54 protein-coding genes (2 of these 54 cut by a window edge) are annotated in these 57671 nt (G+C 71.7%); 37 read left to right on the top strand and 17 right to left on the bottom strand.

The features are described from left to right. The 6 genes from uvrB to aroQ all read left to right on the top strand — a co-directional run. Window positions 1–179, top strand: partial view of an excinuclease ABC subunit UvrB gene (gene uvrB / locus OIE12_RS08035; protein WP_329133196.1) — the 3' end only. The gene continues 1966 nt to the left of window position 1, outside the view; 179 of the gene's 2145 nt are visible here — the last part of the coding sequence; its start codon lies beyond the left edge, outside the window; the stop codon is at window positions 177–179. Window positions 180–435: 256 nt separating this feature from the next. Further along, window positions 436–1014, top strand: coding sequence for a TerD family protein (locus OIE12_RS08030; RefSeq protein ID WP_329133194.1), 579 nt, complete (start codon window positions 436–438; stop codon window positions 1012–1014). 53 nt (window positions 1015–1067) lie between these two features. Beyond that, window positions 1068–3011 carry a TerD family protein gene (locus tag OIE12_RS08025; RefSeq protein ID WP_329133191.1) on the top strand — a complete coding sequence of 648 codons (1944 nt, stop codon included), beginning with the start codon at window positions 1068–1070 and terminating at the stop codon, window positions 3009–3011. A 316-nt stretch (window positions 3012–3327) separates the two neighbouring features. After that, window positions 3328–4329, top strand: a complete 1002-nt coding sequence (locus tag OIE12_RS08020; protein ID WP_329133189.1) for a TerC/Alx family metal homeostasis membrane protein — start codon at window positions 3328–3330, stop codon at window positions 4327–4329. A 112-nt stretch (window positions 4330–4441) separates the two neighbouring features. Then, the gene (locus tag OIE12_RS08015; RefSeq protein ID WP_329133187.1) at window positions 4442–5542 is read left to right on the top strand and encodes a calcium:proton antiporter; all 1101 of its coding nucleotides are present in this window, start codon (window positions 4442–4444) and stop codon (window positions 5540–5542) included. Window positions 5543–5653: 111 nt separating this feature from the next. Further along, window positions 5654–6127 (top strand): type II 3-dehydroquinate dehydratase, encoded by a 474-nt coding sequence (gene aroQ, locus OIE12_RS08010; RefSeq protein ID WP_030380624.1) that lies wholly within the window; start codon window positions 5654–5656, stop codon window positions 6125–6127. Between the two features lie 22 nt (window positions 6128–6149). On the opposite strand, the gene OIE12_RS08005 is transcribed toward aroQ, so the two are convergent. Both OIE12_RS08005 and OIE12_RS08000 read right to left on the bottom strand, forming a co-directional pair. Continuing rightward, a complete protein-coding gene (locus OIE12_RS08005) occupies window positions 6150–6806 on the bottom strand; it encodes an MBL fold metallo-hydrolase (protein WP_329133184.1) in 657 nt (218 codons plus the stop codon). Between the two features lie 30 nt (window positions 6807–6836). After that, window positions 6837–7523, bottom strand: coding sequence for a maleylpyruvate isomerase family mycothiol-dependent enzyme (locus OIE12_RS08000; RefSeq protein ID WP_329133182.1), 687 nt, complete (start codon window positions 7521–7523; stop codon window positions 6837–6839). Between the two features lie 222 nt (window positions 7524–7745). Between OIE12_RS08000 and uvrA the strand changes: the two genes are divergently transcribed. Continuing rightward, entirely contained in the window at window positions 7746–10682 is a 2937-nt protein-coding gene (uvrA, locus tag OIE12_RS07995) for an excinuclease ABC subunit UvrA (RefSeq protein WP_329133180.1), read from the top strand. Window positions 10683–10804: 122 nt separating this feature from the next. Here uvrA and OIE12_RS07990 read toward each other — a convergent pair whose 3' ends face one another. Then, window positions 10805–11728 carry a carbohydrate kinase family protein gene (locus OIE12_RS07990; RefSeq protein ID WP_329133178.1) on the bottom strand — a complete coding sequence of 308 codons (924 nt, stop codon included), beginning with the start codon at window positions 11726–11728 and terminating at the stop codon, window positions 10805–10807. A gap of 275 nt (window positions 11729–12003) precedes the next feature. Here OIE12_RS07990 and OIE12_RS07985 point away from each other — a divergent pair, with 275 nt between their 5' ends. Continuing rightward, window positions 12004–12444, top strand: a complete 441-nt coding sequence (locus OIE12_RS07985; RefSeq protein ID WP_329133176.1) for a Rieske (2Fe-2S) protein — start codon at window positions 12004–12006, stop codon at window positions 12442–12444. Between the two features lie 24 nt (window positions 12445–12468). Here OIE12_RS07985 and OIE12_RS07980 read toward each other — a convergent pair whose 3' ends face one another. Next, window positions 12469–13410: a hypothetical protein gene (locus OIE12_RS07980; RefSeq protein WP_329133174.1), complete on the bottom strand. Its 942-nt coding sequence runs from the start codon at window positions 13408–13410 to the stop codon at window positions 12469–12471. Between the two features lie 253 nt (window positions 13411–13663). Between OIE12_RS07980 and uvrC the strand changes: the two genes are divergently transcribed. The 10 genes from uvrC (at window position 13664) to pgi (ending at window position 25048) form a co-directional block, all read left to right on the top strand. Further along, window positions 13664–15712 carry an excinuclease ABC subunit UvrC gene (uvrC, locus tag OIE12_RS07975; protein ID WP_329133173.1) on the top strand — a complete coding sequence of 683 codons (2049 nt, stop codon included), beginning with the start codon at window positions 13664–13666 and terminating at the stop codon, window positions 15710–15712. Beyond that, window positions 15709–16821 (top strand): RNase adapter RapZ, encoded by a 1113-nt coding sequence (gene rapZ / locus OIE12_RS07970; RefSeq protein ID WP_329133171.1) that lies wholly within the window; start codon window positions 15709–15711, stop codon window positions 16819–16821. Before uvrC ends, rapZ begins: the two co-directional genes overlap by 4 nt. Beyond that, complete coding sequence (locus OIE12_RS07965) at window positions 16818–17909, top strand: gluconeogenesis factor YvcK family protein (protein WP_329133168.1); 1092 nt, start codon at window positions 16818–16820, stop codon at window positions 17907–17909. Before rapZ ends, OIE12_RS07965 begins: the two co-directional genes overlap by 4 nt. Beyond that, the gene (whiA, locus tag OIE12_RS07960) at window positions 17900–18889 is read left to right on the top strand and encodes a DNA-binding protein WhiA (protein WP_329133166.1); all 990 of its coding nucleotides are present in this window, start codon (window positions 17900–17902) and stop codon (window positions 18887–18889) included. The genes OIE12_RS07965 and whiA overlap by 10 nt, the downstream gene beginning before the upstream one ends. Before the next feature lie 305 nt (window positions 18890–19194). After that, window positions 19195–20205: a type I glyceraldehyde-3-phosphate dehydrogenase gene (gene gap, locus OIE12_RS07955; RefSeq protein WP_006143449.1), complete on the top strand. Its 1011-nt coding sequence runs from the start codon at window positions 19195–19197 to the stop codon at window positions 20203–20205. 164 nt (window positions 20206–20369) lie between these two features. Further along, a complete protein-coding gene (locus OIE12_RS07950; protein WP_329133164.1) occupies window positions 20370–21581 on the top strand; it encodes a phosphoglycerate kinase in 1212 nt (403 codons plus the stop codon). 6 nt (window positions 21582–21587) lie between these two features. After that, complete coding sequence (tpiA, locus tag OIE12_RS07945; protein WP_329133162.1) at window positions 21588–22364, top strand: triose-phosphate isomerase; 777 nt, start codon at window positions 21588–21590, stop codon at window positions 22362–22364. Between the two features lie 115 nt (window positions 22365–22479). Then, window positions 22480–22716 carry a preprotein translocase subunit SecG gene (gene secG, locus OIE12_RS07940; RefSeq protein WP_329133161.1) on the top strand — a complete coding sequence of 79 codons (237 nt, stop codon included), beginning with the start codon at window positions 22480–22482 and terminating at the stop codon, window positions 22714–22716. Between the two features lie 170 nt (window positions 22717–22886). Further along, window positions 22887–23222 carry an RNA polymerase-binding protein RbpA gene (locus OIE12_RS07935; protein WP_003957010.1) on the top strand — a complete coding sequence of 112 codons (336 nt, stop codon included), beginning with the start codon at window positions 22887–22889 and terminating at the stop codon, window positions 23220–23222. A 173-nt stretch (window positions 23223–23395) separates the two neighbouring features. Then, the gene (pgi, locus tag OIE12_RS07930; RefSeq protein ID WP_329133158.1) at window positions 23396–25048 is read left to right on the top strand and encodes a glucose-6-phosphate isomerase; all 1653 of its coding nucleotides are present in this window, start codon (window positions 23396–23398) and stop codon (window positions 25046–25048) included. 138 nt (window positions 25049–25186) lie between these two features. On the opposite strand, the gene pgl is transcribed toward pgi, so the two are convergent. The 5 genes from pgl to tkt are packed head-to-tail and all read right to left on the bottom strand — an operon-like array spanning window position 25187 to window position 31822. Then, window positions 25187–25969: a 6-phosphogluconolactonase gene (pgl, locus tag OIE12_RS07925; protein ID WP_329133156.1), complete on the bottom strand. Its 783-nt coding sequence runs from the start codon at window positions 25967–25969 to the stop codon at window positions 25187–25189. Beyond that, on the bottom strand, window positions 25966–27027 hold the full coding sequence (opcA, locus tag OIE12_RS07920) for a glucose-6-phosphate dehydrogenase assembly protein OpcA (protein WP_329133154.1): 1062 nt from the start codon (window positions 27025–27027) through the stop codon (window positions 25966–25968). Before opcA ends, pgl begins: the two co-directional genes overlap by 4 nt. Then, window positions 27024–28553 (bottom strand): glucose-6-phosphate dehydrogenase, encoded by a 1530-nt coding sequence (zwf, locus tag OIE12_RS07915; RefSeq protein WP_329133152.1) that lies wholly within the window; start codon window positions 28551–28553, stop codon window positions 27024–27026. Before zwf ends, opcA begins: the two co-directional genes overlap by 4 nt. A 4-nt stretch (window positions 28554–28557) precedes the next feature. Beyond that, a complete protein-coding gene (gene tal / locus OIE12_RS07910) occupies window positions 28558–29700 on the bottom strand; it encodes a transaldolase (RefSeq protein ID WP_329133150.1) in 1143 nt (380 codons plus the stop codon). Between the two features lie 34 nt (window positions 29701–29734). Beyond that, window positions 29735–31822 carry a transketolase gene (gene tkt, locus OIE12_RS07905; protein ID WP_329133148.1) on the bottom strand — a complete coding sequence of 696 codons (2088 nt, stop codon included), beginning with the start codon at window positions 31820–31822 and terminating at the stop codon, window positions 29735–29737. Window positions 31823–32155: 333 nt separating this feature from the next. Here tkt and OIE12_RS07900 point away from each other — a divergent pair, with 333 nt between their 5' ends. From OIE12_RS07900 to OIE12_RS07890, 3 genes are all read left to right on the top strand, one after another. Beyond that, window positions 32156–33109, top strand: a complete 954-nt coding sequence (locus OIE12_RS07900) for a heme o synthase (RefSeq protein ID WP_329141772.1) — start codon at window positions 32156–32158, stop codon at window positions 33107–33109. A 93-nt stretch (window positions 33110–33202) separates the two neighbouring features. Continuing rightward, a complete protein-coding gene (locus OIE12_RS07895) occupies window positions 33203–33574 on the top strand; it encodes a hypothetical protein (protein WP_329133146.1) in 372 nt (123 codons plus the stop codon). A gap of 133 nt (window positions 33575–33707) precedes the next feature. Next, the gene (locus OIE12_RS07890; RefSeq protein WP_329133144.1) at window positions 33708–34814 is read left to right on the top strand and encodes an amidohydrolase family protein; all 1107 of its coding nucleotides are present in this window, start codon (window positions 33708–33710) and stop codon (window positions 34812–34814) included. Window positions 34815–34961: 147 nt separating this feature from the next. On the opposite strand, the gene OIE12_RS07885 is transcribed toward OIE12_RS07890, so the two are convergent. The 3 genes from OIE12_RS07885 to OIE12_RS07875 are packed head-to-tail and all read right to left on the bottom strand — an operon-like array spanning window position 34962 to window position 37725. Then, complete coding sequence (locus OIE12_RS07885) at window positions 34962–35966, bottom strand: COX15/CtaA family protein (RefSeq protein ID WP_329133142.1); 1005 nt, start codon at window positions 35964–35966, stop codon at window positions 34962–34964. 59 nt (window positions 35967–36025) lie between these two features. Further along, entirely contained in the window at window positions 36026–36742 is a 717-nt protein-coding gene (locus tag OIE12_RS07880; RefSeq protein WP_329141770.1) for an ABC transporter permease, read from the bottom strand. 59 nt (window positions 36743–36801) lie between these two features. After that, window positions 36802–37725, bottom strand: a complete 924-nt coding sequence (locus OIE12_RS07875) for an ABC transporter ATP-binding protein (protein ID WP_329133140.1) — start codon at window positions 37723–37725, stop codon at window positions 36802–36804. Between the two features lie 368 nt (window positions 37726–38093). On the opposite strand from OIE12_RS07875, the gene OIE12_RS07870 reads away from it, so the two are divergent. The 11 genes from OIE12_RS07870 (at window position 38094) to dapD (ending at window position 47226) form a co-directional block, all read left to right on the top strand. After that, window positions 38094–38816, top strand: coding sequence for a helix-turn-helix transcriptional regulator (locus tag OIE12_RS07870; protein WP_329133138.1), 723 nt, complete (start codon window positions 38094–38096; stop codon window positions 38814–38816). Then, a complete protein-coding gene (gene sufB, locus OIE12_RS07865; RefSeq protein WP_329133136.1) occupies window positions 38813–40234 on the top strand; it encodes a Fe-S cluster assembly protein SufB in 1422 nt (473 codons plus the stop codon). The genes OIE12_RS07870 and sufB overlap by 4 nt, the downstream gene beginning before the upstream one ends. A gap of 89 nt (window positions 40235–40323) precedes the next feature. Next, window positions 40324–41541, top strand: coding sequence for a Fe-S cluster assembly protein SufD (gene sufD / locus OIE12_RS07860; protein WP_443053776.1), 1218 nt, complete (start codon window positions 40324–40326; stop codon window positions 41539–41541). Next, complete coding sequence (locus OIE12_RS07855) at window positions 41538–41855, top strand: non-heme iron oxygenase ferredoxin subunit (protein WP_030380594.1); 318 nt, start codon at window positions 41538–41540, stop codon at window positions 41853–41855. Before sufD ends, OIE12_RS07855 begins: the two co-directional genes overlap by 4 nt. Before the next feature lie 7 nt (window positions 41856–41862). Continuing rightward, complete coding sequence (sufC, locus tag OIE12_RS07850; protein WP_329133134.1) at window positions 41863–42627, top strand: Fe-S cluster assembly ATPase SufC; 765 nt, start codon at window positions 41863–41865, stop codon at window positions 42625–42627. Beyond that, the gene (locus OIE12_RS07845) at window positions 42624–43880 is read left to right on the top strand and encodes a cysteine desulfurase (RefSeq protein ID WP_030380592.1); all 1257 of its coding nucleotides are present in this window, start codon (window positions 42624–42626) and stop codon (window positions 43878–43880) included. Before sufC ends, OIE12_RS07845 begins: the two co-directional genes overlap by 4 nt. Before the next feature lie 11 nt (window positions 43881–43891). Further along, a complete protein-coding gene (gene sufU, locus OIE12_RS07840; protein ID WP_030380591.1) occupies window positions 43892–44365 on the top strand; it encodes a Fe-S cluster assembly sulfur transfer protein SufU in 474 nt (157 codons plus the stop codon). Beyond that, window positions 44362–44694, top strand: a complete 333-nt coding sequence (locus OIE12_RS07835; protein WP_329133131.1) for a metal-sulfur cluster assembly factor — start codon at window positions 44362–44364, stop codon at window positions 44692–44694. Before sufU ends, OIE12_RS07835 begins: the two co-directional genes overlap by 4 nt. A 130-nt stretch (window positions 44695–44824) precedes the next feature. Further along, window positions 44825–45814 (top strand): sulfotransferase family protein, encoded by a 990-nt coding sequence (locus tag OIE12_RS07830; RefSeq protein ID WP_329133129.1) that lies wholly within the window; start codon window positions 44825–44827, stop codon window positions 45812–45814. A 30-nt stretch (window positions 45815–45844) separates the two neighbouring features. Next, a complete protein-coding gene (locus tag OIE12_RS07825; RefSeq protein ID WP_329141766.1) occupies window positions 45845–46165 on the top strand; it encodes a DMT family transporter in 321 nt (106 codons plus the stop codon). 71 nt (window positions 46166–46236) lie between these two features. Then, on the top strand, window positions 46237–47226 hold the full coding sequence (dapD, locus tag OIE12_RS07820; protein WP_329133127.1) for a 2,3,4,5-tetrahydropyridine-2,6-dicarboxylate N-succinyltransferase: 990 nt from the start codon (window positions 46237–46239) through the stop codon (window positions 47224–47226). A 39-nt stretch (window positions 47227–47265) separates the two neighbouring features. Here the strand turns inward: dapD and dapA are convergent, their stop codons facing one another. Continuing rightward, entirely contained in the window at window positions 47266–48171 is a 906-nt protein-coding gene (dapA, locus tag OIE12_RS07815) for a 4-hydroxy-tetrahydrodipicolinate synthase (RefSeq protein WP_329133125.1), read from the bottom strand. A gap of 149 nt (window positions 48172–48320) precedes the next feature. Between dapA and OIE12_RS07810 the strand changes: the two genes are divergently transcribed. Beyond that, entirely contained in the window at window positions 48321–48758 is a 438-nt protein-coding gene (locus tag OIE12_RS07810) for a phage holin family protein (RefSeq protein ID WP_234307563.1), read from the top strand. Between the two features lie 41 nt (window positions 48759–48799). After that, entirely contained in the window at window positions 48800–49111 is a 312-nt protein-coding gene (locus tag OIE12_RS07805; protein WP_443054027.1) for a DUF3618 domain-containing protein, read from the top strand. Between the two features lie 133 nt (window positions 49112–49244). Here the strand turns inward: OIE12_RS07805 and OIE12_RS07800 are convergent, their stop codons facing one another. Next, window positions 49245–51071 (bottom strand): endonuclease/exonuclease/phosphatase family protein, encoded by a 1827-nt coding sequence (locus OIE12_RS07800; RefSeq protein ID WP_329133120.1) that lies wholly within the window; start codon window positions 51069–51071, stop codon window positions 49245–49247. Window positions 51072–51386: 315 nt separating this feature from the next. On the opposite strand from OIE12_RS07800, the gene OIE12_RS07795 reads away from it, so the two are divergent. After that, window positions 51387–52862: a hypothetical protein gene (locus OIE12_RS07795; RefSeq protein WP_329133118.1), complete on the top strand. Its 1476-nt coding sequence runs from the start codon at window positions 51387–51389 to the stop codon at window positions 52860–52862. A gap of 182 nt (window positions 52863–53044) precedes the next feature. After that, window positions 53045–54478: an alkaline phosphatase PhoX gene (locus OIE12_RS07790; protein ID WP_329133116.1), complete on the top strand. Its 1434-nt coding sequence runs from the start codon at window positions 53045–53047 to the stop codon at window positions 54476–54478. Window positions 54479–54554: 76 nt separating this feature from the next. Here the strand turns inward: OIE12_RS07790 and OIE12_RS07785 are convergent, their stop codons facing one another. After that, window positions 54555–55754, bottom strand: a complete 1200-nt coding sequence (locus tag OIE12_RS07785; protein WP_329141764.1) for a TerD family protein — start codon at window positions 55752–55754, stop codon at window positions 54555–54557. Window positions 55755–55788: 34 nt separating this feature from the next. Beyond that, window positions 55789–56274 carry an MFS transporter gene (locus OIE12_RS07780; protein WP_329133114.1) on the bottom strand — a complete coding sequence of 162 codons (486 nt, stop codon included), beginning with the start codon at window positions 56272–56274 and terminating at the stop codon, window positions 55789–55791. Between the two features lie 161 nt (window positions 56275–56435). Here OIE12_RS07780 and OIE12_RS07775 point away from each other — a divergent pair, with 161 nt between their 5' ends. Next, window positions 56436–56597 carry a hypothetical protein gene (locus tag OIE12_RS07775; RefSeq protein ID WP_329133112.1) on the top strand — a complete coding sequence of 54 codons (162 nt, stop codon included), beginning with the start codon at window positions 56436–56438 and terminating at the stop codon, window positions 56595–56597. A gap of 345 nt (window positions 56598–56942) precedes the next feature. Here OIE12_RS07775 and OIE12_RS07770 read toward each other — a convergent pair whose 3' ends face one another. Then, window positions 56943–57671 carry the 3' portion of a zinc-dependent alcohol dehydrogenase family protein gene (locus tag OIE12_RS07770; RefSeq protein WP_329133110.1) on the bottom strand. It continues 261 nt past the right edge of the window, so 729 of the gene's 990 nt are visible here — the last part of the coding sequence; its start codon lies off the right edge, out of view; the stop codon is at window positions 56943–56945.

Below are 57671 nucleotides of genomic sequence, written 5' to 3'. Positions count from 1 at the left end.
CCGCGACGGTCCCCACCGACCGGCCGGCCGCCGAACTGGCGGAGCAGATCGAGGACATGACCCAGCGGATGCGAGCGGCCGCGGCCGACCTGCAGTTCGAGATCGCCGCCCGGCTGCGTGACGAGGTCTCGGAGATGAAGAAGGAACTGCGGCAGATGAAGGAGGCCGGCCTGGCCTGAGGCCATGAGGCCGCGGGGCCACGAAGGCATGACGGCTCGTGGGCCCGAGGAGACGGGGCGGACGGGGAGGGAGCCGGAGCGGGCCGGGCCGTGCGGGGCGGCCGGGCCGACCCGCCCGGCGGGTGTGCACGCACTGTGTTGCAAGACCGACACAAAGCCTCCGCCGGGACTCGGCACTGTCGGTGCCGCTGCGTAAAGTGCTGGTCATCCGTGGACTTCCACGGCAACAGGGGACATTGCGAGAGGGGAACAGCGCGTGACCGTCAACATGACCAAGGGTCAGGCCATCAGTCTGCAGAAGAGCGACGGAGCCACGCTGACCGCGGTGCGCATGGGGCTCGGCTGGCAGGCGGCACCCCGGCGCGGACTGTTCGGCACGCGCACCCGCGAGATCGACCTCGACGCCTCCGCGGTGCTCTTCGCGGACAAGCAGCCGGTCGACGTGGTCTTCTTCCGCCACCTCGTCAGCGACGACGGCTCCGTCCGGCACACCGGTGACAACCTCGTCGGCGGCGCGGGGCAGGGCGGCGACGACGAGGCGGTCCTGGTCGACCTGCAGCGCGTGCCGGTCCACATCGACCAGATCGTCTTCACCGTCAACTCCTTCACGGGCCAGACGTTCCAGGAGGTGCAGAACGCCTTCTGCCGTCTGGTCGACGAGACCAACGGGCAGGAACTCGCCCGCTACACGCTCGCGGGCGGCGGGGCCTACACGGCGCAGATCATGGCCAAGGTGCACCGTTCCGGCGCCGGCTGGACGATGACCGCCCTCGGCACCCCGGCCAACGGACGGACCTTCCAGGACCTGATGCCGGCGATCCTGCCGCACCTGTAGAGCCGCACCACGCACGACAGCACGACAGGACAGCGCACAGGGGGGCGAAGGCGATGACGGCCGAGCTGGTCCGGGGACAGAACCTTCCACTGCCCGGGACCCGTCTGGAGATCCGGATCTCGGCCGGCAAGCCGATCGTGGCGGGCGCGGCACTGGGCGACGGCCAGGGCGGCACGCCCGGGCCCGCCTGGGTGGCCCACCCGGGCACGCCCGCGCTGCCCGGCGTCGAGGTCTCCCGGCAGGTCGCGGCCGACCACCGGCTCGCCGTCGACCTGGCGGCGCTGCCCGAGGAGGCGCACCGGGTCACGGTGCTGCTCGCGCTGCCGCCGGGCACCGGCGGCCCGGCCCGGTTCGGCGCCCTCCCGGCACCCTTCGTGGCGGTCACCGCACCGGACGGCGCGGAGATCGCCGGTTATACGGTCACCGGACTGGACAGCGAGTCCGCGGTCGTCGCCCTGGAGCTGTACCGCAGACAGGGCGCCTGGAAGGTGCGCGCGGTCGGACAGGGCTACGCGGGCGGTCTCGCCGCGCTCTTCGCCGACCTCCTCGCCGGGCGGGACGCGGCCGAGGCGCGGCGGCTCGCGGACGAGGTGGCCGACGCCGTGGCGGAGGGAACGGCCCGCTCCGTGGCGCCGCCGCGCGTCCCCTCCGGCGGCTCCGCCGCCCAGGCAGCGCCCGGCGCCCACCAGAGCCGGCCCCTGCCCTCCCCGCCGTCCGCCGACGCCACCGACGGCGCCGGAACGGGCGAACCGTACGGCCTGCCGGACGCGGGCGGCGGCCCCGTCGACTACACGCACCCCGCCCGGCAGCGCACCGCACCCCCGCCGCCCCCGCCGGCCGCCCCCGCGGCCCCGCCCGGCGAGCCGGCGGTGCCGGTCGCGGGCGACGCGACCGGCTGGTCCCTGGAGGAGCGGCTCTACAACCAGGTGTGGGGCATGTTCGAAGACCTGGCACGGACGGCGGCCGCGTACCGCAGTGCCGTCGACTTCGCCGACCAGCGCCGGGAACGGGAGCTGGACGCGGCCCTCGCCGATCCCCGCGGCCGTCTCGGCGGCCAGGGCGACGCGGCCCGGGAGGCGGCCCGCGCACGGTACGCGGACCTCGTGGACCAGGCCAGGACGGTGCTCGACCGGGACCTCGCCCAACTCCGGGCCGAGTCCCGCGTCGTCGAACCCGCGCTGCCCCCGGCGTTCGCCCGCTGGGACAGCCCCGTCTGGCAGGGCTACCGGGTCCCGATGGAGACGCCGATGGCGCTGCGCCTGGGCGATCTCCATCTGCCCGAGTGCGAGGACGTCCGGATACCGATGCTGGTGCGGCTGCCGCTGGAGCGCGGCATATGGATCGACAGCGGGCGCGTTGCGTCCGCCGAGGGGACTCTCACCGACTCCGGCGAGGTGCGCCGGCTCGCCCTCGGCGCGGCGGTGGCCCACGCCGCACGGCTGCTCGCGGCCTATCCGGCGGGCGAGTTCGCCGTGCACGTCATCGACCCGGCGGGCTCCGGGACGGAGGCGTTCGCGCCCCTGGTCCGGTCCGGCGTGCTCGCCGCTCCGCCGGGTGCGGGACCGGCCGGGGTCGCGTCGGTGCTGGGAGCGCTCACCCAGCGGGTGGACCTGCTGCAGATGGCGTTCCGCGGCGGCGCGGCCGACGCGCTGCCCCCGGACGTCGACACGGCCGAGCAGCTGCTGATCGTCAACGACTTCCCGCACGGCTTCGACGACCGTGCCGTGACCCAGTTGCGCTATCTCGCGGACGAGGGACCGGCGGTGGGCGTCCATCTGATGCTGGTGGCCGACCGGGACGCCGCCGGGTACGGACCGCTCCTGGATCCGCTCTGGCGGGCCCTGCTGCGGCTCACCCCGGTCTCCGACGACCACCTCGCGGACCCGTGGGTCGGGCACGCCTGGACGTACGAGCCGCCGCAGATCCCGGCCGGCAGCCCGGTGCTCGGGCAGGTGCTGGAGCACGTGGCGAAGGCCCGCCGGGAGTGGAACCGCTGAGGTGGCGGGGCCGCCCCTTGGCCGTGGCTGCCCCGCTCGCCTCCGAGACGTTCACCAAGTGCGAGTAAAGGCGCTCTGAACTGGCTTTTTGATCTTTCCTTTGCCATTCACTTTACCTTTCCTTGGTGATTCGGGTACTCTCGTCCGTACGGAGGGGAGTACTCCCTATCTGCGCGACGTGCCCGTCAGTACGGACCGACATCGGATCCCGGGGCGTCGGCCCGAGTACCGGACGCACCCCGCGTCCCGGCGGCACGGGTGGAAGAGACCTCCGGTGACACGACCGAGACTGCCGTGACGTACTACCGGAGGCGCAGTGGATGTATCCGTGAACCTGTGGGTTCTGACCATCGTGGGGCTGGCCGCCCTGATCGCCGTCGACTTCTTCATCGGCCGCAAACCGCACGACGTGTCCGTCAAGGAAGCCGGGATCTGGACGGTCGTGTGGATCGCCCTGGCCGGGCTGTTCGGCCTCGGCCTGCTGGTCTTCGGCGGCGGCCGGCCGTCCGGGGAGTTCTTCGCCGGCTTCATCACCGAGAAGTCGCTCAGCGTCGACAACCTCTTCGTCTTCGTCCTGATCATGGCGAAGTTCTCGGTGCCCTCGAAGTACCAGCAGCGGGTGCTGCTGGTCGGCGTCCTCATAGCCCTGGTGCTGCGCGCGATCTTCATCGCCGCGGGCGCCGCCATCCTCGCCAGCTTCTCCTGGGTCTTCTACCTCTTCGGGGCCTTCCTCATCTGGACGGCCTGGAAGCTCATCCAGGAGGCGCGCGCCGACGAGGAGGACGAGGAGTTCGAGGAGAACAAGCTGCTCAAGGCCGCCGAGCGCAGGTTCGGTGTCGCCGACCGCTACCACGGCACCAAGCTGTGGATCCGGCAGAACGGCAAGCGGGTCATGACCCCGATGCTCGTCGTGATGCTGGCGATCGGCACCACGGACGTGCTGTTCGCGCTCGACTCGATCCCCGCGATCTTCGGCCTGACCCAGGACCCGTACATCGTGTTCACGGCCAACGCGTTCGCACTGATGGGGCTCCGGCAGCTGTACTTCCTCATCGGCGGACTGCTGAAGAAGCTGGTGCACCTCTCCTACGGTCTCTCCGTCATCCTGGGCTTCATCGGGGTGAAGCTGGTGCTGCACGCGCTGCACGAGTCCGGGGTGCACGTGCCCGAGATCTCCATACCGGTCTCGCTCGGCGTGATCTGCGTGGTCCTGATCGTCACCACGATCACCAGCCTCATGGCCTCGCGGAAGCAGGAGGCCGCCGGGGCGGCGAAGGCCGAGACGGAAGGCGCCGCCAAGAACAGCGTGGACGCGTGAGGGTGCCGGCAGCGGCCAGGCGTCCGGGCCGGCAGCCCGACCGGCAGCCGGGCCGGCAGCCGGCCCCGCGGCCGGACATGCGGGCTTATCCCGTCTCTGCGACGATCGCGTCATGATCGTTCGGTCCCGGGCGCTCGCCACGCGGTGGACGACCGTCGTGCCCCTGCTGGCGGTCGTCCTGCTGGCCCTCACCTGGGGGCGCGACCTGCCCGGCCCGGCCGTGGCGCTGGTGACCGTCGTGCTCGCCGGAGCGGTCCTGGCGGCGGTCCATCACGCCGAGGTGGTCGCGCACCGGGTGGGCGAGCCTTTCGGTTCCCTGGTGCTCGCCATCGCCGTCACGGTCATCGAGGTCGCCCTCATCGTCACCCTGATGGCGGACGGCGGCGACAAGAGCGCGACGCTCGCCCGCGACACGGTCTTCGCGGCGGTGATGATCACCTGCAACGGAGTGGTCGGCCTGAGCCTGCTCGTGGGCTCGCTGCGGCACGGCACGGCGGTCTTCAACCCGGAGGGCACCGGCGCCGCACTCGCCACCGTGGCGACGCTGGCCACGCTCAGCCTGGTGCTGCCGACCTTCACCACGAGCAAGCAGGGCCCCGAGTTCTCCACCCCCCAACTGGCCTTCGCCGCGGTCTCCTCCCTCGTCCTCTACAGCCTGTTCGTCGCCACCCAGACCGTGCGCCACCGGGACTACTTCCTCCCGATCACCCGGCAGGGAGAGGTGATCCGGGCCGAGGACCACGCCGGCAGGCCGTCCGCGCGGGAGGCCGGAATCAGCCTGGGGCTGCTCGGCGCCGCGCTGATCGGGGTGGTCGGGCTGGCCAAAGGGGTGTCGCCCACCCTGGAGTCCGGGGTGGCGGCGGCCGGACTGCCGCATGCCGTCGTCGGTGTGATCATCGCCCTGCTCGTGCTGCTGCCCGAAACCATCGCCGCGCTCCGCTCGGCCCGCCGCGACCGTGTGCAGACCAGCCTCAACCTGGCCCTCGGCTCGGCCATGGCCAGCATCGGCCTGACCATCCCCGCCGTGGCCGCCGCCTCCGTCTGGCTCCCCGGCCCCCTGGTCCTGGGCCTGGCCCCGCTGCACATGGTGCTGCTCCTGCTCACGGTCGTGGTGAGCTCCCTGACCGTGGTCCCGGGCCGTGCCACCCCCCTCCAGGGCGGCGTCCACCTGGTCCTCTTCGCCGCCTACCTGGAACTGGCGGTCAACCCCTGAGCCCGGACGCGGGGAGGGCCCACGGGCCGTCGCGGCGCCGGTGCACCGTGATAGACCGGGGGACAGCAGCGGTCCGGACGGGCCGGTGGAGTCGTTCGGACCGGAGGTAGCGTGTCGCGCACTCTTGCCAGCGCCCCGATCATGATTCTCAACGGGCCCAATCTCAATCTGCTGGGGCAGCGGCAGCCGGAGATCTACGGGCGGGACACGCTCGCCGACATCGAGGCGCTGTGCGTCAAGGCCGCGGCCGCGCACGGGGGGACGGTCGACTTCCGGCAGTCCAACCACGAGGGCGAGCTGGTGGACTGGATCCACGAGGCGCGGCTGCACCACGCCGGGATCGTGATCAACCCCGCGGCCTACTCGCACACGTCGGTGGCGATCCTCGACGCCCTGAACACCTGCGACGGACTGCCGGTGGTGGAGGTGCACATCTCCAACATCCACAAGCGCGAGGAGTTCCGGCACCACTCGTACGTCTCGCTGCGCGCCGACGGGGTCATCGCCGGGTGCGGGGTGCAGGGGTACGCGTTCGGGGTGGAGCGGGTCGCGACGCTCGCGGCGGACGGCCGCGCGGCCACCTGAGCCGTACCGGCGGGCGTCGGGGCTACCAGCCCCGCGCGCGCCACTCCGGCAGGTGGGGGCGCTCCGCGCCCAGCGTGGTGTCGTCGCCGTGGCCGGGGTAGACCCACGTCTCGTCCGGGAGCACGTCGAAGATCCTGGTCTCGACGTCGTGGATCAGGCTGGCGAACGCCTTCGCGTCCTTGAAGGTGTTGCCCACCCCGCCCGGGAAGAGGCAGTCCCCCGTGAAGACATGGGGATGCCCGTGCGGGTCGTCGTAGACGAGGGCGATCGAGCCCGGCGTGTGGCCGACCAGGTGGCGCGCGGTGAGCGTCACGTGCCCCACCCGGATCGTGTCGCCGTCGTCGACCGGCACGTCCGTGGGGACCGGGATGCCCTCGGCGTCGTCCCGGCCGGCGTAGGTGCGGGCGCCCGTGGCGGCCACGACCTCGGCGAGCGCCTGCCAGTGGTCGCCGTGCCGGTGGGTGGTGACGACGGACGCGATGCCGTCGTCACCGATCGTGCCGAGCAGCGTGTGGGCGTCGTTGGCGGCGTCGATCAGGAGCTGCTCGTCGGTGGCCCGGCAGCGCAGCAGATAGGCGTTGTTGTCCATGGGGCCGACCGCGATCTTGGTGATCATCAGGTTCTGCAGCTCGTGCACATCGGCCGGACCGCCGACCCTCACCGCTCCGCTGTACGTCATGGCCGTCAGCCTATAGCGGCGTTCCGGGGGTCACAGCGGGGGCAGGGCGGGCAGGGCGCCCCCCTGCACGGTCAGCGCGGCCCCGTCGCGGCGTCCGGCCAGCCAGCCGAGCAGATCCGCCTGGCGGCCCGCCACGGCGACCTCCGGGGCGTCCGCCGCCCGTCCCGTGCTCCACGCGCGCGTGCCGTTGGTCAGACGCGTGGCCGGGACGTCGGGGCGGCCGGTGAAACGGTCGGCGAGGAAGCCGGTCTCGCGCTCGGTGAACTCCCGCGGCAGGTCCTCCAGCTCGTGGCCGATCCCGAGGTCGACGTGGTGCAGCGCGACCTCGGCCCAGCGCCGGAACGGCACCCGGGCCGCCGCGTCGGTGACCCCGTTGCGCAGCTCCACCGTGCGCGACCAGTCCGCGGGGGCGTCCGCCGCGCGCGCGAAACGGTCCGCGCTCTCGCGCAGGTCGGCGAGCTGCTCCTCCAGCGGGCGCGGGGCGCCCTTCTCGATGTCGGCGTCGCGGGCCTCGGCCGAGACGTACATCGGACGCCCCTCGAGGACGTTGACGAGAGCGTCGGCGTTGCGGGCGAGGTGGGCGAGGACATGGCCGCGGGTCCAGCCCGGCAGCCGTGACGGTTGCGTCACAGCGGCGTTGTCCAGTGCGGCGGCCGCGCTGAGCAGCCGGTCGGTCGCGTCACGGAGAGAGGCCAGGTCGCGGGCGTGATCCATCATGCGGCCGACCCTAGCCCCGCCACTCCTTCGGGTGAAGACGGCTCACTCCGACCGGAAATCGAACGTGCTTGCTATAAGGTCGACTGCGGCGTCGGGCATGCTGGAGGGTCCGGGATTGTTACGGAGCACAGAATCCGACCGGCGTTGTCAGTGGCTCCCCCTAGTCTGAAAGTGACCGGGGCCCCGCCCCTGTCACTTCTCTCAAGAAAGGTGCGGACCGGCGTGGCCGACCGTCTCATCGTCCGTGGCGCGCGCGAGCACAACCTGAAGAACGTCTCGCTCGACCTGCCCCGGGACTCGCTCATCGTCTTCACGGGCCTGTCGGGTTCGGGCAAGTCCTCGCTGGCCTTCGACACCATCTTCGCCGAGGGGCAGCGCCGCTACGTCGAGTCGCTGTCCTCCTACGCGCGGCAGTTCCTCGGCCAGATGGACAAGCCGGACGTCGACTTCATCGAGGGCCTCTCCCCGGCGGTCTCCATCGACCAGAAGTCGACCTCCCGCAACCCGCGCTCCACGGTCGGCACCATCACCGAGGTCTACGACTACCTCCGGCTGCTCTTCGCGCGCATCGGCAAGCCGCACTGCCCCGAGTGCGGCCGCCCCATCTCCCGCCAGTCGCCGCAGGCGATCGTCGACCGGGTCCTGGAACTGCCCGAGGGCAGCCGCTTCCAGGTGCTCTCCCCGCTGGTGCGCGAGCGCAAGGGCGAGTTCGTCGACCTCTTCGCCGACCTGCAGACCAAGGGCTACTCCCGCGCGCGCGTGGACGGCGAGACGATCCAGCTCTCCAGCCCGCCCACGCTGAAGAAGCAGGAGAAGCACACCATCGAGGTGGTCGTCGACCGCCTCACCGTCAAGGACAGCGCCAAGCGCCGCCTCACCGACTCCGTCGAGACCGCCCTCGGCCTGTCGGGCGGCATGGTCGTGCTCGACTTCGTCGACCTCCCCGAGGACGACCCCGAGCGCGAGCGCATGTACTCCGAACACCTGTACTGCCCGTACGACGACCTGTCGTTCGAGGAGCTCGAGCCCCGCTCGTTCTCCTTCAACTCGCCTTTCGGCGCCTGCCCCGAGTGCACCGGCATCGGCACGCGCATGGAGGTCGATCCCGAGCTGATCGTCCCCGACCCGGACAAGTCCCTCGACGAGGGGGCCATCCACCCCTGGTCGCACGGACACACCAAGGACTACTTCGACCGCCAGATCCACGCCCTCGCGGACGCACTCGGCTTCCGTACGGACATCCCCTTCGCGGGTCTGCCGCAGCGCGCCCGCAAGGCCCTGCTGTACGGCCACAAGACCCAGATCGAGATCCGCTACCGCAACAGGTACGGCCGCGAGCGCGTCTACATGGCCTCGTTCGAGGGCGCGGTCAACTTCGTCAAGCGGCGGCACGGCGAGGCCGAGAGCGACGCCAGCCGCGAGCGCTTCGAGGGCTACATGCGCGAGGTGCCCTGCCCGAGCTGTGAGGGGACACGGCTGAAGCCGGTCGTCCTCGCGGTCACGGTCATGGGCCGGTCCATCGCCGAGGTCTCCGCCATGTCGATCAGCGACTGCGCCGACTTCCTCGGCGAGCTCACGCTGGAGGCCCGCGACAAGAAGATCGCCGAGCGCGTCCTCAAGGAGGTCAACGAACGGCTGCGCTTCCTGGTCGACGTGGGCCTGGACTACCTCTCGCTCAACCGTGCGGCCGGCACGCTCTCCGGCGGCGAGGCCCAGCGCATCCGGCTGGCCACCCAGATCGGCTCCGGACTCGTCGGCGTGCTCTACGTCCTGGACGAGCCGTCCATCGGCCTGCACCAGCGCGACAACCACCGGCTGATCGAGACCCTCGTCCGGCTGCGCGACATGGGCAACACGCTCATCGTCGTCGAGCACGACGAGGACACCATCAAGGTCGCCGACTGGATCGTCGACATCGGCCCCGGCGCCGGTGAGCACGGCGGCAAGGTCGTGCACAGCGGCTCCGTGAAGGAACTCCTCGCCAACGAGGAGTCGCAGACCGGGCAGTACCTCTCGGGCCGCAAGGCCATACCGGTGCCGGAGGTCCGCCGCCCGCGCGACACCTCACGGCAGCTCACGGTGCACGGCGCCCGGGAGAACAACCTCCAGGACATCGACGTCTCGTTCCCGCTCGGCGTCTTCACCGCCGTCACCGGGGTCTCGGGCTCCGGCAAGTCCACGCTGGTCAACGACATCCTGTACACCCACCTGGCGCGCGAGCTCAACGGTGCGCGCAACGTCCCCGGGCGGCACACGCGCGTGGACGGCGACGACCTCGTCGACAAGGTGGTGCACGTCGACCAGTCGCCCATCGGCCGCACCCCGCGCTCCAACCCGGCCACGTACACCGGCGTCTTCGACCATGTGCGCAAGCTGTTCGCTGAGACCACCGAGGCGAAGGTGCGCGGCTATCTGCCGGGCCGCTTCTCCTTCAACGTCAAGGGCGGCCGCTGCGAGAACTGCTCGGGCGACGGCACGATCAAGATCGAGATGAACTTCCTCCCGGACGTCTACGTCCCGTGCGAGGTCTGCCACGGTGCCCGGTACAACCGGGAGACCCTGGAGGTCCACTACAAGGGCAAGTCCATCGCCGACGTCCTGAACATGCCGATCGAGGAGGCCCGCCACTTCTTCGAGGCGGTCCCGGCGATCTCCCGCTACCTCAAGACGCTGACCGAGGTCGGCCTCGGCTACGTCCGGCTCGGCCAGGCCGCCACGACGCTGTCCGGCGGCGAGGCCCAGCGGGTCAAGCTCGCCAGCGAGCTGCAGCGCCGGTCCACCGGACGGACGGTGTACGTCCTGGACGAGCCGACCACCGGTCTGCACTTCGAGGACATCAGCAAGCTCCTCAAGGTGCTCGACGGACTCGTCGAGAAGGGCAACACGGTCATCGTCATCGAGCACAACCTCGACGTCATCAAGACCGCGGACTGGCTCGTCGACATGGGCCCCGAGGGCGGTGCGGGGGGCGGCCTCGTCGTCGCCGAGGGCACGCCGGAGCAGGTCGCGGGCGTGCCGGCGAGCCACACCGGCAAGTTCCTGCGGGAGATCCTCTCGGCGGAGCGGATCAGCGACGCGGCGCTGCCGGCGGCGAAGCCGCCGGTGAAGAAGGCGGCGAAGAAGACGGCCGCGCGCCGGAAGACGGCGGCGAAGGGTTAGCCCTTCGTTGCGCGTCTGCCGGGGCGCGGGAGAACTCGGTGCGTGGGCTCGTTCGCGTCCGCGCGGCGGAGCCGCAGATCGATACAGTCCCGCGCCCCTGATGGGGCGCGGGACGCCCGCTGTCACGCGCCGGTCAGCTCCGCCGACCACGGGGGTTCCGCGCCTGCGCGGGAGCAGGTGAGTGCCGCCGCGCGAGCCGCGAAGCCGAGCAGGTGCCGCCAGCCGTCCGGGCCCAGGTCCGCCACGGCGGCGGCGGACAGCGCCTCGCGGGCCGCGAGGCCGTGCAGCAGTGCCGCGTTGACCGTGTCACCCGCCCCGATCGTGTCCACCACGTCCACCTTCTCGCCCGGGGCCACGTACACGGCGTCCACGCCGCCGGCCTCGCGCACGAAGGCGGTCAGCCCGTCCCCGCCGTGGGTGACCACGACGGCGGCCGGACCGGCGTCCAGCCACTCGCGGGGCGTGCCGCCCAGCCACTCGGCGTCCTCGGCGGACAGCTTCAGCAGCGTCACCGACGGCAGCCAGCCGCGGAACCGGGCCCGGTAGGCGTCCGCGTTTGCGATGAGCCCCGCCCGGATGTTCGGGTCGAGTGCGGTGAACAGCCCGCGCCCGTGCGCCTCCCGCAGCAGCTCCTCGTACGCGCTCGCGCCCGGCTCCAGGACCAGCGAACAGGTGCCGAACGACACGGCCCGGGTGCCCTCGGGAAGCCGCTCCGGCACCGTGAACAGCCGGTCGGCGGTGCCCTCGACGTAGAACGAATAGGCCGCCGAGCCGCCGTCGTCGAGCGTGGCGACCGCCAGCGTGGTCGGCTCGGGCCCGCGCTGCACCGGCGAGACGTCCACCCCGGACTCGCGCAGCCGGTCGAGCAGCGCCTCGCCGAAGGGGTCCCGCGAGACGCGGGAGCAGAAGGCGGTGGGGGAGCCGAGGCGGCCGAGCGCCACGGCGGTGTTGTACGGTCCGCCGCCGCGCGCGGGCGTGAGCGCCGCGAGCGCCCCCGCGCCCCGCGGTACCAGATCAATCAGGGCCTCACCGGCGACGACGATCACGAAACGGGTCCCTTCTCGGGCCGGCTGGGGATACGGGGCGCGAAGCTATCCGATGCGGACGCCGCACGTAAACACCGGTACGGCGCCCCGGCCCTGCACGGTCACGGCGCCGGTCAAACGGGCTGTCGGCCGAACCGAAACGGGCGGTGACCGGCATGAAACGAACAGCCGTGGTCAGGGTCGGCCACTGCCGGCCGAGCGAGGCGGAATGATCCATACCGGTATGGTCGGGCTGTACGCGGACGACGTACGCCGACCGATGAGAGGAGCCCCCTGTGGAGACCGTCCCGACCGGCAGCCCGACCGCCCGGCGCCGCACCGTGCTGCGCGGAGCGGCGCTCGCCTCCGTGGCCGGGACCGGGCTCGCGGCCTGCTCCACCGACGGCGACGGCGGCAAGACGCCCGCCACCCCGACCGCGCCGGTCGACCTCGGCGCCGAAACCGAGGTCCCCAAGGGCGGCGCGAAGCTCTACCGGGACGCGAACGTAGTGGTCAGCCGGTCCGAGGACGGGGCCCTGAAGGCGTTCAGCACGATCTGCACGCACGCGGGGTGCGCCCTCAACAAGCTGTCCGGCACCACCCTCACCTGCCCCTGCCACGGCAGCGAGTTCGACGCCCGGACCGGCAAGGTGCTCCAGGCCCCGGCCACCGAGCCGCTGCACACCCTGTCCGTCGAGGCGAAGGACGGCAGGATCGTCGCGGGCCCGAAGGCCTGAGAGACACCGGGACAACGGGATTCCTCACTCCCAGTCCCACGCGATCCCCACGATCCCCGACCGCACCCGCTGCTCCACGAGATGCACCGACCGGTGCTCCCGGCTCAGCCGGAGCTCCTGGCGGGAACCGCGCGGCGCCGCCGTCGAGTGCTGGGCGAACCGGTGGCAGCGCACCGGCAGCGCCGTGTCGTCGAACCGCACCTGGAGCGCGTACTGCCCGCCCGCGCCGCGGAACCCCCGCACGTACTCGCGGCTCGGGCCCGCCGTGCCGTCCTCGAACCCGTAGCGGAACAGAAACGTGTCCCCGGCCCGCAGCCGCATGTCGAAGAGGAGTTCGGCCACCAGCATCCCCGTCTCGCCGTGCCGGCGCACGCGTCCGGTGCGGCAGTTCTCCAGCGCCCGCACCATGACGCGCTCCGGGACGCACCCCGGGTCGCCGTGGTGGACGGCGAGGAAGCGGTCCACCCCGTCCCGGTGGGCGCGCACGATGTGCTGCGACTCGCGGCCCAGCAGCTCACGGCGCGCGCCGATCCGCACGTACTCGTGGTGGCCGATGCTGTGCAGCCCGCCGTCAAGCGGCGCCTCCAGCTCGGCGAGCAGCCCCTCCAGGACCCCCGACGCCTCCATCAGCGAGCGGTAGGAGCGCCCGGCGGCGCGGCCCGGCTCCTCCTCGGCGGAGGCGAGCAGGCGGATCAGGGACTCGTCGGGGAGGTGGAGTATCTCCTCCAGCGCGCGCACGGCCCGCAGCGACTCGGGGCGCTGGGGGCGGCGGGCGCCCTGCTGCCAGTAGCTGAGACTCGTCACCCCGACCTTGACCCCGTAGCGCGACAGATGGTGCTGGACGCGCTGCAGCGGCAGCCCGCGCGCGGTGATCGCGGCGCGCAGGGCGACATGGAAGGGGCCGCGGCGCAGTGCCGTCTCCAACTCCGCGGCGGCGGGATCCGCGTGCTGTGTGCCATGCCGCATGCAGGGGCCTTTCTGTCGGGTGCGCGACGGCTGGTCGGACCGCGCGCGGGGACCGGGCAGGACGGGCGCGCGGGGCGCGGGGCGCCCCGAGGGGGAACGCCGTCTTCCGGGACCCGTGGGTTCCCCCGCATTGAAGCGTGTTGACCATGTAAGGACAACAAGATGGGGGAACCTGGCCGGGGCCCGCCCCACGGCCGGGGGCGGCCGGGCACACCACGGCCGCCTGTCAGTGGCCGCCAGTAGGGTGTGTGACATGGCCGATCCCTCCAGCTACCGCCCCAGGCCGGGCCAGATCCCGGACTCCCCGGGGGTGTACCGCTTCCGCGACGAGCACCGCCGGGTGATCTACGTCGGGAAGGCCAAAAGCCTGCGCCAGCGCCTGGCCAACTACTTCCAGGACCTGGCGGGCCTCCACCCGCGCACCCGCTCCATGGTCACCACCGCGGCGTCCGTGGAGTGGACGGTGGTGTCCACGGAGGTCGAGGCACTGCAGCTGGAGTACTCCTGGATCAAGGAGTACGACCCCCGGTTCAACGTCAAGTACCGCGACGACAAGAGCTACCCCTACCTCGCGGTGACGATGAACGAGGAGTTCCCGCGCGTGCAGGTGATGCGCGGTCACAAGAAGAAGGGCGTGCGCTACTTCGGCCCGTACGCGCACGCGTGGGCGATCCGTGACACCGTCGACCTGCTGCTGCGCGTCTTCCCCGTGCGCACCTGCTCCGCCGGGGTGTTCAAGAACGCCGCCCGCACCGGCCGCCCCTGTCTCCTCGGCTACATCGGCAAGTGCTCGGCGCCCTGCGTGGAGCGCATCTCCGCCGAGGACCACCGGGAACTGGCCGAGGAGTTCTCCGACTTCATGGCGGGGCGCACGGGCACCTACATCCGCCGTCTGGAGAAGCGGATGGCGCAGGCGGCCGAGGAGATGGAGTACGAGCGGGCCGCCCGGCTGCGAGACGACATCGAGGCCCTGAAGAAGGCCATGGAGAAGAACGCGGTCGTCCTCGCCGACGCGACCGACGCGGATCTGATCGCGGTCGCGGAGGACGAGCTGGAGGCCGCCGTACAGATCTTCCACGTCCGCGGCGGCCGGGTCCGCGGCCAGCGCGGCTGGGTCACCGACAAGGTGGAGGACGTCACCACCGGCGCCCTCGTCGAACACGCGTTGCAGCAGCTCTACGGCGAGGAGACGGGCGACTCGGTGCCCAAGGAGGTCCTCGTCCCCGCGCTGCCGGACCCCATAGAGCCCGTCCAGGACTGGCTCACCACCCGCCGGGGCTCCAACGTCTCGCTGCGCATCCCGCAGCGCGGCGACAAGAAGGCGCTGATGGAGACGGTGCGGCGCAACGCCCAGCAGGCGCTCGTGCTGCACAAGACCAAGCGCGCCTCCGACCTGACCACCCGCTCGCGCGCCCTGGAGGAGATCGCCGAGGCCCTCGGCCTGGACAGCGCCCCCTTGCGGATCGAGTGCTACGACATCTCGCACCTCCAGGGCGAGGACGTGGTGGCCTCCATGGTCGTCTTCGAGGACGGGCTGCAGCGCAAGGGCGAGTACCGCCGCTTCCAGATCCGCGGCTTCGAGGGCCAGGACGACGTCCGGTCGATGCACGAGGTGCTCACCCGCCGCTTCCGGCGCTACCTCTCCGACAAGGAGAAGACGGGGGAGTGGTCCGACGGCGAGGCCGCGCTCACCGAGGAGGACGGCCGGCCCAAGCGGTTCGCGTACCCGCCGCAGCTCGTCGTGGTCGACGGCGGGCAGCCCCAGGTCGCCGCGGCCCAGCGGGCGCTGGACGACCTCGGCATCGACGACATCGCCGTCTGCGGCCTGGCCAAGCGGCTGGAGGAGGTCTGGCTGCCCGGCGAGGACGACCCGGTGGTGCTGCCGCGCACCAGCGAGGGCCTGTATCTGCTCCAGCGGGTGCGCGACGAGGCCCACCGCTTCGCCCTCACCTACCAGCGCACCAAGCGCGCCAAGCGGCTGCGCTCCGGCCCGCTGGACGACGTGCCGGGCCTCGGCGAGACGCGCAAGCAGGCGCTGATCAAGCACTTCGGCTCGGTGAAGCGGCTGCGCGCCGCCACGCCGGACCAGATCCAGGAGGTCCCGGGCATCGGCCGCAAGACCGCCGAGACCATCGCCGTCGCCCTCGCCCGCTCGGCCCCGGCCGGGCCCGCCGTGAACACCGCGACGGGAGAGATCATTGAAGAGGAGGAACCCGCCGGCCCGCCCGCGGCGGCGGCGGATCCCTCTCAGGAGCCCGTGTCCGCGGGCACCTCGCAGGAACGACGGGGGCAGGAGACATGACCGAGCACGAAGCGGGCACGGAACCCGGCGGCACCGCACCGCCGGGACGCGTCCACAGCGAACCGCAGGACAATGCCCTCGGGCACGAAGCGCGCGACGCGCACAGCACGCGTGACGCGCAGGAAGCGCGCGACGCGCGCGACAGCGCCCCCACGCACCGCGCCCCAGGGCGCGGCACACGCCACGACAACGGAGCACAGGTGAGTACGGGCAGCGAAACGGCCGGGGCGCCCGGGGCGTCCGAGCCGGCCATCCCCGAGCTGGTGATCATCTCCGGCATGTCCGGAGCCGGCCGCTCCACCGCGGCCAAGTGTCTGGAGGACCTCGGCTGGTTCGTCGTCGACAACCTGCCGCCCGCGCTCATCCCCACCATGGTGGAGCTGGGCGCCCGCTCCCAGGGCAACGTGGCGCGCATCGCCGTCGTCGTCGACGTGCGCGGCCGCCGCTTCTTCGACAATCTGCGCGAATCCCTCGCCGACCTGGAGGCCCGGCACGTCACCCGGCGCATCGTCTTCCTGGAGTCCTCCGACGAGGCCCTGGTGCGCCGCTTCGAGTCGGTCCGCCGCCCGCACCCCCTCCAGGGCGACGGCCGCATCGTCGACGGCATCGCCGCCGAACGCGAACTGCTGCGCGAACTGCGCGGCGACGCCGACCTGGTGATCGACACCTCCAGCCTCAACGTGCACGAACTGCGCGCCAAGATGGACGCCCAGTTCGCCGGGGAGGAGGAGCCCGAGCTGCGGGCCACGGTCATGTCGTTCGGCTTCAAGTACGGCCTCCCCGTCGACGCCGACCTGGTCGTGGACATGCGGTTCCTGCCCAACCCGCACTGGGTCCCGGAGCTGCGCCCCTTCACCGGCCTCAACGAGGAGGTCGCCGCGTACGTCTTCAACCAGCCCGGCGCCAAGGAGTTCCTCGACCGCTACGCCGAGCTGCTCCGCCTGGTCGCCGCCGGCTACCGGCGCGAGGGCAAGCGCTATGTGACCATCGCGGTCGGCTGCACCGGGGGCAAGCACCGCTCGGTCGCCATGTCGGAGAAGCTCGCCGCCCGCCTCGCGGCCGAGGGCGTGGAGACGGTCGTCGTCCACCGGGACATGGGGCGCGAGTGACCGGACGTACTCCGCGGCTGAGCAGGCTGCGCCGGGTGGTGCCCGAGAGCCGCGGCGGCCGCCCGGCCGAGGGCCGCCCCGCCCGGCCAGTCGAGGCGCGCGGCGGCAAGCCGCGCCGCCGGGGCACCCAGCCCAAGGTGGTCGCCCTCGGCGGCGGCATGGGGCTGTCCGCCTCGCTCGCCGCGCTGCGCCGGATCACCGGCGACCTCACCGCCGTCGTCACCGTCGCCGACGACGGCGGCTCCAGCGGCCGGCTCCGCGACGAGCTGGGCGTCCTGCCGCCCGGCGATCTGCGCAAGGCGCTGGCCGCGCTGTGCGGGGACGACGACTGGGGCCAGACCTGGGCCCGGGTCATCCAGCACCGCTTCCAGTCCCAGGGCGACCTGCACGAACATGCGGTCGGCAATCTGCTGATCGTCGCCCTGTGGGAACAGCTCGGCGACCACGTCCAGGCCCTCGACCTGGTCGGCCGGCTGCTCGGCGCGCACGGCAGGGTGCTGCCCATGTCCGCCGTACCGCTGGAGCTCCAGGCCCTGGTCAGGGGCCACGACCCGGAGCGGCCCGACGACGTGGACACCGTCCGCGGCCAGGCCACCGTCGCGCTCACCCCCGGCGAGGTGCAGTCCGTGCACCTCGTGCCGAACGACCCGCCGGCCGTCCCCGAGGCGGTCGAGGCGGTGCTGGACGCCGACTGGGTGGTGCTCGGCCCCGGCTCCTGGTTCTCCTCCGTCATCCCGCACCTGCTGGTGCCCCAACTGCTGGACGCGCTGACCGCGACCAAGGCCCGCCGGGTCCTCTCGCTGAACCTCGTCCCGCAGCCCGGAGAAACCGAAGGCTTCTCCCCGCAGCGTCATTTGGAGGTTTTGGCACGACACGCCCCTAAACTCGCCCTGGACGTGGTGCTGGCCGACGAGGCCGCCGTGCCCGACCGCGAGGTGCTGAACGCTGCCGCCCAGCGGTTCGGTGCCGCGGTCGAGCTGGCGCCGGTGGCCCGGACCGACGGCACTCCGCGGCACGACCCGGAGCTGTTGGCCGCCGCGTACGACCGTATTTTTCGGATGCATGGAAGGATCGGCCCATGGCGATGACGGCAGCGGTGAAGGACGAGATCTCCCGGCTACCCGTCACCCGGACCTGCTGCAGAAAGGCGGAGGTCTCGGCGATCCTGCGATTCGCGGGCGGTCTGCACCTGGTCAGCGGCCGCATCGTGATCGAGGCGGAGCTGGACACCGCGATGGCGGCCCGCCGCCTCAAGCGGGACATCCTGGAGATCTTCGGCCACAGCTCCGAACTGATCGTGATGGCCCCCGGCGGGCTGCGCCGCGGCTCGCGCTACGTGGTCCGGGTGGTCGCCGGCGGCGACCAACTGGCCCGCCAGACCGGCCTGGTCGACGGCCGGGGCCGCCCGATCCGCGGTCTGCCGCCGCAGGTGGTCTCGGGGGCCACCTGCGACGCCGAGGCCGCCTGGCGCGGCGCCTTCCTCGCCCACGGCTCGCTCACCGAGCCCGGCCGCTCCTCCTCCCTGGAGGTCACCTGCCCGGGCCCGGAGGCCGCGCTCGCCCTGGTCGGCGCCGCCCGCCGGCTCGCCATCGCCGCCAAGGCCCGCGAGGTGCGCGGCGTCGACCGGGTCGTGGTCCGTGACGGCGACGCGATCGGCGCGCTGCTCACCCGGCTCGGCGCGCACGAGTCGGTGCTGGCCTGGGAGGAGCGCCGGATGCGGCGCGAGGTCCGCGCCACCGCCAACCGGCTCGCCAACTTCGACGACGCCAACCTGCGCCGCTCGGCCCGCGCGGCCGTCGCGGCCGGCGCCCGGGTGCAGCGCGCGCTGGAGATCCTCGCGGACGACGTCCCCGAGCACCTCGCCGCCGCCGGCCGGCTGCGCATGGAGCACAAGCAGGCCTCCCTGGAGGAGCTCGGCGCGCTCGCCGACCCGCCGCTGACCAAGGACGCGGTGGCCGGCCGGATCCGCCGGCTGCTCGCCATGGCCGACAAGCGCGCCTCCGACCTCGGCATCCCGGGCACGGAGTCCAATCTGACGGAGGAGATGGCGGACAACCTCGCGGGCTGACCGGCGGCCGGCCGCGGCGACCGCCCCGCCGTCAACCGCCGGTTGATCCGTCTCCCCCGGAAGCCCGCCCGGAAGCTCACCCGGAAGTCCGTCCGAACGCCCGCCCGAAGGCCCGCTCGAAAGGCTGAACTGTCGACGGTTCCGGGTGATCCGCCCCCCTACTGACCGGTACGCGCCGCCCCGCCGCATACGGGGCGTCTCAATGTCACCCGGGGGCCCCTGGGGAGGTAGGGTCGTAGGCGGTCGGGGACATCCCATACAGCTCGCCGGCGTCGAACCCGGCGTACCAACGAGGAGATCGGTTCGTGACGATCCGCGTAGGCATCAACGGCTTTGGCCGCATCGGTCGTAACTACTTCCGCGCGCTGCTGGAGCAGGGTGCAGACATCGAGATCGTGGCTGTCAACGACCTGGGTGACACCGCGACCACCGCTCACCTGCTGAAGTACGACACCATCCTGGGCCGCCTCAAGGCCGAGGTGTCGCACACCGAGGACACCATCACCGTCGACGGGAAGACCATCAAGGTCCTCTCCGAGCGCAACCCCGCCGACATCCCGTGGGGCGAGCTGGGCGTCGACATCGTGATCGAGTCGACCGGCATCTTCACCAAGAAGGCGGACGCCGAGAAGCACATCGCCGGCGGCGCCAAGAAGGTCCTCATCTCGGCTCCGGCCAAGGACGAGGACATCACCATCGTGATGGGCGTCAACCAGGACAAGTACGACGCCGCCAACCACCACGTCATCTCCAACGCCTCCTGCACCACCAACTGTGTGGCGCCGATGGCCAAGGTCCTCGACGAGAACTTCGGCATCGTCAAGGGTCTGATGACGACGGTGCACGCGTACACGAACGACCAGCGCATCCTGGACTTCCCGCACAAGGACCTGCGCCGCGCCCGTGCCGCCGCGGAGAACATCATCCCGACCACCACGGGTGCCGCCAAGGCCACCGCCCTGGTCCTGCCGCAGCTCAAGGGCAAGCTCGACGGCATCGCGATGCGCGTCCCGGTCCCCACCGGCTCGGCCACCGACCTGGTCGTGGAGCTCCAGCGCGAGGTCACCAAGGACGAGGTCAACGCCGCGTTCAAGAAGGCCGCCGACGACGGCGACCTCAAGGGCTTCCTGTTCTACACCGAGGACGCGATCGTCTCCTCGGACATCGTGGGCGACCCGGCCTCCTGCACCTTCGACTCCTCCCTGACCATGGTCCAGGAGGGCAAGACGGTGAAGATCCTCGGCTGGTACGACAACGAGTGGGGCTACTCCAACCGCCTCGTCGACCTCACGGTCTTCGTCGGCAACCAGCTCTGATCGACCGGAGCAGACAGCTCGATGCGCAGCAGGGCTCGGACGGCGCAAGGTCGCGCCGTCCGAGCCCTGACGCGCGTCCAGAAACGACCGGCCCTCGCACGGTCACCAGCGATCACGAGCGATCGCGACGATCGGAGCGACCCACAGCACCAGGGAGCCCCTGCATGAAGACGATCGACGAACTCCTCTCGGACGGTGTCGCGGGCAAGCGCGTCTTCGTCCGCGCCGACCTCAACGTGCCGCTGGCCGGCACCACGATCACCGACGACGGCCGCATCCGCGCCGTCCTGCCCACGGTCAAGGCCCTGACCCAGGCAGGCGCCCGCGTGATCGTCGCCTCGCACCTGGGCCGCCCCAAGGGCGCCCCGGACGCCGCCTTCTCCCTCGCCCCGGCCGCCGCCCGCCTCGGCGAACTCCTCGGCACCGACGTCGCCTTCGCGGCGGACACGGTCGGCGAGTCCGCCGAGTCCACCGTCTCCGGCCTCGCCGACGGACAGGTCGCCGTCCTGGAGAACCTGCGCTTCAACGCCGGGGAGACCGCCAAGGACGACGCCGAGCGCGCCGCCTTCGCCGACAAGCTGGCCGGCCTCGCCGACGTCTACGTCGGTGACGGCTTCGGCGCGGTGCACCGGAAGCACGCCTCCGTGTTCGACCTGCCCAAGCGGCTGCCGCACTACGCCGGCTACCTGATCGCCACCGAGGTCGGCGTCCTCAAGAAGCTCACCGAGGACGTCGAGCGCCCCTACGTCGTGGCGCTCGGCGGCTCCAAGGTCTCCGACAAGCTCGCCGTCATCGACCAGCTGCTCGGCAAGGCCGACCGCATCCTCATCGGCGGCGGCATGGCCTTCACCTTCCTCAAGGCCCAGGGCCACGAGGTCGGCGCCTCCCTCCTGCAGGAGGACCAGATCCCGGCCGTGACCGAGTACCTGGAGCGCGCCGAGAAGCAGGGCGTCGAGCTGGTGCTCCCGATCGACGTCGTGGTCTCCCCGGGCTTCCCGGACCTGAAGGCCAAGGCGTCCACCGAGCACTCCGCCGTCGACGCCGACAAGATGCCCGAGGGACAGCTGGGCCTGGACATCGGCCCGAAGACCGGCGCACTGTACGCGAGCAAGCTCGCCGACGCCGCGACCGTCTTCTGGAACGGCCCCATGGGCGTCTTCGAGCACCCCGACTACGCCGAGGGCACCAAGGCGGTCGCCCAGGCTCTCGTCGACTCGGACGGTTTCACCGTCGTCGGCGGCGGAGACTCCGCCGCGGCCGTGCGTACGCTCGGCTTCGACGAGACCGCATTCGGCCACATCTCGACCGGCGGCGGCGCCTCCCTCGAATACCTCGAGGGCAAGACGCTCCCCGGCCTCGCCGCACTGGAGGACTGACCCCGTATGACCACTCGCACGCCGCTGATGGCGGGCAACTGGAAGATGAACCTCAACCACCTCGAGGCCATCGCGCACGTCCAGAAGCTCGTCTTCGCCCTGGCCGACAAGGACTACGACGCCGTCGAGGTCGCCGTCCTGCCCCCCTTCACCGACCTGCGCTCGGTGCAGACCATGGTCGAGGGCGACAACCTCAAGATCAAGTACGGCGCCCAGGACATCTCCGCGCACGACTCCGGCGCCTACACCGGCGAGATCTCCGGCCCGCTGCTCGCCAAGCTGAAGTGCACCTACGTGGCCGTCGGCCACTCCGAGCGCCGGCAGTACCACGCCGAGACCGACGAGATCGTCAACGCCAAGGTGAAGGCGGCCTTCAAGCACGGCCTCACCCCGATCCTGTGCGTCGGCGAGGAGCTCGACGTGCGGGAGGCGGGCAACCACGTCACGCACACGCTCGCTCAGGTCGAGGGCGGTCTCAAGGACGTCCCCGCCGAGCAGGCCGGCACGATCGTCATCGCCTACGAGCCCGTCTGGGCCATCGGCACCGGCAAGGTCTGCGGCGCCGACGACGCCCAGGAGGTCTGCGCCGCGATCCGGGGCAAGCTGGCCGAGCTGTACTCGCAGGAGCTGGCCGACCAGGTGCGCATCCAGTACGGCGGCTCGGTGAAGTCGGGCAACGTCGCCGAGATCATGGCGAAGCCCGACATCGACGGCGCTCTGGTCGGCGGGGCCTCCCTGGACGCCGACGAGTTCGTCAAGATCGTGCGCTTCCGCGACCAGTGAGTACGCCCTAGCGGCGATCCGTCGTACCCTTGCGGGGGCCAGTGGCCACCGTGCGCCGTGCCGCACGGCCACCGGCCCCCGTCGTTCATCCGCATCCGAGGAAGTTGGTCCAGCCGTGGTTCTGGGGTTCTCAATCGCCCTGATCGTGTTCAGCCTGCTGCTGATGCTGCTGGTGCTGATGCACAAGGGGAAGGGCGGCGGTCTCTCCGACATGTTCGGTGGCGGCATGCAGTCGTCCGTCGGCGGCTCCTCGGTCGCCGAGCGCAACCTGGACCGCATCACCGTCGTGGTCGGTCTGCTGTGGTTCGCGTGCATTGTCGTCCTCGGTCTGGTGATGAAGGGCAATCACTAGTCCGGAGCCCACGACCAGCCCTTGGGACGCGGCCTATCATGGGGTTGCGTCCGGGGCCGGGGGTAACTCCCCTCACTGGACGCGCGTTGGGCCTTACGTAGACTGAGGCGCTCGCAGCGAAGCGGAACGCCGACTCGCTTCGCGGCACCATCACGCAGGGAGTTACGACCGTGGCAAGTGGCAACGCGATCCGAGGAAGCCGGGTCGGGGCCGGCCCGATGGGCGAGGCCGAGCGCGGCGAATCCGCGCCGCGTCTGCGCATCTCCTTCTGGTGCTCCAACGGGCACGAGACGCAGCCGAGCTTCGCCAGCGACGCGCAGGTCCCCGACACCTGGGACTGCCCGCGCTGCGGCTTCCCCGCCGGACAGGACCGGGACAACCCGCCGGACCCCCCGCGCACGGAACCGTACAAGACGCACCTCGCCTACGTACGGGAGCGGCGCAGCGACGCGGACGGCGAGGCGATCCTCGCGGAGGCGCTCGCGAAGCTGCGGGGCGAGATCTAGGGCGACGACACGGCCAGACACCTGCGAAGGTGTCTGGCCGCAGTCTTCTCACGAGCCGCACGCCCGTCGGTGACGGCGTCGTGGCCCGTTCGCATGCCCTGATCAATTAGGTTGGGACCGGCAGCGGGGCACAGCACGCACAGGCAAGGCAAGGAAGAAGGCGGAAGTCCGAGATGAACGCAGACAGCCGTACCCGGCCCGACCGCACGCCCGAGTGGTCCGCGCTGGCCGCGCACCGCGAGGAACTGGCCGGCACCCACCTGCGGGAGCTGTTCGAGGCCGACCCCGCGCGCGGTACCGGCTACACCCTCCAGGTCGGCGACCTCTACGTCGACTACTCCAAGCAGCTCGTCACCGACGACACCCTGCGGCTGCTGCGCGAGCTGGCCGCCGCCACCGACGTGTTCGGGCTGCGGGACGCCATGTTCCGCGGCGAGCGCATCAACACCACGGAGAACCGGGCCGTCCTGCACACCGCGCTGCGCGCCCCGCGCGACGCGGTGATCGAGGTCGACGGCGAGAACGTCGTCCCGGCCGTGCACGCCGTCCTCGACAAGATGGCCGACTTCGCCGGGCGGGTCCGCTCGGGGGAGTGGACCGGGCACACCGGTCGGCGCATCCGGAACGTCGTCAACATCGGCATCGGCGGCTCCGACCTGGGCCCGGCGATGGCGTACGAGGCGCTGCGCGCGTTCACCGACCGGGGGCTCACCGTCCGGTTCGTGTCGAACGTCGACGGCGCGGACCTGCACGAGGCCACCCGCGACCTGGACGCCGCCGAGACGCTGTTCATCATCGCCTCCAAGACGTTCACCACCATCGAGACGATCACCAACGCCACCTCCGCCCGCAACTGGCTGCTGGGCGAGCTGAAGGCCGGTCAGGACGCCGTCGCCAAGCACTTCGTGGCGCTGTCGACGAACGCGGAGAAGGTCGCCGACTTCGGCATCGACACCGCCAACATGTTCGAGTTCTGGGACTGGGTCGGCGGGCGGTACTCGTACGACTCGGCGATCGGCCTGTCCTTGATGATCGCGATCGGTCCCGACCGGTTCCGCGAGATGCTGGACGGTTTCCGGCTGGTCGACGAGCACTTCCGTACGGCTCCGGCCGAGTCCAATGTGCCGTTGCTTCTTGGGCTGTTGGGGGTCTGGTACGGCAACTTCCATGGCGCGCAGTCGCACGCGGTGCTGCCCTACTCGCACTATCTCTCGCGGTTCACGGCTTACCTCCAGCAGCTCGACATGGAGTCCAACGGCAAGTCCGTGGACCGGGACGGGCGGCCGGTGGAGTGGGAGACGGGGCCCGTGGTGTGGGGGACGCCCGGCACGAACGGGCAGCACGCCTACTACCAGTTGATCCACCAGGGGACGAAGCTCATCCCCGCCGACTTCATCGGCTTCGCCGAGCCGGTGGCGGAGCTGAGCGAGGAGCTGAAGGCGCAGCACGACCTGCTGATGGCGAACTTCTTCGCGCAGACGCAGGCGTTGGCGTTCGGGAAGACGGCGGAGGAGGTGCGGGGGGAGGGCGTGCCGGAGGAGCAGGTCGCGCCGCGGACGTTCCGGGGCAATCACCCGACGACGACGATCCTCGCGCGGGAGTTGACGCCGTCCGTGCTGGGGCAGCTCATCGCGCTGTACGAACACAAGGTGTTCGTGCAGGGGGCGGTGTGGAACATCGACTCGTTCGACCAGTGGGGGGTCGAGTTGGGGAAGGTGCTGGCGAAGCGGGTGGAGCCGGCACTGACGGAGGGGGCGGAGGTGGCGGGCCTGGACGCGTCCAGCCGCGCGCTGGTCGCCAAGTACCGGGCGCTGCGCGGGCGGTAGGCAGTTTTTCGCCCCCGCCGCCCCTACCCTTCCCGTCCCTTCAAGGGGCTCCGCCCCTTGGACCCCGGCACGGGGCTTCGCCCCGTTTTCGCGCAGTTCCCCGCGCCCCTATATAGGGGCGCGGGGAACTGCCCCTCCCTACGCCGACGCCGGGGGGTACAGGGCGTGGGGGAGCTGGGATGCCGCTGCCGCGTCCAGGAGCCACAGGGTCCTGGCGCGCCCGTACGCGCCCGCCGCCGGCGCCTGGATCTCGCCCGCGCCGGACAGCGCGATCTTCACCGCCCCCGCCTTGTCCTCCCCCGCCGCCAGCAACCACACCTCACGCGCCGCACGGATCGCCGGCAACGTCAGCGACACCCGCACCGGCGGCGGCTTCGGCGCACCATGCACCCCCACCACCGTCCGCGACGTCTCCCGCACCGCCGGCAGCTCCGGGAACAGCGAGGCGACATGCGTGTCGGGCCCGACGCCCAGCATCAGCACGTCGAACGCCGGCACCCCACCGTGGTCACCCGGCCCGGCGGCCCGGGCCAGCTCCGCCGCGTACCCCTCGGCCGCCGCCTCCACGTCCGAGCCGTACGGTCCGTCGGAGGCGGGCATGGCGTGCACCCGCTCCGGATCCAGCGGCACCGCGTCGAGGAGCGCCTCGCGCGCCTGGGTGACGTTGCGCTCGGGGTCGCCCTCGGGCAGGAACCGCTCGTCGCCCCACCACAGGTCCAGGCGCCCCCAGTCGATCGCGTCCCGTGCGGGCGCGGCGGCGAGCGCGGCCAGCAGGCCGTTGCCGTTGCGTCCGCCGGTCAGCACGACGGAGGCGTGGCCTGTGGAGGCCTGGGCGTCGACGATCTTGGTGATCAGCCGAGCGGCGGCGGCCTGGGCCATCAGTTCCTTGTCGCGGTGGACGACGAGCTGGGGCGTACTCACTTGGCGGCCGCCTCCTTCTCCGCGGACTCGGTGGAGTCGGCGGCCCCCTCGGCAGGCGCACCTTCCTCGGAAGGCGCACCCCCCGCGGCCTTCTCCGCCGCCGCCCACGCCGCGTCCGCCGCCCCCGCGTTCCCCGCGTGCAGCCGCTCCACGCCGAACCGCAGCGCGGACGCGTACGTGTCGTCCGGGTCGAGCCGGCGCAGCTCCTCCGCGATCAGCTCGGCGGTGTCACGGCGCTTGAGCGCCACCGCCCGCTCCGGCTGGCCCTCGATGGTGAGGGTGGCCAGCCGGCCGTCGGCGCGGTCCAGGGTGATCGGGCCGCAGTCGGTGGACATCCGGACCGCCGTGAGCCCGGGGCCGCCGGACGAGGAGCGCCGCACCGGCACGGCCAGCCGGTCCGCGAGCCACATGGCCAGCAGCTCGCAGCTCGGGTTGGACTCCTCGCCCTCCACCTCGACCGCCTGCACCTCGCAGGCGACCTGGTCCAGGGCGGCCGCCAGCATGGAGCGCCAGGGCGTGATCCGGGTCCAGGACAGGTCGGTGTCGCCGGGCGTGTAGGCGTCGGCGCGGGCGGTCAGCTCGCGGACCGGCTCCTCGGCGGCGTAGGTGTCGGTGACCCGGCGCTGGGCGAGCGCGCCCAGCGGGTCGCCGGCCGGATCGAGCGGCGCGTTGACCGGCCACCAGACGACGACGGGCGCGTCCGGCAGCAGCAGCGGCAGCACCACGGACTGGGCGTGGTCGGCCACCTCGCCGTACAGCCGCAGCACCACCGTCTCGCCGGTGCCCGCCTCCGCGCCGAGCCGGACCTCCGCGTCCAGCCGGGACGTGGTGCGGTCCCGGGGGGTGCGCGAGACGCGCTTGATGACGACCAGCGTGCGCGAGGGGTGCTCGTGCGCGGCCTCGCCGGCGGCCTTCAGCGCGTCGTAGGCGTTCTCCTCGTCGGTGACGATGACGAGGGTGAGCACCAGTCCGACGGCCGGGGTGCCGATCGCGCGGCGGCCCTGCACCAGCGCCTTGTTGATCTTGCTGGCCGTGGTGTCGGTGAGATCGATCTTCATGGCCGGCGCCAGCTCCGTCCGTCTCGCTCCAGCATCTCGTCGGCCTCGGCGGGGCCCCAGGTGCCCGAGGCGTACTGCGCGGGCGTGCCGTGGGTGTCCCAGTACCGCTCGATCGGGTCGAGGATCTTCCAGGACAGCTCCACCTCCTCCGTGCGCGGGAAGAGGTTGGCGTCGCCGAGCAGGACGTCCAGGATGAGCCGCTCGTAGGCCTCCGGGCTGGACTCGGTGAAGGACTCGCCGTAGGCGAAGTCCATGGACACGTCCCGGATCTCCATCGACGTGCCCGGCACCTTGGAGCCGAAGCGGACCGTGACGCCCTCGTCGGGCTGGACCCGGATGACGATGGCGTTCGAGCCGAGCTCCTCGGTGGCGGTGGTGTCGAACGGGGAGTGCGGGGCCCGCTGGAAGACCACCGCGATCTCGGTGACCCGGCGGCCGAGCCGCTTGCCGGTGCGCAGATAGAACGGCACCCCGGCCCAGCGGCGGTTGTCGATGCCGAGCTTTATCGCCGCGTAGGTGTCGGTCTTGGAGTTGGGGTCGATGCCCTCCTCCTGGAGGTAGCCGACCGCCTTCTCGCCGCCCTGCCAGCCGGCCGCGTACTGCCCGCGCACGGTGTCCAGACCGAGGTCCTTGGGCAGCCGGACGGCGCCGAGCACCTTGGTCTTCTCCGCCGCCAGCGCGTCCGCGCCGAAGGAGGCGGGCTCCTCCATCGCGGTCAGCGCCATCAGCTGCAGCAGATGGTTCTGGATGACGTCACGGGCGGCGCCGATGCCGTCGTAGTACCCGGCCCGGCCGCCGATGCCGATGTCCTCGGCCATCGTGATCTGCACATGGTCCACGAAGGACCGGTTCCAGATCGGTTCGAACATCTGGTTGGCGAAGCGCAGCGCCAGGATGTTCTGGACGGTCTCCTTGCCCAGGTAGTGGTCGATCCGGAACACCTGGTCCGAACCGAACACCTCGTGCACGATCCCGTTGAGCTCCTCGGCGGAGGCGAGGTCGTGCCCGAACGGCTTCTCGATCACCGCGCGGCGCCAGGAGCCGCCCGACTGGTCGGCCAGGCCGTGCTTCTTCAGCTGCTGGATGACGACCGGGAACGACTTCGGCGGCACCGACAGGTAGAAGGCGAAGTTGCCGCCCGTGCCCTGCGCCTTGTCCAGTTCCTCGATCGTGCCGCGCAGCCGCTCGAACGCCTCGTCGTCGTCGAACGTGCCCTGGACGAACCGCATGCCCTGGACGAGCTGCTGCCAGACCTCCTCGCGGAAGGGCGTGCGCGCGTGCTCCTTCACCGCGTCGTGCACGACCTGCGCGAAGTCCTCGTGCTCCCACTCGCGGCGGGCGAAGCCGACCAGGGAGAAGCCCGGCGGCAGCAGGCCGCGGTTGGCCAGATCGTAGACGGCGGGCATCAGCTTCTTGCGCGACAGATCCCCCGTGACGCCGAAAATGACAAGGCCCGACGGCCCCGCGATACGCGGGAGCCGTCGGTCCGCGGCGTCACGGAGCGGGTTGGCTCCGTGTGCGGTCAAGGGGTCAGCCCTCCGAAGGGGCGAGGCGCTTGAGCTCCGCCTCGGTCGACTTGAGCAGGTCGTTCCAGGCGCCCTCGAACTTGTCGACGCCCTCCTTCTCCAGGAGTTCGACGACCTCGTCGTAGGAGATGCCGATCTTCGCGAGCGCGTCGATGTCGGCACGGGCCTGCTCGTAGGTGCCGGACACCGCGTCGCCGCGGATCTCGCCGCTCTCCTCGGTGGCCTGCAGCGTGGCCTCCGGCATGGTGTTCACCGTGTTGGGCGCGACCAGCTCGTCGACGTACAGGGTCTGCTTGTACGCCTTGTCCTTGACGCCGGTGGAGGCCCACAGCGGACGCTGCTTGCGGGCGCCCGCCTTCTCCAGGGCCGCCCAGCGGTCCGAGGGCGGTGTCCCATTGTCGGCGGAGCCGAACACCTCCTCGTACGCCTGGTAGGCGAGCCGGGCGTTGGCCAGGCCGGCCTTGCCGCGCAGCGCCTTGGCCTCGTCGGTGCCCTGCGCGTCGATCCGCTTGTCGATCTCGGTGTCCACGCGGGAGACGAAGAAGGACGCCACGGAACGGATCTGCGACAGGTCCAGGCCGCGCTCCTTGGCCTTCTCCAGACCGGCCAGGTAGGCGTCCATCACCTCGCGGTAGCGCTCCAGCGAGAAGATCAGCGTGACGTTGACGCTGATGCCGAGGCCGAGCGTCTCGGTGATCGCCGGGATGCCCGCCCGGGTGGCCGGGATCTTGATGAGCGTGTTGGGGCGGTCCACCAGCCAGGCCAGCTGCTTGGCCTCGGCGACCGTCGCCTTGGTGTTGTGCGCCAGGCGCGGGTCCACCTCGATGGAGACCCGGCCGTCCTGGCCGTCGGTGGCGTCGAAGACCGGGCGCAGGATGTCGGCGGCGTCCCGGACGTCCGCCGTCGTGATCATGCGGATGGCCTCTTCGACCGTGACCTTGCGGAACGCGAGGTCGGAGAGCTGCTGGTCGTAGCCGTCGCCCTGCGAGATCGCCTTCTGGAAGATCGACGGGTTGGTGGTGACGCCCACGACGTGCTGCTGGTCGATCAGCTCGGCGAGGTTGCCGGACGTGATCCGCTTGCGCGACAGGTCGTCCAGCCAGATCGCCACGCCTTCCTCGGAGAGGCGCTTGAGTGCGTCTGTCATGGAAAATGCATCTCCTACGTGTCGTATATGAGCGTCAGCGCCGGACGGCGGCGAGGGATTCCCGGGCCTGGTCGGCCACGTTCTCGGCGGTGAAGCCGAACTCGCGGAAGAGCACCTTGCCGTCCGCGGACGCGCCGAAGTGCTCCAGCGAAACGATGCGGCCGGCGTCCCCGACGTACTTGTGCCAGGTCAGTCCGATCCCCGCCTCGACGGCGACCCGCGCCTTCACGGACGGGGGCAGCACCGAGTCCCGGTACCCCTGGTCCTGCTCCTCGAACCACTCCACCGACGGCATGGACACCACCCGGGTCGGAACACCTTCCGACTGAAGCCGTTCCCGCGCCTCCACCGCGACATGCACCTCGGAGCCGGTCGCGATGAGGATGACCTCCGCGTCGCCGCCCTCGGCCTCGAACAGGACGTAGCCGCCCTTCACGGTGTCCTCGTTGGCCTCGTACGTCGGCACGCCCTGCCGGGTCAGCGCCAGACCGTGCGGGGCGCCCTTGCCGAACTCCTTCGTCCAGCGGCGCAGGATCTCCCGCCAGGCGATCGCCGTCTCGTTGGCGTCGGCCGGGCGGACCACGTTCAGGCCCGGGATGGCGCGCAGCGAGGCCAGGTGCTCGACCGGCTGGTGGGTGGGGCCGTCCTCGCCCAGACCGATGGAGTCGTGCGTCCACACGTACGTCACCGGCAGGTGCATCAGCGCCGAGAGGCGCACGGCGTTGCGCATGTAGTCGGAGAACACGAGGAACGTGCCGCCGTAGACGCGCGTGTTGCCGTGCAGCGTGATGCCGTTCATCTCCGCGGCCATGGAGTGCTCGCGGATGCCGAAGTGGATCGTGCGGCCGTACGGGTCGGCCTCCGGCAGGTGGTTGCCCTTGGGGAGGAAGGAGCTGGTCTTGTCGATCGTGGTGTTGTTCGAACCCGCGAGGTCGGCGGAGCCGCCCCACAGCTCCGGGATCACCGCGCCGAGCGCCTGGAGCACCTTGCCGGAGGCGGCACGCGTGGCGACACCCGTACCCGGCTCGAACACCGGCAGCTTGGCCTCCCAGCCGGCCGGCAGCTCGCCCTTGGCGATCCGGTCGTAGTCGGCGGCCCGCTCCGGGTTGGCGCCGCGCCAGGACTGGTAGCCCTTGTCCCACTCGGCCTTGGCCTCGGTGCCCCGGTCGAGCGCCTTGCGGGTGTGCGCGAGGACCTCGTCGGCGACCTCGAAGCTCTTCTCCGGGTCGAAGCCCAGGACGCGCTTGGTGGCCGCGACCTCGTCCGCGCCGAGCGCCGAGCCGTGCGCGGCCTCGGTGTTCTGGGCGTGCGGGGCCGGCCAGGCGATGATCGAGCGCATCGCGATGAAGGACGGCCGGTCGGTGACGGCCCTGGCCCGCTGGATCGCCGCGTAGAGCGCCTGCGGGTCCAGGTCGCCGTTCTCCTTCGGCTCCACCCGCTGCACGTGCCAGCCGTAGGCCTCGTACCGCTTGGCGGTGTCCTCGGAGACGGCGGTCTCCGTGTCGCCCTCGATCGAGATGTGGTTGTCGTCCCACAGCAGGATCAGATTGCCCAGCTTCTGGTGCCCGGCCAGCGAGGACGCCTCGGCGGAGATGCCCTCCTGGAGGCAGCCGTCACCGGCGACGCAGTAGATGAAGTGGTCGAAGGGGGAGTCGCCCTGGGCGGCCTCCGGGTCGAACAGACCGCGCTCGTAGCGGGCGGCCATCGCCATGCCGACGGCGTTGGCGACACCCTGGCCCAGCGGGCCGGTCGTGGTCTCCACGCCCACCGTGTGGCCGTACTCCGGGTGACCGGGGGTCCTGGAGCCCCAGGTACGGAAGGACTGCAGGTCCTCCAGCTCCAGGCCGAAGCCGGCGAGGTAGAGCTGGATGTAGAGGGTCAGGGACGAGTGGCCGGCGGACAGCACGAAACGGTCGCGGCCCACCCAGTCGGCGTCCGCCGGGTCGTGGCGCATCACCTTCTGGAAGAGGGTGTAGGCGGCCGGTGCCAGGCTCATCGCCGTACCCGGATGGCCGTTTCCGACCTTCTGTACGGCATCGGCGGCCAGGACACGGGCGGTGTCCACGGCCCGCTGGTCCAGTTCGGTCCACTCGAGGTCTGTGGTGGTCGGCTTGGTGCTCACCCTGGGTCAGGGCTCCTCTCCACATGTCGAATGCCGGTCACGCGGCGCGTACCGGCCGTGATGAGCCTACCCCTGGAGGTAGTGCGTTCTTTCGACTCGTCCCGGATGCCGGACCTGTCCCCGGCACCCCTGCCGGCCGGGTCCCGCCCGGCCGCGGACCCCTCAATACGCGGCCCGTCACCCGAGTGCTCAATGAGGAGGTCGGGCGGGGTGCCCCACACGGCCACCCCCGCGAAGAGCGAAGGAGGGGCAACGTCTAAAGTGGCGTGGTACGCGCGAGTCCTTTACCCGCCATTGGTGCGGGTATGGCTCGCTTTGATGTCCATGTCAGGGGTGTGCGTGACGGCCGTCGAATCCCGACCAGCGGGAGTACTGGGGGCGGGCAGCAACCGCGGCCGGCGGCCGTTCGGGGCCCGTGTGAAGGCGTTCGTGGCGCTGACCAAGCCGCGGATCATCGAGCTGCTCCTGATCACCACCGTTCCGGTGATGTTCCTCGCCCAGCAGGGCGTGCCGGACCTCAAGCTGGTCCTGCTCACCTGCCTCGGCGGTTACCTCTCCGCGGGCGGCGCCAACGCGCTCAACATGTACATCGACCGCGACATCGACGCGCTCATGGAGCGCACCTCGCAGCGTCCGCTGGTCACCGGCATGGTCAGCCCCCGGGAGTGCCTCGCGTTCGGCATCGGCCTCGCGGTCGTCTCGACGCTGCTGTTCGGCCTCACCGTCAACTGGCTCTCCGCCTGGCTGGCGCTCGGCGCGCTCCTCTTCTACGTCGTCGTCTACACGATGATCCTCAAGCGGCGCACCTCGCAGAACATCGTGTGGGGCGGCATCGCGGGCTGCATGCCGGTGCTGATCGGCTGGTCCTCGGTCACCAACTCGGTCTCCTACGCGCCGATCATCCTCTTCCTGGTGATGTTCTTCTGGACGCCGCCGCACTACTGGCCGCTCTCCATGAAGGTCAAGGACGACTATGCGCGCGTGGGCGTGCCCATGCTCCCGGTGATCGCCTCCAACAAGGTGGTCGCCCGGCAGATCGTCCTCTACAGCTGGGTGATGGTCGGCGCCTCCCTGCTGCTCACCCCGCTCGGCTACACCGGCTGGTTCTACTTCGCGGTCGCGCTGGCCGCCGGCGGCATGTGGCTGTGGGAGGCACACGCGCTGATGAACCGCGCGAAGGCGGAGGTGACGGGCGCGAAGCTGAAGGAGATGCGCCTGTTCCACTGGAGCATCACCTATGTGTCGATCGTCTTCGTGGCGGTCGCGGTGGACCCCTTCCTGCGGTAGGCATTCGCCCTCCGGCCTCGACGGGCGGGCGCGTGGGCAAGACCACGCGCCCGCCCGTCGCCGTTCTTCCTACCCGCCGGTAGCATCCTGGCCATGGCAGACGACACGGCAGACGACACCCAGCAGGACGGCAGCTCCGCCGACGCCCGGCGTGCCGCCCGGGACGCCCGCAGGGCGACCCGGCTGGCCAAGGAGATCCGCTCCTTCGCCAAGGCGCACGGCGGTGCCGAGGGGCAGATCGCGTACCTCGGACAGCGCGGCGCGCGCATCGTCCTCGTGGGCGCGGACGGCGGCTGGGGCGACCTGGTGGCACCGACCCACGCGATCGCGGAGCGGGCGGTGGCGGCGGCGGACCTCACGATGCACGAGGCGTTCGACGGCGAGTTCGCCGGCCGGGTGCGCACCGGACCCTACGAGTGGTCGCGCATGGCCGGGATCCAGGTGGGCGGCCCGGGCAACGGCTGACGCGGGCGGGTGGCGCCCCGTAACGGCTGATGCGGGCGGGCGGCCCCGTAACGGCCGGTGCCGGGCGCACCCGTCGGGGCCCTTCGGGCGTTAGGCCTTCCGAGAGGAACGGTCCAGCCGCGGGGGAGCCCGAATGATCGACACGCCGTCACTGGTGGACCAGTACTGCCACGGCGTCCTCCGCACCGAGCTGGGCCTCGGCACGTTCGAGGCCCAGCTCGCCCGTACCGAGGGCCCGCCCGCCGCCGGCACCACCCTCTTCGACACCCAGACGGGCTTCGCCGTACGCCGCTGGTGCCCGCCCCTGCTCGGCCTGGAGCCGCACTGCCCGCCGGCCCGCTATCTCGCCCGGCGGCGCGAACTGGGCGCCCTGGAGGCCGGGCGGCGGCTGTTGCGGGGCAGCGGCATCACCACGTACCTCGTCGACACCGGGCCGCCCGGTGATCTCACCGGGCCCGGCGAGATGGCGCTCGCCGGGGACGCCGAGGCGCACGAGATCGTACGGCTCGAACCGCTCGCGGAGCAGGTCGCCGACACCTCCGGGACGGTGGAGTCCTTCCTCGCCAATCTCGCCGGGGCCGTCCACTCCGCGGCCGTGCACGCGGTGGCGTTCACGTCGGTCGCGGGGCTGCGGCACGGGGCGGTGCTCGCGCCGGAGCCGCCGGGGCCGGGGGAGGTGCGCGGGGCCGCCGCGCGGTGGCTGAGCCGGCGCGGGGCGGGGGACGCGCCGACCGATCCCGTGCTGTTGCGGCATCTGCTGTGGGTGGCGGTGGCCGCGGGACGGCCGTTGCAACTGCATGCGGGGCTGGGCGGGGTGGGGACGGCCGCGCGGGGCGTGGATCCCGGGGTGCTCGCGGAGTTCGCGCGGGCGACGGCGGGGTGCGGTACGGACCTGGTGCTGCTGCACGGCTATCCCTACCACCGGCAGGCGGCCCAGCTCGCGGGGGTGTTCCCGCACGTGTACGCCGACCTGGGGGCGGCGCTCGTCCGGACGGGGGCGCGGGCGGCGGAGGTCCTCGCGGAGGCGCTGGAGCTGGCCCCGTTCGGGAAGCTGCTGTTCTCCAGCGGGGGGAGGGGGTTGCCGGAGCTGCATGTGGTGGGGGCGCGGTTGTTCCGGGAGGCGCTCGGGAGGGTACTGGGGGCGTGGGTGGGGGAGGGGGCGTGGGCGCGGGCGGATGCGGAGCGGGTGGCGGGGTTGATCGCGGCGGGCAACGCGGGGCGACTGTACGGCGTGGGGTGACCGGAGGGGTTTCGCCCCCGCCGCCCCTACCCTTCCCACCCTTTCAAGGGGCTCCGCCCCTTGGACCCCGGCACGGGGCTTCGCCCCGTTTCGCGCAGTTCCCCGCGCCCCTATCAGGGGCGGCGGGGGCGAGGGAAACGGGTCGGGTTACGCGCTGGTGAGCGTCGGGGCCGGGTCGGCCGGCAGGCCGGAAGCGACCGCCGGGCGTTCGCGGAGCGACAGGTGGACGCGCAGTACGCCCACCCACATCACCGCGGAGCCCAGCATGTGCGCCCCCACCAGCGCCTCCGGCAGATTCGTGAAGTACTGCACGTAACCGATCACACCCTGCGCCAGCAGAATGACGAACAGCTCCCGGGTCCGCGCCAGCGGCCCCCTCGGCGCGTCGACCGCCTTCAGCACGAACCACAACGCGAACGTCAGCGTCACCACGATCCACGCCAGCACCGCGTGCAGCTTGCTCACCGTCTCCCAGTCCAGCGGCATCCGCTCCACCTCGCTGGAGTCCCCCGCGTGCGGCCCCGCCCCGGTCACCACCGTGCCCACCGCGAGCAGTACCACGGACGCGACGACCAGGAACCACACCAGCTGCCGCACCGCGGCGCCGACCAGCGGCCGCGGCTCACCGTCGCCCTCCCGGGTGCGTTGCCACATCACGGTGGCCACCCCGATGAGCGCCGAGGTCAGCAGGAAGTGCGCCGCGACCGTGTACGGGTTGAGCCCGACCAGCACCACGATGCCGCCGAGCACCGCGTTGCCCATGACGATCCAGAACTGCGCCCACCCCAGCCGCGTCACGCTCCGCCGCCACGGCTTCTCGGCCCGCGCCGTGATGATCGCCCAGCCGACCGCCGCGCACAGCACGTACGTCAGCATCCGGTTGCCGAACTCGATCACCCCGTGGAAGCCCATCGCACTGGTGGTGGTGAGCGAGTCGCCGGTGCACTTGGGCCAGGTCGGGCAGCCGAGCCCGGAGCCGGTGAGCCGTACCGCGCCACCGGTGACGACCAGGACGACCGCCATGGCGAGCGCGAGGAAGGCCGCCCACTGGACGGTCCGCGGTGTCGGCGTCCAGCGTGCGGCGATGAAGGCGAGCGGGTTGCGCACGGCCTGTACGGCCTCGGCGCGGGTCAGCTTGGGCACGGGCACCATCGTAGGCGGCTGCTTGTGCACGGTTTCACGAGGGGCGCCCTCCACAGGTGTGCCTCCGCTCACTCCCAGCGGAAGAACCGCCCCGCCGCCGCGAGCCCCACGACCGCCCAGACGGCCAGGATCCCGAGGTCGCCCCACGGCATCCCGGTGCCGTCGCGCAGCACGTCCCGCAGCCCGTCCGAGAGCGCGGAGATGGGCAGCAGCCCCAGGACGTCCTGGGCGGCGCCCGGGAACTTGTCCAGCGGCACGATCACGCCGCCGCCGACCAGCAGCAGCAGGAAGACCAGGTTGGCGGCGGCCAGTGTGGCCTCCGCCTTCAGCGTGCCCGCCATCAGCAGGCCGAGCCCGGAGAACGCGGCGGTGCCGAGCACCAGCAGGAGCAGCACCGCGCCCGGGTTGCCGTGCGGGGACCAGCCGAGCGCGAAGGCGATCGCGGTCAGCAGGGCCACCTGGAGCGCCTCGGTCACCAGCACGGACAGCGTCTTGGCGGTCATCAGGGCCCAGCGGGGCAGCGGGGAGGTGGCGAGCCGCTTCAGGACGCCGTAGCGCCGTTCGAAGCCGGTGGCGATCGCCTGCCCGGTGAACGCCGTCGACATCACGGCGAGCGCCAGGATGCCGGGGGCCAGGAAGTCGACGGCCTTGCCCGCGCCCGTGTCGACGATGTCGACGGAAGCGAAGAGGACGAGCAGCAGTGTGGGGATGACGGCGGTCAGCAGCAGCTGTTCGCCGTTGCGCAGCAGCATCTTCGTCTCGAGCACGGCCTGCGCCCCGATCATGCGCGGCAGCGGGGCCGCGCCGGGCTTGGGGGCGTAGGTGCCGGTACCGGTGGCGGTGGTCACGAGCGCAGCTCCTTGCCGGTGAGCTCCAGGAAGACGTCTTCGAGGGTGTGCCGTTCGACCGAGATGCGGTCCGGCATCACCCCGGCTTGCGCGCACCAGGAGGTGACGGTGGCCAGCAGCTGGGGATCGATCTTGCCGGCGACCCGGTACGAGCCCGGCGTCAGCTCCGCGGCCGTGCAGTCGGCGGGCAGCGCCTTGAGCAGCGAGCCCACGTCGAGGCCGGGGCGGCCGGTGAAGCGCAGGGTGTTCTCGGCGCCGCCGCGGCACAGCTCCTCGGGAGAGCCCTGGGCGATGACCCGGCCGCCGTCGATGATGGCCACGTCGTCGGAGAGCTGCTCGGCCTCGTCCATGTGGTGCGTGGTGAGGATGACGGAGACGCCGTCGGCGCGCAGGTCCCGGACGAGGTCCCAGGTGGCGCGGCGGGCCTGCGGGTCCAGGCCGGCGGTGGGCTCGTCGAGGAAGACCAGCTCCGGGCGGCCGACGACGGCCATGGCGAGCGCGAGGCGCTGCTGCTGGCCGCCGGAGAGCCGGCGGTAGCTCGTACGGCCGCACGAGTCGAGGCCGAGCCGCTCGATCAGCGCGTCGACGTCCAGCGGGTGGGCGTGCAGCTTCGCCACGTGGCGCAGCATCTCCTCGGCGCGGGCGCCGGAGTAGACGCCGCCGGACTGGAGCATCACGCCGATGCGGGGGCGCAGGGCGGCGCCCTCGCGCACGGGGTCGAGGCCGAGCACGCGGACGGTTCCGGAGTCCGGTCTGCGGTAGCCCTCGCAGGTCTCCACGGTGGTGGTCTTGCCCGCACCGTTGGGGCCGAGCACGGCGGTGACGCCGGGGCGGGCCACGAGGTCGAGACCGTCGACGGCGGTCTTGGCGCCGTACCGCTTCACCAGGGCGCGCACGTGGACGACCGGGTCGCTTCGCATGCCCCGAGTCTAGGTTCGCCTGGGGTGCGCTCCGCGCGGGGGTGGGGGCAGGGGGTGACGCATGGCTTCCGGGCGCCTTCCGGGTCGGGGGGTGCTGTGGTTCGGCGGGTGCGGGGCGCGTTGTGGCTTGTCGCGCCCACGCGGCGGAGCCGCGGATCGACAGAGTCCCGCGCCCCTAAAAGAGCAGGTGGCACCCCCCGCTTGTAGGGGCGCGGGGAACTGCGTGGACGGCCCCCACCGGCCCGCACCCCACGCGCCCCCGAACCGTTTCCGCAGGTCAGCTTAGGTATGCCTAAGTGATCCAGCCCACCACCCGCCCGGCGGACCCTCGCTTGCCGGGGCCCGGCGAATTACGCAACAATGGCGTTGTGAAAAACGTCGGCGAGGCTCCGCAGGAGGAACTCGCGACCGGTGAGCGGTCCACCCGCAACCGTGTCGCGCGCTCCGTCCTGGACCACGGCCCCTCGACCGTCGCCGAGCTCGCCGGCCGCCTCGGCCTCACCCAGGCCGCCGTACGCCGGCATTTGGACGCGCTGCTCGCGGACAACGTCGTGGAGGCCCGTGAGCGCCGGGTCTACGGCGCCCGCACCCGCGGCCGTCCCGCCAAGGTGTTCGCGCTGACCGACTGCGGCCGGGACGCCTTCGACCAGTCCTACGACCAGCTCGCCGCGGACGCGCTCCGCTTCATCCGGGAGCGCTTCGGCGGCGACGAGGCGGTCGTCGCCTTCGCCCGCGCCCGGATCGCCGAGCAGGCCGCCGCCTACCGTGCGGCGATCGACGCCGCCGACCCCGAGGAGCGCACCGAGGCCCTGGCCAGGGCGCTGAGCGCGGACGGGTACGCTGCCACGGCACGCAGCGCGCCCCTCCCGCACCACGGCGAGCAGCTCTGCCAGCACCACTGCCCGGTCGCCCACGTCGCGGAACAGTTCCCGCAGCTCTGCGAGGCGGAAACAGAAGTGTTCTCCCAACTGTTGGGTACACACGTGCAGCGACTGGCGACCATCGCGCACGGCGACGGCGTCTGCACGACGTTCATCCCCAAGATTTCCCACGAAGCATCTGCACGCACGGCCGGGAGGAACCCCGCATGACTCTCCCCACGGAGACTGCCCACCCCGAACTCGAGGGCCTGGGCAAGTACGAATACGGCTGGGCCGACTCCGACACGGCCGGTGCCTCCGCCAAGCGCGGCATCAACGAGGACGTCGTCCGCGACATCTCGGGCAAGAAGTCCGAGCCGGAGTGGATGACGAAGCTGCGGCTGAAGGGCCTGCGGCTCTTCGAGAAGAAGCCGATGCCGAACTGGGGCTCGGACCTGTCGGGGATCGACTTCGACAACATCAAGTACTTCGTGCGCTCCACGGAGAAGCAGGCGGAGTCCTGGGAGGACCTGCCCGAGGACATCAAGAACACCTACGACAAGCTCGGCATCCCGGAGGCGGAGAAGCAGCGCCTGGTCGCCGGTGTCGCCGCGCAGTACGAGTCGGAGGTCGTCTACCACCAGATCCGCGAGGACCTGGAGGAGCAGGGCGTCATCTTCCTGGACACCGACACCGCCCTGAAGGAGCACCCCGAGCTCTTCAAGGAGTACTTCGGCACGGTCATCCCGGCCGGTGACAACAAGTTCGCCGCGCTGAACACGGCCGTGTGGTCCGGCGGCTCCTTCATCTACGTGCCGAAGGGCGTGCACGTCGAGATCCCGCTCCAGGCCTACTTCCGCATCAACACGGAGAACATGGGCCAGTTCGAGCGGACCCTGATCATCGTCGACGAGGGTGCCTACGTGCACTACGTCGAGGGCTGCACGGCGCCGATCTACAAGTCGGACTCGCTGCACTCCGCGGTCGTCGAGATCATCGTCAAGAAGAACGCCCGCTGCCGCTACACGACCATCCAGAACTGGTCGAACAACGTCTACAACCTGGTCACCAAGCGTGCCGTCGCCTACGAGGGTGCCACCATGGAGTGGATCGACGGCAACATCGGCTCCAAGGTGACGATGAAGTACCCCGCCGTCTACCTGATGGGCGAGCACGCCAAGGGCGAGACGCTCTCCATCGCCTTCGCGGGCGAGGGCCAGCACCAGGACGCGGGCGCCAAGATGGTCCACATGGCGCCGAACACGTCGTCCAACATCGTCTCGAAGTCCGTGGCCCGCGGCGGCGGCCGCACCTCCTACCGCGGCCTCATCGAGATCGGCGAGGGCGCCCCCGGCGCCAAGTCGAACGTGCTCTGCGACGCCCTGCTCGTCGACACCATCTCCCGCTCGGACACGTACCCGTACGTCGACGTCCGCGAGGACGACGTGTCCATGGGCCACGAGGCGACCGTCTCCAAGGTCTCCGAGGACCAGCTCTTCTACCTGATGAGCCGCGGTCTGAGCGAGGACGAGGCGATGGCGATGATCGTGCGCGGCTTCGTCGAGCCGATCGCCAAGGAACTGCCGATGGAGTACGCGCTGGAGCTCAACCGGCTGATCGAGCTGCAGATGGAGGGCGCGGTCGGCTGACCCGCCGCCCCCGCGCACAGCCGACGGCCCGCCCGCCCGGGCGGGCCGCGGAACACCACAACACGCAGGAAGAGAGCACGACGACAGCCATGGCCGAGGCCCACACCTCCCCCACCCTCGAATCGACTCGGGCGGGGGGACCCCCATCGGTGGGATCCACCACCGCCGGCTCGATCGCGGTGGCCGCCGAGTCGACCGTCGCCACGCGCATGAGCGCGCCGCCGTCCTTCGACGTGGCGGACTTCCCGGTTCCGCACGGCCGTGAGGAGGAGTGGCGCTTCACCCCCCTCGAACGCCTGCGCGGGCTGCACGACGGCACCGCCGTCGCCGACGGCTCGATGAAGGCCGAGATCTCCGCCCCCGACGGCGTGAGTGTCGAGTCCGTCGCCCGGGACGACGCCCGGCTCGGCCGGACCGGCGCCCCCGTGGACCGGGTCGCGGCCCAGGCCTACTCCGCCTTCGAGAAGGCGACGATCGTCACCGTGCCCAAGGAGACCGCGCTCACCGAGCCGATCCGCCTGGCCCTGCACGGCGAGGGCGGCGTGACCTACGGGCACACCGTCTTCGAGCTCGGCGCCTTCGCCGAGGCCACCGTCGTCATCGACCACACCGGCGACACCGTGCGCGCGGCCAACGTCGAGTACGTCCTCGGGGACGGCGCCAAGCTCACCGTCGTCACCGTCATGGACTGGGACGACACCGCCGTCCACGCCTCCCAGCAGAGCGCCCTCGTCGGCCGGGACGCCACCTTCCGGCACATCGTCGTCACCTTCGGCGGCGACCTGGTGCGCATCCACCCGCGCGTCTCCTACGCCGGCACCGGCGGCGAGGCCGAGCTGATCGGCCTCTACTTCACCGACAAGGGCCAGCACCACGAGCACCGCCTCCTGGTCGACCACAACACCCCCCACTGCACGTCCAACGTCGTCTACAAGGGCGCCCTCCAGGGCGACTCCGCGCACGCCGTGTGGATCGGTGACGTGCTCATCGAGGCCAAGGCCGAGGGCACCGACACCTACGAGATGAACCGGAACCTGGTCCTCACCGACGGCGCCCGCGTCGACTCGGTGCCGAACCTGGAGATCGAGACCGGCGAGATCGTCGGCGCCGGCCACGCCTCCGCCACCGGCCGCTTCGACGACGAGCAGCTCTTCTACCTGATGGCCCGCGGCATCCCCGAGATCGACGCCCGCCGCCTGGTCGTGCGCGGCTTCTTCGCCGAGCTCGTGCAGCGGATCGGTGTCGCCGACATCGAGGAGCGCCTGCTCGCCAAGATCGAGGAGGAGCTGGAGGCGTCGGTCGCATGACCTTCGTACGCGCCTGCGGGCTGAGCGAGCTGGAGGAGGACACCCCCAAGCGGGTGGAACTCGACGGCACGCCCGTCTCCCTCGTGCACACCGAGGGCGAGGTGTTCGCCATTCACGACATCTGCTCGCACGCCAACGTCTCCCTCTCCGAGGGGGAGGTCGACGACTGCCACATCGAGTGCTGGCTGCACGGCTCGCGCTTCGACCTCCGTTCCGGAAAGCCCGACAGCCCCCCGGCGACGCGTCCCGTCCCCGTATACCCCGTAAAGATCGAAGGGGACGACGTGCTCGTCTCCCTCACCCAGGAGTCCTGAGGCACCCATGGCAACGCTTGAAATCCGAGACCTGCACGTCACCGTCGAGGCCGACAACGCCACGAAGGAGATCCTCAAGGGCGTCGACCTCACCGTGAAGCAGGGCGAGACGCACGCCATCATGGGCCCCAACGGCTCCGGCAAGTCGACCCTCGCCTACTCGCTGGCGGGTCACCCCAAGTACACGATCACCGGCGGCACCGTCACCCTCGACGGCGAGGACGTCCTGGAGATGTCCGTCGACGAGCGCGCCCGCGCCGGCCTCTTCCTCGCCATGCAGTACCCGGTCGAGGTCCCTGGCGTGTCGGTGAGCAACTTCCTGCGCACCTCCGCCACCGCCGTCCGCGGCGAGGCCCCCAAGCTGCGCACCTGGGTCAAGGAGGTCAAGGAGGCCATGGAGCGCCTCCACATGGACTCCTCCTTCGCCGAGCGCAACGTCAACGAGGGCTTCTCCGGCGGTGAGAAGAAGCGCCACGAGATCCTCCAGCTCGAACTGCTCAAGCCGAAGGTCGCCATCCTCGACGAGACCGACTCCGGTCTCGACGTCGACGCCCTGCGCATCGTCTCCGAGGGCGTCAACCGCGTCCGCGAGACCGGCGAGGTCGGCACGCTGCTGATCACGCACTACACGCGCATCCTGCGCTACATCAAGCCCGACTACGTCCACGTCTTCTCCGCGGGCCGCATCGTCGAGTCCGGCGGCGCCGAGCTCGCCGACAAGCTCGAGGAAGAGGGCTACGAGGCATACACGAAGGGCGGCGCATCCGAGTGACACAGCTGCCGGGCCTCCTCGACACCGAGGCGATCCGCAAGGACTTCCCGATCCTGGACCGCCAGGTCCACGACGGGCGCAGGCTCGTCTATCTCGACAACGCGGCGACCTCGCAGACCCCGCGCCAGGTGATCGACGTCCTGGACGAGTACTACGAGCAGCACAACGCCAACGTCCACCGGGGCGTGCACGTGCTCGCCGAGGAGGCCACGGCGCTGTACGAGGGCGCGCGCGACAAGGTCGCCGCGTTCATCAACGCTCCGAGCCGCGACGAGGTGATCTTCACCAAGAACGCCTCCGAGTCGCTCAACCTCGTGGCCAACATGCTCGGCTGGGCCGACGAGCCGTACCGGGTCGACCACGACACCGAGATCGTCATCACGGAGATGGAGCACCACTCCAACATCGTGCCCTGGCAGCTGCTCGCACAGCGCACGGGCGCGAAGCTGAAGTGGTTCGGGCTGACCGACGACGGCCGGCTCGACCTCTCCCGCATCGACGAGATCATCACCGAGAAGACGAAGATCGTCTCCTTCGTGCTGGTCTCCAACATCCTCGGCACCCTCAACCCGGTCGAGGCGATAGTCCGCCGCGCCCAGGAGGTCGGCGCGCTGGTCTGCGTCGACGCCTCCCAGGCCGCGCCGCACATGCCCGTGGACGTACAGGCCCTCCAGGCCGACTTCGTGGCCTTCACCGGTCACAAGATGTGCGGCCCGACCGGCATCGGCGTGCTGTGGGGCCGCCAGGAACTCCTGGAGGACCTGCCCCCGTTCCTCGGCGGCGGCGAGATGATCGAGACGGTGTCGATGCACTCCTCGACCTACGCCCCGGCCCCGCACAAGTTCGAGGCGGGCACCCCGCCGATCGCCCAGGCGGTCGGTCTCGGCGCGGCGATCGACTACCTGAACTCGATCGGCATGGACAAGGTCCTCGCGCACGAGCACGCGCTCACCGAGTACGCGGTCAAGCGGCTGCTCGAGGTCCCCGACCTGCGGCTCATCGGCCCCACCACGGCCGAGGACCGCGGCGCCGCGATCTCGTTCACCCTGGGTGACATCCACCCGCACGACGTGGGCCAGGTCCTCGACGAGCAGGGCATCGCGGTACGGGTCGGCCACCACTGCGCCCGCCCCGTCTGCCTGCGGTACGGAATTCCCGCGACCACGCGAGCGTCGTTCTATCTGTACTCCACACCGGGCGAGGTCGACGCGCTGATCGACGGTCTGGAGCACGTACGGAACTTCTTCGGATGAAGGGCTGAGGCGTGAAGCTGGACTCGATGTACCAGGAAGTCATCCTCGACCACTACAAGAACCCGCACGGACGGGGCTTGCGGGACGGCGACGCCGAGGTGCACCACGTCAATCCGACGTGCGGTGACGAGATCACGCTGCGTGTGAAGTACGACGGCACCACCATCAGCGACGTCAGCTACGAGGGCCAGGGCTGTTCGATCAGCCAGGCCTCCGCCTCCGTGCTGAACGACCTCCTCGTCGGCAAGGACGTCGCCGAGGCGCAGCGGATCCAGGAGACCTTCCTGGAGCTGATGCAGTCCAAGGGCAAGGTCGAGCCCGACGACGCGATGGAGGAGGTCCTGGAGGACGCGGTCGCGTTCGCCGGGGTCTCCAAGTACCCGGCGCGGGTCAAGTGCGCGCTGCTGAGCTGGATGGCGTGGAAGGACGCGACGGCCCAGGCCCTCCAGGACGCCGGCGCCGACCCCGAAAGGACAACGGCATGACCGACACCGTGGAGATGAAGCCGGCCTCGGAGGAGGAGCTCCGCGAGGCCCTGATGGACGTCGTCGACCCCGAACTGGGCATCGACGTCGTCAACCTCGGCCTCATCTACGGCATCCACGTCGACGAGGCGAACATCGCCACCGTCGACATGACCCTGACGTCCGCGGCCTGTCCGCTGACCGATGTCATCGAGGACCAGGCCAAGTCCGCCACGGACGGCCTCGTCAACGAGCTGCGCATCAACTGGGTCTGGATGCCGCCGTGGGGCCCCGACAAGATCACGGACGACGGCCGTGAGCAGCTGCGGGCGCTGGGCTTCAACGTCTGATCCCCGCTCGACGTCGCGACGGCCCCCGGCACCGAGGTGTGCCGGGGGCCGTCGCGATCCGCTTCCCACGCGGTTCTCAGCCCGTTCCCAGCCTCCTCTCATCACCGCGCGCCACGGTGGCATGATGGCCATGTCTCCACCGCCCGTCCGGCCCCTGTTCGTGCTCGGCTGTCCCCGTTCCGGGACGACACTGCTGCAGCTCATGCTGCACGCGCACCCCAGGATCGCGCTGCCGCCCGAGACCAGGTTCGTACTGCCTGCCTACGCGGAACGGCTCCGCTTCGGCGACCTGACCCGGCCGGACAACCGGGCCGCGCTCGCCGACTGGATCACCCGCCGCAAGGAGACCCGCTTCCACGAACTCGGCCTCGACGCCGGTGCCGTGGCCGGGCGGATCGCCACCGGCCCCCCGACGCTCGGCTCCGCCCTCGGCATCGCCCTGCACGCCTACGCCGAACGGCACGGCAAGGCCCGCTGGGGCGACAAACGGCCCGCCTACGCGCTGCACGTGGCGGAGATCCTGCGGCTCTTCCCCGAGGCGCAGTTCGTGCACCTCGTACGGGACGGCCGCGACTGCGCGGCCTCGCTGCTCGGGATGCCGTGGTGGCACCGCGGCTTCCACGAGGCGGTCGCCACCTGGGCGCAGGTGATGGACGTGACGGCGGGGTTCGCGCGCCGGCTCGGCCCGGGGAGCTGGTACGAGCTGCGCTACGAGGACCTGCTCGCCGATCCCGAGGGGCAACTGCGGGCGCTGTGCGCGTACCTGGGCGAGGAGTACGCCCCGGAGATGACCGAGCCGCACCGGGTCGCGCACGGTGCGGTGCCCGCGCGTAAGACCTGGCACCGGCGTACGCACGGGGCGCTGGACGCCTCCCGCGCGGGCAGCTGGGAGCGGCGGCTGAGCGCGGAACAGATCCGGCTCGCGGACGCGGTACTGGGCGAGCGGCTGGCCGCCCGCGGGTACGCGCCCGGCGGTGACGCCCGCCCCGGCGCGGGCGAACTGCTGCGTTACCGGCGGGTGGAGGCGCTGCGCCGGGCCGCCCGCGCCAAGCGCCGGCTGCGGGACGGGGTCCTCCGGCTGCGCGAGCCGGGACCGGTGGCCTTCCGGCCGGGGGTGTAGCCCGGGCGCCGTACAGTCGCCCGCATGGGAATGGGATACGTGCTGCTCGGCGGGGCCATCGCGGCGGAGGTGGCGGCCACGACCGCGATGAAGTACAGCGAGGGCTTCACCCGGCTCTGGCCCTCCCTGATCACCGCCGTCGGCTACCTGCTGTCCTTCGCGCTGCTGGCCCAGACCCTCAAGACGGTCTCGATCGGCACGGCCTACGCCATCTGGTCCGGCGTGGGCACGGCCGCCATCGCCACCATCGGCCTCCTGGCCTTCGGTGAAACCCTCACCGCGGCGAAACTGGCCGGCCTGGCACTGATCGTGGCGGGGGTGGTGGTCCTGAACATGGGCGGAGGCCATTAGCGCGCCGGGAGCAGGGCGCCCCCTGCCCCGCCGGTTGGCCCCCGGCCATCCCCGCCGGTTAGGTTGCCGTCATGACCGACATGACGACCACCCGCACCACCGGCGCCGCCGCCACCGGCCTCGCCACCCTCACCTCCGACGGCACCGTTCTCGACACCTGGTTCCCCGCCCCCGAGCTCACCGGGAACCCCGGCCCGGCCGGCACCGAGCGGCTGTCCGCCGAGCGTGCCGTGGAGCTGCTCGGCGAGGGCGCCGCCAAGGCGATCGGCCCGGACACCCGCCGCGGCGTCGAGGTCGTCGCGGTCCGCACGGTCATCGCCTCCCTGGACGACAAGCCGCTCGACGCGCACGACGTCTACCTGCGCCTGCACCTGCTCTCGCACCGTCTGGTCAAGCCGCACGGACTGAGCCTGGAGGGCCAGTTCGGCTTCCTCGCCAACGTCGCCTGGACCTCGCTCGGCCCGGTCGCCGTCGACGACGTCGAGAAGGTGCGGCTCAACGCCCGCGCCGAGGGCCTGCACCTCCAGGTGACCTCGGTCGACAAGTTCCCGCGCATGACGGACTACGTCGTGCCGAAGGGCGTCCGCATCGCCGACGCGGACCGGGTCCGCCTCGGTGCGCACCTCTCCGCGGGCACCACGGTCATGCACGAGGGCTTCGTGAACTTCAACGCCGGCACGCTCGGCACGTCCATGGTCGAGGGCCGGATCTCCGCCGGCGTCGTGGTCGGCGACGGCTCGGACATCGGCGGCGGCGCCTCCACGATGGGCACCCTGTCCGGCGGCGGCAACGTGATCATCTCCCTCGGCGAGCGCTGCCTGGTCGGCGCCGAGGCGGGCGTCGGCATCGCGCTCGGCGACGAGTGCGTGGTCGAGGCCGGCCTGTACCTCACCGCGGGCACCCGGGTCACCATGCCCGACGGCCAGATCGTCAAGGCCCGCGAACTCTCCGGCGCCTCGAACATCCTCTTCCGCCGCAACTCGGTCACCGGCACGGTCGAGGCCCGCCCCAACAACGCGGTCTGGGGCGGCCTGAACGACATCCTGCACGCCCACAACTGACGGGCCGGAAGAACCTCGGCAGCGCCCGGCGGGCTGGGTTCAGGCCCCGCCCGCCAGGCGCTCGTACAGCGCCAGCAGCCCGTCGGCCGTGTTTCGGTCGGCGGGGCGCAGGGGTGGGCGGACGGGGCCGGCGGGGAGGTTCAGGCGGGTGAGGAGGGCCTTGGTGGTGACCGTGCCGGGGAGGGGGGTTGCCATCATGGCCTCGATCAGGTCGTTCGCCGCGTGCTGGCGGCGGGCGGCGGCTGTGGTGTCGCCGGTGTCGAACGTGTCGAGGATCGCGCGGAAGTGGCGCGGTACGACGTTCGCGACGGTGCTCACGCAGCCGGCGCCGCCGACCGCGTACAGGGCCAGGGTCTGTTCGTCGCAGCCCGCGTAGTACGCCAACTCCGTGCGGTGCAGCACCTTCTGGGTGCCCAGGAGGTCGTGGGCGCAGTCCTTCACCGCCACGATCCGGGGGTGTCCGGCGAGGCGGAGCATCGTCTCCGGTTCGATGCGGGTGCCCGTGCGGGCGGGGATGTCGTAGAGCATCAGGGGCAGTCCGGTCGCGTCGGCGACCTCGCGCAGATGGGCCTCGACGGCGTCCTGCGGGGGGCGGCTGTAGTACGGGGCGACGACCAGGAGGCCGTCGGCGCCCGCCTTCTCCGCCGCGCGGGCCAGCTCCGTGGTGTGCGCGGTGTCGGCCGTGCCGACCCCCGCCACGATCGTCGCGCGTCCACCGACGGCTTCCCGTACCGCCCGTACCAGCGCCGCCTTCTCCGCGTCCGTGGTGGTCGGGGACTCGCCCGTCGTGCCGGACAGGACGAGTCCGTCGCAGCCCTCGTCGATCAGGCGGGCGGCCAGCCGTTGGGCGCCGTCCAGGTCGAGGGCGCCGTCGTCGGTGAAGGGGGTGACCATCGCGCACAGGACGCGGCCGAAGGGTGCGGGGCGGGGTGGTGTGGGTGTCATACGGGGAGTGTCGGGCGGTTCTTTGTGCAGCACTACTTAAATTTGCTACGAGGTGCGGGGCTCGTTCGCTAATCGGTGGTGGTCCGCAGGGGGTAGGGGGCGGCGGGCAGGGGTACTCGGGGGTCTTCCGACACGAGAGGAGGCGGACCGTGACCACGACCGAGGCCAAGCCCGTGCGCACCGTCCACTACCCGGACCGTCCGGACCACCATTCGGTGGGGGAACTCGTCGGTCAGGCGACCGAACAGCTCTCCCGGCTCGTACGTCAGGAAGTGAGCCTCGCCAAGGAGGAACTCGCCGAGAAGGGGCGCCGGGCCGGGCGCGGCGGCGGGCTGCTGGGTGGGGCGGGCGCCGTCGCCTACGTCGGGCTGATGGCGCTGGCGGCCACGGCCATCGCCGCGATCGCGGTGGCGTTGCCCGTGTGGGCCGCCGCGCTGATCGTGACGGCCGGGCTGTTCCTGGTGGCGGGTGTGCTCGGGCTGATGGGGCGGGCGCAGTTGCGGCGGGCGACGCCGCCGAAGCCGGAGGAGACGCTGGACAGCGTCAAGGCCGATGTCGACGAGATCAAGGGGAGGGTGCACCGGTGACGGGCGACGGTGGAGCGCGGGAGCGGGGGGACGCCGGGCAGTTGGCCGGGTCCGTGCCGGCCTCCGGGCGGAACGCGACGGGGGCGAAGGGGCCGGACGAGTTGCGGCGGCAGATCGAGGAGACGCGGGGGGCGCTCGGCGACACGGTGGAGGAGTTGGCCGGGAAGGCCGATGTGAAGGGGCGGGCGCGGGCGCGGGCGGAGGATCTGCGGGATCGGGCGGGGGCGGTGTCCGTGCAGTTGCGGAGTACGGCGGTGCGGGTGTCGGAGCGGCAGAGGGTGCCGTTGGTTGTCGCGGGGGTGGGGGCGGGGGCGGTTGTCGCCGCGGGCGTGTGGTGGGGGCGGCGGCGGTAGGGCCCCTCCGGGGGTGGGGCGGATTTTTGCGCCCCCGCCGCCTCCACCCTTCCCGTCCTTGTCGCGCCCCGCGGCGGAGCCGCAGATCGGAGACAGCCCCGCGCCCCTCGGGGAGGCGCGGGGAACTCTCTGCTCAGAGGTGGACGCGGACCACCTGGGGGTCGTGGTCGCTGATCTGGGTGGGGAATTCCGCGTTGATGTGGACGCTGTCGTAGGCGTACCTGCCGGGGTGGCGGAGGGACGGGCTGAGCAGGATCTGGTCCAGGACCTGGCTGTTGCCCTGGTAGTCGTACGTGTAGCGCTCGCTCTTCGGCAGTGACTTGATCGCCGACCACAGGGCGCCGTCGTCCTCGAGGAGCCGGGCCGTGCCCGAGAACTCGAAGTCGTTGATGTCGCCCAGGGCGATCACCCGCGCGTTCTTCTGGGCCTTGAGGATGTCCTTGACGAATCCGTTGACCTCCGTCGCCTGGGCGTGCCGCTGGGTCTCCGAGCCGCGTACCGGCGGCTGGTACTGGGCCGTCAGGCCCTGGTCGCCGCCCTTGGAGGCGAAGTGGTTGGCGATCACGAAGACCGTCCTGCCGCGGAAGACGAACTCCCCGGCCAGCGGCTTGCGGCTGTCCTCCCACGCCGAGCTCGCCGGGTCGATGCGGCCCGGGGAGGCCGTCAGCCGGGCCTTGCCGCGCACCTTCTCCACGCCCACGGCCGTCGTGGACGTCCCCCCGGCACGGTCGGTGAACGACACCCGCTCGGGGTTGAACAGGAACGCCTGGCGGATGTTGCCGCCGGGCTCGCCGCCGTCCTGGTCGTTGACCGGGTCGATGCCCCGCCACTCGTAACGCGGGCCGCCCGCCGAGACGATGGCGTCGATCAGCTTGCCGAGCGTCTGGTCGGCGGCGACCGTGCCGTCGTCCGTGGCGCCGTTGTTGTCCTGGATCTCCTCCAGGGACACGATGTCGGGCGACTTCAGGTGGTGCACGATCGCGGCGGCGTGGTCGGCGAACGTGTCGTCGGACGGGTCGAGGTTCTCGACGTTGTACGTGGCCACCGCGAGTTCGCGGTCGCTCTGCCGGTGCGTCGACTCCCGCTCCAGGCCGCCCTTCCTCAGCGTGCCCAGCTCGCTCGCGACCAGCGTGTAGCCGCCGTACTGGTTGTAGTCCAGCGGCCCGGCGGTGGTCCCGGCGAGGGTGTCCCCGACGGTCGCCGCGGGGAAGTCGGCGGTGGAGCCGAGGGACTGGATCTGCAGCCGGCCGGTGTTCTGGGAGGCGTAGGAGCCGTAGACCGTGCCGCCGCGCCGGGTCGGGTTCTCGTGCGGCTTCACGGTGACCCACAGCTCGGTGTACGGATCCGTCGCCGTCACCACACGGGTGTCGGCGACCCGTACGTTCATGCCCTCCAGGGACTCGTAGTAGTCCAGGGCGTACTTCTTCGGCCGCAGCGTCAGCCCGTTGACCGAGTTCTTCGCGGCGGGGTCGCCCGCCGGGGTGTACGCGTCCGGCACCGAGCGGGCGTCGACCGTCGTCGGCGCCGGGAGCGCGTTGCCGGTGGAGACGGTGGTGATCACCGGCCTGGTGATCTCGGTGACCGACTGGTTGCCGCTGGAGGTACCGCCGGGCACGTACTCCGAGACCGTGCCCGACACCGTCACCGCGTCGCCGGCCGCGACCTTCGGCGCCGAGCTGGTGAAGACGAACACGCCCTCGCTGGTGGCCGGGTCGGCGTCCGGCGCCGGGTCCTGGATCCAGAAGCCCTTCGACGAGCCGTAGCCGCGCACGCCGGTGACGATTCCGGCCACGTCGGTGACCTGCCGGCCGGCGTACGGGGAGATGCGGGTCGTGCCCTGGATGTCATGGATGCGCACACCGTCGGCGTGCGCCGGCGAGGTGAGGACCACGCCGGACACCGTGGAGCAGACGGCGGCGACGGTGAGCGCGGCGAGACGCGCGGATGACTTGCTCGGCAAGGGGATCCCTCCGGGTACCGCTTGACTGGGAAGCACTCGGCGCGAACGCGGGGGTTCGGCCGAACGGCGAGGACGCGATTGACGACGAGTGTCCGGTGGACCACTGTCCGTCGGTTTCTACGCGCGTCAATCTCCTGCCAGGGTCGGCCAGTTGTCAAGGTTTCGGCCATGTACGCCCGGCATCGGGAACGTGAACCGGGTGGCATGGGGCCAAATCCGTCTAGGCTGAGCGGTTGAGTCGTACGACGTTCACCCCGTCGTACGGCTGCTCGCGGGACCGCTCACAGGCGCATGGCGTACGAGGAGAACCAGCCGATGTCAGACAGCTCCCCCCTGCCGCCGGTGCGGCTGCGCCCCGAAGCGGAGCTCGCGCGGGACGCGCTCGCCACACCGCTGCTCACGCGCGCCGTCCGGCTGGCCCGCTGGGCCGGGCCCGAGACCCGTGTCGACGCCGGTGGCGAACTGGTCGAGGAGCAGCTGCCGGCGGCGGCCGAGGCGCTCGGGCTCGACCCGAAGGACGCCGAGGCCGCCGAGCACGCCGAGGGGCTCGCCGACGAGGCCTGGCAGGTTGCCGTCAACACCGGGCTCGTCACCGTCACGGACGAGGAGCGGGGCACCGTCGAGGCGGGGGAGAGCCTGCGGCTGCTCACCTCCGGGTCGCCGCAGGACGTGCTGGACGTGTGGCTCGGCGCCCTGGAGACCGTGATCGCCGACGCGAGCGTGCCGGACCTGGGCGACGTGGACGCCCTGCTGGAGGAGGCGGGCGAGGACGGCGAGGTCGATCTGTCCTCGCTCGACTGGGACCCGGAGGCGGAGGCCGCGTTCCTCGACGGGGTGCTCGGCAATCTGTATCTGCTGACGGTGGACGAGGACGGGCCCGGCGAAGGGCCGGTGCCGCTGCCCGCGCTCGCCGCGTCGATGATCGTCCCGGACGACATGGGCGAGCCCACGAACGATGTGCTCGAACAGGTCTCCGACGCGCTGATGCGGCTCGACGACCAGTTCCGGCTGCTCGAACCGGTGGGGCTCGTCGAGTTCCAGCCGGTCGACGAGGACGTGCTGGCCGAGGCGGCGGACGAGGGCGAGGCCGGCGGGGCCGGCGAGGGGTCCGCGGTCGACGAGGCCGACGTCAGCCGGTACGGCATGGTGCGGCTGACGCCGCTCGGTCTGTACGGGCTGCGGGTCCGGCTCCTCGAAGCGGGGTTCGAGGCACCCGCGGTGGGCGAACTGGCCGACAAGGGTGCCGACGTGCTCCTCGACGGCACCGCCGGCTTCCCGCCGGGCGCCGCCCGGGCCGAGACCGAGCAGTGGCTCGCCCGGCGTGAACCGCTCGCGGCGGCACGGGAGTTGCTGAGCGCGGCCCGGGGCGTGGACGCGGGGGCGCCGTTGCGGCGGCTGTGCTGTCAGCAGGCGCTGGCCCTGGTGGGCGGGGCGGCGGAGCCGGCGCTGCGTGAGGTGCTCGACGACGCGGAGCTGGGCGGGCTGGCGCGGGTGTGGCTCGCGGAGCGGGGGGCGGTGGATGTGCCGGCGCCGCCGGAGTCGATGGTGTTCTGGCTGACCATCGACACGGTCGCGGCGCAGCTCGCCGCCGAGGGGAACTCGGCGGAGTTGCGGGAGCTGGTGGAGGGGTTGGCGGCGGGGCACAGCGGGTTCTTCGCGGCGGCGTGGCGGGTGGAGCATCCGGCGACGGCGGAGGTGCTGGAGGCGATGGGGCGCCTGCATCCGGACAAGAGGGTGGCGAAGGAGGCACGGAAGGCGGCGTTCAAGGCGCGGTCGCAGCGGGGGGAGTGAGCGGGGGGCGCCGGTTCCGCCCCGTTTCGTGCCCACGCGGCGGAGCCGCAGCGGACACGGCCCCGCGCCCCTCACTGGGCGCCATGCCCCGTTGGGTTGGCGTTCATGCGAGCGCGGCATCGTGGCGCCGCAATCGCGGTGCGCCACCCTCCACGGTCGCCTTTCCCGTCACAGGAGTCAGCATGTCGCTCACCCGCAGGGACTTCACCGGACGAACCGCGCTCACCGGGGTCGGGGTCGCCCTGGCCGGCAGTGTCGGTGCGCTCGCCACCGCTCCGCACGCGCTCGCCTCCACCGACCACCACAGCGCGGAGGACCACCACCACGGCGGCGTCGGCTACGGTCCGCTGATCGCCGACCCCAAGGGCGTCCTCGCGCTGCCCGCCGGGTTCTCCTATCGCGTCCTCACCCACAGCGGCCGCACCAGGCTCGAGTCGGGCGAGTACACGCCGTCCAACCACGACGGCACCGCCACCTTCGACGGTCCCCGCGGCGCCACCCTCCTCGTCAACAACCACGAGCTGAAGGGCCCGCGCGCCGACTGGCCGTACCCCGTGCCGCTGACCGAGGGATTGGTGTACGACCCGGCCGCGGCCGGCGGCTGCACCGTCGTCGAGGTGCGCCACGACCACGTCGCCGAGTGGGTGGGCATCGCCGGGACCTCCACCAACTGCGCGGGCGGCCACACCCCTTGGGACACCTGGCTCACCTGTGAGGAGACCGAGGACCGGGCCGGCCAGAACGGCATGACCAAGGACCACGGCTACGTCTTCGAGGTCGATCCCGCCGACCGCCGGGCCAACCGCGACCCCCGGCCGGTCAAGGCGCTGGGCCGGTACGCGCACGAGGCCGTCGTCGTCGACCCCCGGCGCGGGCAGCTCTACCTCACCGAGGACGCCTCCGGACCCAACGGCCTGTTCTACCGCTGGACCCCGCCCCACGGCTTCCGCCACGGCCGCGGCCGGCTGCGCACCCTCGCCGACGACGCCGGGGTGCTCCAGGCCTTCAAGTGCTTCGACTCCGGCGGCAGATTCGTCGACGACCTCTCCCGCGCCACGCGGACCGGCACGGTGTACGGCGTCGACTGGGTCGACGTTCCCGACCGCGACGCCACGTCCACCCCCGTCCGCAAGCAGTTCACCGACGGCCAGGTCACCCGCGCCCGCAAGCTGGAGGGCATGTGGTGGGCGGACGGCGGCGCCTACGTCGTCTCCTCCTACGCCCGCGACGAGAGCCCCGTCCAGCACGACGGCCAGGTCTGGTTCTACGACCCCCGGCGTCGCACCCTCACCCTGAAGGTGCTCATCGGCGTCAACCCCGACCCCGCCGCCGACGGCGCCTTCGACGGCCCCGACAACATCACCGTCTCCCCCTACGGCGGCCTCGTCATCGCCGAGGACGGCGAGGGCGTGCAGCACCTGTTCGGCGCGACGGACAGCGGGCGGACGTACCCCATCGCCCGCAACGAACTGAACATCGGCACCGAAGAGGAGCCGGAGTACAGCGAGTTCACCGGCGTCACCTTCTCGCCCGACGGCCGCACCCTCTACGCCAACATCCAGACCCCCGGCATCATGCTCGCCATCACCGGCCCCTGGAAGCGCCAGCAGCGGTAGGCGAGGGCCGACGGCCCGGGGCGCCCGGTGGGCGGCGCCCCGGAGCCGGCGGCCGCGCGGGCCGGCCGTGCGTGCGTCACAGCGCCTTGGCGGCCGGCTTCACCATCCCCCGTACCGTGCGGGACTTCACGAACTCGCCCATGGCCGTCATGTCCCACTCGCCGGAGAACTGGCGGACCAGCTTGGCCATCATCACGCCGGTCTGCGCCTCGGCGTTGGTGAGGTCGAAGCGGACCAGTTCCTCGCCCGTCGCGGCGTCGATCAGGCGGCAGTACGCCTTGGCGACCTCCGTGAACTTCTGGCCCGAGAACGAGTTCACCGTGAAGACCAGGCCCGAGACCTCCTGCGGGATGCGGCCGAGGTCGACCACGATCACCTCGTCGTCACCGCCGCCCTCGCCGGTGAGGTTGTCGCCGGAGTGCTTGATCGCGCCGTTCAGGATCGACAGCTTGCCGAAGTAGCAGCTGTCGACGTGGTCGCGCTGGGGGCCGTAGGCGATGACCGAGGCGTCCAGGTCGATGTCCTTGCCGCGGTACGCCGGCTCCCAGCCGAGGCCCATCTTGACCTGGGCGAGCAGCGGGCGGCCGCCCTTGACCAGGGACACCGTCTGGTTCTTCTGGAGGCTGACGCGGCCCTTGTCCAGGTTGACCTTGCCGGCACCGGCACCGGCACCGGGGGCGGGGGGCTGCGCGGCGGCCGCAGGGGCCGGCGGGGGCGCGGTGGGCTGCGGCGGGGCCGTCGGCTGCGGCGGGGCGACCGGCTGCGGCGGGGCGGCGGGGGCCGGTTCCTCCACCGAGACGCCGAAGTCCGTGGCGATCCCGGCGAGGCCGTCGGCGTACCCCTGGCCGACGGCGCGGGCCTTCCACGCGCCGTTGCGCAGATAGATCTCCATGACCACGAGCGCGGTCTCCGTGCCGAGCCGCGGGGGCGTGAACGTGGCGAGCACCGAGCCGTCGGCCGCGTTGCGGAGGGTGGCGGTGGGCTCGATGCCCTGGAAGGTCTGGCCGGCGGCGTCGGGGCTGGCGGTGACGACGATCTTCTCGATGCCCGGCGGGACGGCGGTGGTGTCGATGCCGATGGCGTCGGGCGTCGTGCCGCCGCCGGAGCGGTAGGTGACACCGGGGCCGGTGGGCTGGTTGTAGAAGATGAAGTCGTCGTCCGTGCGGACCTTGCCGTCGGGGGTGAGCAGCAGGCCCGATACGTCGAGTCGCACGGGGGCGGCGACGTCCACCGTCACGTGTGTGACGGGGAGAGGGATGTTCGAGCCGGGGGTCATAGCTGTCATGTGGGGTGTAACGAGCGGGGGCGCTTTACCGTTCCCTTACCTGGACAGGATCGCCCGGCAGGACGCCGGCCCGCGCGTCCCCTTCGGCCGTACGGCCGCGTGGTGGCCGCAGGAGGACGGTGCTCGCCAGGCACGCGGCCAGCAGGGCCGTCCAGAGCCATCCGGCCCCGAGCCGCAGGAGCCAGGTGAAGACGGTGGGGGCCAGGGCGGTGGCGACGCTCCACGAGAGCTGGTGGAGCGCGAAGTAGCGGCCGCGCGCGGCCCGCGGCGCGAGCCGGCCGACGAGGGCGCTCATGACCGGCGCGTGCGCCATCTCCGCCGCGGTGAAGCAGACGGTCGCCGCGCCGACGACGGCCATGGCGACGGCCGGCGCGGACACGGGCGCCGCCCACAGTCCGACGAAGCACAGCGCCCAGGGCAGTGCGGACAGCCGCAGGGTGGTCGGGGCGGGCACCCGGTCCAGGAGCCGGGAGAACACGGTCTGCGTGCCCGCGACGAGCACGGTGTTCACCGTGAAAGGGGGCGTCCCGCAGGACGCGCCCGTAGCCGCGCCACGTCTCCTTCCGTACCTTTCCCGCGTCCGGCTTCCCGCCGTACGCCGGGGGCGCCGGGAGCGAGGAGACGGCGAGCGCGCCCGCGACGACGAAGCTGACGGCGTCGGCCAGGACCATCGTGCGCCCGACCGCCGCGCCGCCGGCCGCCTCCGCCGCGGCGAAGAGGACCGTCCCCGCGCCCATGCCGATGTTGCGCAGCGCCCGCACCAGGCTGAACCACCGGTCCTGCTCGCCCGGCGCCGCGATCGACAGGACCGCCGGGCCGCTCGCCGTCCAGTAGAGGTTCTGGCCCACCCCCGCCAGGACGGCGCACCCGACGAGCTGCCAGGCGTGCGCCACGATCACGGTCCCGTGGGACAGATGCCCGGGCGCCCGGTGGAATGTGTGTGCGAAGGGCTGCCCGAGTGCGGCTCGTCGACTGGTGTGGGAGCGCTCCCACATCGGGAGATTGTGGGGGCGCGGCACGGATTCGTCAATCGGTCCGGCGTCGTCAACTACCAACGGAGGAAGCCTTGTTGGGATCACGCATGGTCAGGGGCCCTGGCCGCCGCGGCGGTCCGGTGCTCGCGCACCCGGTGTGTCGCCGCGGCGGTGGCCCAATGAAAGCGACTTCTCCCGGTGGGCCCTACGGGACCACCACGATCTTGCGACCTACGCCCGCCGCGAACTGTTCGAGCGCCTTCGGGTACTCCGTCAGGGGGAGGCGGTCGCTGATGAAGATCTCCGGGTTCAGGACGCCCCCGGCGAACAGCTCCGCCGCCCGCTCGTAGCTGTGCAGCACCGCCATCGAGCCGGTGATGGTGATCTCCTGGTTGTAGATCCGGTACGGGTCGATCTCCACCCGGGTCGCGTAGTCCGCGACCCCGAACTGGAGGAACGTGCCCGCCTTGGCGACCCGTCCGAGTCCGTCCTGGATGGCCGCCGCGTTCCCCGTCGCGTCGACCACCAGCTCCCAGCCCCGCGGCCGGTCCAGCTCGTCCGCGTTGCCGGCCGTCCCCGACACCCCGAGCCGCCGCGCCGTCTCCAGCCGGGCCGGGTTGATGTCGACGACGTCCACGCTCGCCGCGCCCGTCCGCTTGGCCAGCTCCAGCATCATCAGGCCCATCGTCCCCGACCCGTAGATCAGGACGTGCGCGCCGAGCTGCGACTTCAGGACGTCGTAGCCGCGCACCGCGCAGGACAGCGGCTCGATGAGGGCCGCGTCCTGGGTGCGGACGTGCTCGGGGAGCTTCACGCAGTTGGCCACCGGCGCCACCGCGTACTGCGCGGCGCCGCCCGCCGTCGTCACACCGATCGCCGCCCACCGCTCGCACATGTTGTTGTGCCCGCTGCGGCAGTAGTGGCACTCGTAGCA

Origin of the sequence: Streptomyces sp. NBC_00670, assembly GCF_036226765.1 — a bacterium.
Lineage (GTDB): Bacteria > Actinomycetota > Actinomycetes > Streptomycetales > Streptomycetaceae > Streptomyces.
This window is presented reverse-complemented; position numbering and strand designations above follow the sequence as displayed.

Bases quoted from the DNA above. Each gene is read 5' to 3' on its own strand.
- OIE12_RS08025 (WP_329133191.1), top strand. From the start codon at position 1,068: ATGACGGCCGAGCTGGTCCGGGGACAGAACCTTCCACTGCCCGGGACC.
- OIE12_RS08015 (WP_329133187.1), top strand. From the start codon at position 4,442: ATGATCGTTCGGTCCCGGGCGCTCGCCACGCGGTGGACGACCGTCGTG.
- OIE12_RS08005 (WP_329133184.1), bottom strand. From the start codon at position 6,806: ATGACGTACAGCGGAGCGGTGAGGGTCGGCGGTCCGGCCGATGTGCAC.
- OIE12_RS08000 (WP_329133182.1), bottom strand. From the start codon at position 7,523: ATGATGGATCACGCCCGCGACCTGGCCTCTCTCCGTGACGCGACCGAC.
- OIE12_RS07980 (WP_329133174.1), bottom strand. From the start codon at position 13,410: ATGCGGCATGGCACACAGCACGCGGATCCCGCCGCCGCGGAGTTGGAG.
- uvrC (WP_329133173.1), top strand. From the start codon at position 13,664: ATGGCCGATCCCTCCAGCTACCGCCCCAGGCCGGGCCAGATCCCGGAC.
- rapZ (WP_329133171.1), top strand. From the start codon at position 15,709: ATGACCGAGCACGAAGCGGGCACGGAACCCGGCGGCACCGCACCGCCG.
- whiA (WP_329133166.1), top strand. From the start codon at position 17,900: ATGGCGATGACGGCAGCGGTGAAGGACGAGATCTCCCGGCTACCCGTC.
- OIE12_RS07950 (WP_329133164.1), top strand. From the start codon at position 20,370: ATGAAGACGATCGACGAACTCCTCTCGGACGGTGTCGCGGGCAAGCGC.
- tpiA (WP_329133162.1), top strand. From the start codon at position 21,588: ATGACCACTCGCACGCCGCTGATGGCGGGCAACTGGAAGATGAACCTC.
- pgi (WP_329133158.1), top strand. From the start codon at position 23,396: ATGAACGCAGACAGCCGTACCCGGCCCGACCGCACGCCCGAGTGGTCC.
- opcA (WP_329133154.1), bottom strand. From the start codon at position 27,027: ATGAAGATCGATCTCACCGACACCACGGCCAGCAAGATCAACAAGGCG.
- tal (WP_329133150.1), bottom strand. From the start codon at position 29,700: ATGACAGACGCACTCAAGCGCCTCTCCGAGGAAGGCGTGGCGATCTGG.
- OIE12_RS07895 (WP_329133146.1), top strand. From the start codon at position 33,203: ATGGCAGACGACACGGCAGACGACACCCAGCAGGACGGCAGCTCCGCC.
- OIE12_RS07890 (WP_329133144.1), top strand. From the start codon at position 33,708: ATGATCGACACGCCGTCACTGGTGGACCAGTACTGCCACGGCGTCCTC.
- OIE12_RS07885 (WP_329133142.1), bottom strand. From the start codon at position 35,966: ATGGTGCCCGTGCCCAAGCTGACCCGCGCCGAGGCCGTACAGGCCGTG.
- OIE12_RS07880 (WP_329141770.1), bottom strand. From the start codon at position 36,742: ATGATCGGGGCGCAGGCCGTGCTCGAGACGAAGATGCTGCTGCGCAAC.
- OIE12_RS07875 (WP_329133140.1), bottom strand. From the start codon at position 37,725: ATGCGAAGCGACCCGGTCGTCCACGTGCGCGCCCTGGTGAAGCGGTAC.
- sufB (WP_329133136.1), top strand. From the start codon at position 38,813: ATGACTCTCCCCACGGAGACTGCCCACCCCGAACTCGAGGGCCTGGGC.
- sufD (WP_443053776.1), top strand. From the start codon at position 40,324: ATGGCCGAGGCCCACACCTCCCCCACCCTCGAATCGACTCGGGCGGGG.
- OIE12_RS07855 (WP_030380594.1), top strand. From the start codon at position 41,538: ATGACCTTCGTACGCGCCTGCGGGCTGAGCGAGCTGGAGGAGGACACC.
- sufC (WP_329133134.1), top strand. From the start codon at position 41,863: ATGGCAACGCTTGAAATCCGAGACCTGCACGTCACCGTCGAGGCCGAC.
- OIE12_RS07835 (WP_329133131.1), top strand. From the start codon at position 44,362: ATGACCGACACCGTGGAGATGAAGCCGGCCTCGGAGGAGGAGCTCCGC.
- OIE12_RS07830 (WP_329133129.1), top strand. From the start codon at position 44,825: ATGTCTCCACCGCCCGTCCGGCCCCTGTTCGTGCTCGGCTGTCCCCGT.
- OIE12_RS07825 (WP_329141766.1), top strand. From the start codon at position 45,845: ATGGGATACGTGCTGCTCGGCGGGGCCATCGCGGCGGAGGTGGCGGCC.
- dapD (WP_329133127.1), top strand. From the start codon at position 46,237: ATGACCGACATGACGACCACCCGCACCACCGGCGCCGCCGCCACCGGC.
- dapA (WP_329133125.1), bottom strand. From the start codon at position 48,171: ATGACACCCACACCACCCCGCCCCGCACCCTTCGGCCGCGTCCTGTGC.
- OIE12_RS07795 (WP_329133118.1), top strand. From the start codon at position 51,387: ATGTCAGACAGCTCCCCCCTGCCGCCGGTGCGGCTGCGCCCCGAAGCG.
- OIE12_RS07790 (WP_329133116.1), top strand. From the start codon at position 53,045: ATGTCGCTCACCCGCAGGGACTTCACCGGACGAACCGCGCTCACCGGG.
- OIE12_RS07785 (WP_329141764.1), bottom strand. From the start codon at position 55,754: ATGACCCCCGGCTCGAACATCCCTCTCCCCGTCACACACGTGACGGTG.